A 54533-nucleotide genomic window follows, 5' to 3' on the forward strand; every position below is an offset into this window, starting at 1 on the left:
ATCCGCAGCCATGTCCTGCTGCAAATGGCTGGGGTGGAGCTTTAAGGTAGCAAACGAAGGTATTTCATAAGACCTCCCGTAGCCTTTTTGCCGTTTCCTCGGGCAGGGCGTCCACCACAAACGTACCCGCTCCCAGCTCCGTGCCCGCCAGGAACTTGAGCTTGTCCTTGGCCCGTTTGGGCGGATAAAACTCCACGTGGAAATGGAAGGTGCGCTCCTCCCCTAGGGGGGCTGCGTGGAAGACCATGACGTAGGGAAAGGCCTCCCCGAAAAGGGCGTCGTAGCGGGCCACCACCCGGCCCAGAAGGCGGGCGAAGGCGGCCATCTCCCCCTGGGAAAAGGTCCAAAGCCCGGGGTGGCGCTCCAGGGGGGCCACCCAGACCTCATAGGGGTAACGGGCAAAGGGGGGTACGAAGGCCAAGAACCCCTCTTCCCCATCCACCCGGTAGGGCTCGAGGTGGGGGAAAAGCTCCAGGAGCACGGGCCTTTCCCGGAAGGCCTGGCTTTCTCGCTCCAGGATGGGAGGCACAAAGGGATAGGCGTAGATCTGCCCGTGGGGGTGGTGGAGGGTCACCCCCACCGCCTCCCCCCGGTTCTCAAAGGGCATGACAAACCGGACCCCCTCGAGGGCATACAAAGCCCGGTACCGGTCCCGCCATACCCAAGCTAGAAGAAGCCTTTCTTCCTCCGTGAGGGTAGCCAGGCTTCCCACATGGGCCTCGGTGTAGACCACCACCTCGCAGCGGCCCAAAGCCCTTCCCACGGGAACGGGAAGCCCTTCCGGGGGAGGGGCGGGGTTTGGCACCAGGGAGGGAAAACGGTTCTCGAAGACCGCCACCTGGAAGTGGGGGAAGGGGATCTCCGTGGGAAAGCCCCCTTCCCGGCTGGGGCAAAGGGGGCAGTGCTCCTTGGGGGGCAAAAAGGTGCGCTCCTGGCGGTGGGCGGCGTAGACCACCCATTCCTGCCGCAGGGGATGGTAGCGGAGGTGGGGGTTTGGGGAAAGGGGCTCCCTTAGCTCGGGGAGGGGGGGGGCCTCGAGGGGATGAAGCCCGTAAAGGACGAGCTCCCGCCCATCCACTTTGCGGTGGACACGCCTATAGTAGGGAAGCATAGTCCAAGACCTCCTCCCCCACCCGGAAACGGTAGGGGCCAAGCTGGTTTACCACCCGGTCCTGGCCCAAGAAGGCCAAAAGCCTTTGCCTCTCTTCCGGGGTAAGCCAGGAGGGGGGGTCGGAGGTGGCCTTGAAGCCGGTGATCTCCCCCATGGCCTCCTGGAGGCGCATCTCCTCTGGGGACAGCAAGGAGAAACGGCTCCGGAAGAAGGCCACATCCGGGTCCACCTGCACGTTTCCCCGAAGCCAAAGCCGGTGCAAGGTGGCGCGAAGGGCATTCCTCAGCCCGGGGCCCGTGGGGTCTTGGAGCCAGAAGGAGCGGTCCTCGTTGTCCCAGTAAGGAGCGGCATCCGGTCCCACCCGCAGGCCATCGGCAAGCCCCAAGGAGGCCAGGACGGGGGCCCCGCAGAAGAGAAGATAGGCGCCACCCGCTTCCTCCCGTACCCGCTCCATGGCCCTCCGGTAGCGCCCCTCCCCCTCGGCCCCCGGCAAGGCGGCAGCATAGAGAAAGTCTAGCTTAAGGTAGTCGTACCCCCACTCCCTGGCCTTCCGCACCAAGGAGGCCACATAGTCCAGGACCTCCTCGTTCCCCGAGTCCAGGGCGTAGAGGGGTTTCCCCCAGTTGAAGCCGGCGGGAATGGGCCTTCCTTCCCCATCCCTAAGCACCCACTCGGGGCGGGAATGCCCCAGGGGGCTGTCCTGGGTCAGCAAAAAGGGTGCGAGCCATAACCCAGCCCTAAGGCCCTTTTCCCGGATCCTATCCGCCAAAAAGGCCATCCCCCGGGGAAAACGGTCGTTTGGCTCCCAGTCCCCAAGGGCCCGTTGCCAGCCATCGTCGATCTGGAAGACCTCGAAGGGAAGCCCAGCCACCTCCTCCAGGGTGGAAAGGAGGGAGGCCTCGCTGATGCGGTTATAGAAGCTATACCAGGAGCACCAAACCTTGGGGGGCTTGCCGGAAAGGCGGCGGGGAAGGTACCGGGCATAAGCGGCAAACGCCTCTTCTTCCGGCCCAAAGGCCAAAAACCAGCGCCCTTCCCCCAAGGCATACCGCCCCAAAAGCACCTCCTGCCGCCCCAAAACCCTACCCCCCAGGTCCAAGGCCCCTAGGAGGAGAACCTGGCCACCCGGAAGGCGCAAGGCCCCAAGGCCGCTACCCCACCAGGCCCTCCCCCACTCCGCCACCTCCAGAAGAAAGGGATCGTCCGCCTGGGGGCGGCGCTCCTTGGGGAGAAGGGGCTTAGGGGCCTCCCCTAGGTCCACCCAGGCGGCCAGGCTCCAGCTTTGCCACCCGTGGCGGAAAAACTGCGCCCCCCTATAGGGGGCAAAGGCCCGAACCTCCCTTCCCCTAAGGAGATACCCCCCGGAAACCGGTTCCGAGGAAGCTGCCACCACCCCCACCTCGAGGCGGCTTCCCTGAAAGGCATCCCCGAATCCCAACCGCATATCCCACCCTCCCTAAGGGCTTCCTGCCCCCGGCATTCTACCCCTGGTCCCGTACGGGAAGCGAAAGGCAAGGGCCAAGGCCAACAGCGTGGCCACCCAAGGAGGCACCGCCATGAGGAAGCGGAAGGCGGCCTCGGGGCGGGGGCCTGGCACCTCCCCGCTCACGTACCCGAAAAGGGGGGTGAGGAGGGCAAAGGAAAGGGCCTGCAGGGGCCCGGAAAGCCGGTTGATGAACCCGTAGACGCTATAGTAGACCCCTTCCCGCCTCCTTCCTGTCCTTTCGGCGTCCCGGTCAATGACCTCGGCCAGGAGGACGTCCCCCAGCACCAGCACCCCGCCAAACCCCACCCCGATGAGCACCCCTACGGGCAGAGCCTGTAGGAGGCCTCGAGGCCAGAGGAGGAGAAAGGCCCCCAGGGCTAAAAGGAGGATGGCGAGAAGCCAGGCCCCCTTGGGGCCCAGGGCCCCTGCCAGCCGGGCCCAGAGGAAAACGGAGGGTAGGGCCGCCAGGAGCACCGAGGCGAAGAGCAGGGACGTAGCCTCGGGCCCCAGGCCCAGAGCGTACTTGGCGTAAAAGGGCATGGCCGCTCCCAAAAGCCCCACGGCAAAGAGGAGAAAAAGGGCAGCCAGGGAGTAGAGCCAAAAGGCCCGGTTCCCCAGGGTGTAGCGGAAGGCGGGGATCAGGGGAAGGGGCTCGGCCAGCTGGGCCTTCGGGTCTTCCCGGACCGCCAGGAGGAAGAGGAGGACCAAGCCCCCCCCGATGGCTCCGTAGAGGAGGGCCATGCCGGAAAAGCCTAGGGCGGTGTAGACCAGGGGGGTCAGGGCGATGCTCACCGCCAGGCCCAGGAAGTAGAATCCCTGGCGCCAGGCGTTGGCCCGGGCCCGCTCCTCCTGGCCCCTAAACAGCTCGGGGAAGAGGGCGGCGTGGTTCACCCAGGTGAGGGCGGCGAAGGTTTCAAAGAAGAGAATCGCTCCCAAGCAGTACCAGAAGAGGGCAGGGCCCTGAAGGAAGGGGCCGGGGACGTTGAAGGTGAGGTAGAAGGCCAAAAGCAATGGGGGAAGCCCCAGGAAAAGCCAGGGCCGCCTGCGGCCCCAAGGGGTCCTGGTGCGGTCGGAGAGGTAGCCGAAGAGGGGATCGTTCACCGCATCCCACACGGAAAAGACCAGGCGGGCCAGGGCAAAGGCGCTGGCGGCTAGGCCCACGTGGTCCAGGTAGTAGAAGGCCAAATAGGTGCCAAAGGTCTGGCCCGGCAGGGTAAACCCCAAGGCACCCAGGGCGTAGGCGATCCGGGTTGGGATCACCAGGCCACCCCCAGGGGCAGGAGGGGTTCCAGGTACTCCACCTCGAGGACCTGCCGCGACCAGAGCCTCTCCCCCTCATAGGCCTCCCCCACCAGCCGGTAAGCCCCGGGAGGGAGTTTGGCCAAAGACTCCTGTAGGGGAAGGAAGCGGGCCTGGACCTCGAGGGGGCTTTCCCAAAGCTCCCCTAGGCTGAAAAACCGCCGGGCCTCCCCGGGAGCCAGGGCCACCTCCTCCTCGTAAAGGGGAAGGTCTTGCGGGCCTTCCAGGAAAAGGCGGACCCGAAGGCTTAAGGGCCTTTCCAGGTCGCTTACGAGCCAGGCCTCCTGCAAGGGAGGCCCCCCCACCTCCACCCTCTTCCGGTAGGGGACAAAGGAGAGGAGGACCGGGCTGCTGGCCTCCTTTAAGGCGAAAAAGCCCTTCTTTGGCACCCGCTCCACGTCCAAAACCGCCCAGGTGATCCCCTCCCAGGGCTCCACGAACATGAACTGGAAGTAGCCCACCACCCTACCTTTGCCCCGGCGGTAGGCGTGGATGGCGAAGGCCAAAAGCTCTGCCTGGTAGGCCTGGGAGTTTTCCACAAACGCCTCCAAGGACTCCCCCACCTCCACCCCTGCCACGCGGAAGGTCTCGTGGGGCTGGAAGTTATGGTAGGCCCAGACCTCCCAGTTGGGGGGCCAGGCGGCCTCCCCCAGAACCCGGCGCAAAAGCTCCGCCCGGGGCAGGGCCTGGGCCCCAAACTCGGAAGGGAGGGGGGCCCCGGGAAGGGCCAGGAAGTCCCGCATATGCCCCCAGTACCAGCCGGGGTAGGGGTGCTCGCGGAAGTCGGAGGCCTCCTTTACCGGGCGGGTGGGGTCAGCAGCCCTAAGGGCAGCAGCAAGCAGGGGGCCCAGGGCGTGGCGGTTGTGGGTGGGCTCGTTCTGGGCGCACCAGAGGTAAAGGGAGGGATGGGCCCCCAGGACCTCCACCATGGCCTGGGCCTGGCGCAAGGCCTCCTGGGCGAAGGCCTCGTCCGCCGCATAGCCCCACTGCAAGGGGAAGTCCTGCCAGACCAACACCCCTTCCCGGTCGCAGGCCCGGTAGAAGGCGGGGTGGGTCACGTGGGCGTGGACCCGCACCGCATTCAGGTTGGCCTCCTTGAGGAGGGCCACGTCCTTTTGGGCCGTGGCCTCGGTGTAACCGGCAAGCCACTGGGTGGGGATGATGTTGGTGCCCCTCAGGAAAAGCCGCTTCCCATTGAGGAGAAGCCAGCCCTCCCCATCCAGCTCCACGGTGCGGAAGCCCAAGGGCACGCTGAGGCTGGCCCCTAAAAGTTCCGCCTCGAGGCGGAAAAGATGGGGAAACCCCCGCTCCCACACCTCCCAGAGGGGCATCTCGGGCAGGTCCCAGACCACCTCTTGCCAACCCCGCCCCGCACTTCCTTCCAAACCCACCCTCTTCTCCCAGGCTTCCCCGGAAAAGTTCTCGGGATGGATCCCCAGACGCACCTCCTCGCGGAAGGGCCTTAGGGCATCCAAAAGGAGGCGCACCCATAGCCGCCACCCCCCCGTCCGGGGAAGGAGGCGGTGGCTGAGGCCCAAAAGGGCCACCTCCTCCCGCATCCAGACCTCTACCCCGCCCCAAAGGCCCCCCGTCCCCCGCTCCTGGCCCCTTTCCGTGGTTCCCCCAGGACGGCAGTCGTGCTGGTCCAAGACCCCCTTGATCTGCCGCTTGAACCGGGGCCAGACCCCTAGGGGTTCCCTGGGGGCGGAAACCCGAAGGAGAAGCTCCCTACCCGGAGGAAGCTCCACCAACCAGGGAAAGAAGTACCCCTCGTGCCGGCCCAGGTGAACGCCCTCCACCCAGGCCTCCTGGTAGTAATCCCCGAAGGAACGGAGGAAGCGCCTAGGGCCTCCTTCCGGCAACGCCAGGCGGTACCAGCCCACCTCCGCCTCCAGGCCCTCGAGGGTCCACTGGTGGGGAAGCGCCACCTCCCGCCAACCGCTTTGGGGGAGCAAAGCGGGCGTTTCCGCCCCATGGGCCAAAAACCACGCCTTTTCCAGCCTCATCCTGCCACCTCCAAAAAGGCCTCTTGGAAGGGGGGAAGACGCGCCCCCTCTTCCCCAGCCGGGTATGCCTTCCCTCCCACCCAGGCCCTAAGAAGCCTCCCGCCGAAAAGCCTCAGGCCCACCCCCTCCCAGGGCCAGGGGTACTCCCCCTGGCTTTCCCACAGGAGGCGGTAGCCGCCCACCGCCGGCAACAGGCGGAACCCGTCCAGCCTATAAGGCCCCTCCCCATCCCCCTCGTCCCAGTAAAGGCTGCCTTCCCCTCCGCCCTCCCCCGGGTAAAGGTGCAGGACAAGCCCCCCTTCCTCCAAGAGGGGCAGGATGGACCCGGCCCGCACCAAGAGGGGGATCCGCTCCAGGGGAGCGGGAAGCCGCACCCTGGCGGGGCCCTCCAAGGCCCCATCCTCCTGCCAGGGGTACCAGCGGCCCGGGGGCAAAGGCACCTCCTTGACCCGGGCGCCCTCCTCCAGGACCGGGGCCACCAACAGGCCCTTCCCCAAGAGGAAGACTTCGTCAAGACCAGCCCCCTCGGCCTGAGCGGTGGGGGTTCCTCCTTGCAGGAAGAGGGGCCTCAGGAGGGGAAGCCCCTTTTGGCTTGCCTCATAGGCCAGGGTGTACAGGTAGGGCAGAAGCCTTTCCCTAAGCCACATGGCCCAGCGCACCCCCGCCAAGACCTCCTCCCCCAAGCGCCAAGGCTCCCGGCGCTTCGTCCAGCGAGCCGAGTGGAGGCGGAAAAAGGGGGTGAAGGCGGCCATCTGGAACCAGCGCAGGTAAAGCTCTGGGGAAGGGTCCCCGCTAAACCCCCCGATGTCCGAGCCCACGAAGTACACCCCGGAAAGGGAAAGGCCAAGAAGGGCCCACAAGGTGGTCCTGAGGCCCTCCCAGGTGCTCTCCACATCCGCGGTCCAGGCCCAGGCGTAACGCTGGATGCCGGCAAACCCGGCCCGGGTGAGGAGGAAAGGCCGGCGATGAGGGGCGTGTTTCCAGAATCCCTCAAAGCTGGCCCGGGCCATGAGGAGGCCGTAGAGGTTGTGGGCCAGGAGGTGGTCGCCCCCTTGGCCCTCGAGGCCATGGCGCACGCTCCTGGGAAAGGTGGGCTCCCCCCAGGCGGCGAAGAGGGCGGGCTCGTTCATGTCCAGCCAGAAGCCGGAGATCCCCATGTCCAAAAACCCCTTAAGCTTTTCCCCCCACCAGGCCCGGCCCCTGGGGTCGGTGAAGTCGGGGAAGGCGGCAAGCCCAGGCCAGACGGGCCCCAGGAAAACCTCCCCCGAGGGCAGGCGGCAAAACACCCCTTCCCTTAGGCCTTCCCCATAAAGGGCAAAGCCCTTCTCCGCCTTCACCCCGGGGTCCAGGATCACGACGGTGCGCACCCCCCGCTCCCCGAAGGCCCGCACCATGCCGGAAAGGTCGGGAAAGCGCCCCTCGTCCACGGTGAAGACCCGGTAGCCCCGCATGTAATCGATGTCCAGGTGCACCGCCCTTAGGGGAAGGCCCCGCTTTAGGAAACCTTCCACCACCTCCTCCACCTCCTCCCTCCTCCTGAGCCCCCAGCGGGCATAGTGGAAGCCCAAGGCCCAGCGGGGCGGCAGGGGCGGAAGGCCGGTAAGGCCCAGGTACCGGGCCAAGGCCTCCTCCAGGGGCCCTGGAATCAGGTAGTAGAGGAAGGGACCACCCCAAAAACCCACCAGGGCCTCCTCCCCCCGCAGGTCCGCAAACCCGTCCGCAGGGTTCTCGTAAAAGGCCAGGTACCCCCCCTCGGGTAGGAGGGAAAGCCAAAGGGGCACGGAAAGGTAAAGGGGGTCCTCCCCGGGGCCGTAGCTTCCCCCCGGGTCCCGGTTCCAGAAGCGGAAGACCTCGCCCCGGCGGTCCAAGGGAAACGCCCTTTCCCCTAGGCCCATAACCCTTTCCCCTGGGGCCAGGCGCACCCGGTGCCGCCAGGCCCTCCCCGAACGCTCGGGGTAGGCCTCCCGCCTGAGGAGTCTTCCCGCCCCATCCCAAAGGGTTAACCCCTCCTCCCCCACCCCCAGGGCCAGGCGAGGGGTCTTAAGGAGATGGCCCCCCTCCCGGCGCTCGGGCTCAAAGGGGAAGGCCTCCCCTTCCCCCGCCGCCAGGGCGTAAGGGGGCAGGGCCTCGCCGGGGGACCAGGTAAGGCGAAGGAGGTCCTCCCCTAGGAAAACCGCCTCCAGCTCCACTTCTGGGAAGCGCACCCTCACCCCGCCGGGGATGGCCTTTAGGCCCAAAGGCTTCCCCACCCCCTGCCAGGGAGGCAAGGGGGCTTTGGGCTCCAGCCGGTCCCGCTTTCTGGCGTACTGGATGGCCAGAAAGAGAACGCCCGGGCCCAAAAGGGCCGCCATCTGGGCTGCGCTCCAAAGCTTTTTCAGCAAGCCCTTTCCACCTGCCTCCATACCTTCCCCTTCCTACTCCCAAAGCACCCGCCTGGCCTCACACCCCTCCAGAAAGGCGCGGATCCTTTCCGGGGGTACCTTGGGCCTTCGCCAGAAGTCCAAAAGGCCGTTTTCCTCCTGGAAGGTGTCGTAGAGCTGGGTGTAGCAAAACCCGCTCAGGAAGCTTTCGCAAGCGGCTCCCAGGTAACGGAACACCTCCTCTAAGAAGGCCTCCTCCCCCTCCACCTCCCGGTAGCCCCAGCCCGGGGTAGGCCCCTTGAGCCTTAAGCCCCCAAACTCGGAGAGGAAGGGGCGCACCCCCTCAGGCACCCCCTCCCAGGAAAGGGGCCGGCCCATGGGGGCCGGGGGAAAGGTTCCTTGTCGGTAGCGGCGGGAGAGGACCTCGGGAGGGGCATAGTCGTGCACGGTGTAGAGGTCCCAAAAGGGCCCGTGCTCAAAGCCGTCGTTGTCCACCAAGGGGCGCGTGGGGTCCAAGGAGCGGGCTAGGAAAAACACCCCCTGGAGGAAGGCGTGGGCCTCAGGCCCCCAGGGCCAAAGACCCCAGCTCTCGTTGAAAAGGACCCAGGCCACCACGCTGGGGTGGTTGTGATCCCGCTCCAAGGCCGCCTGGAGCTCCGCCAGGTAGCGCCGGGCTGCTTTGGGGGAGAAGCGAAAGAAGCTGGGCATCTCGGCGAAGACCAAAAGCCCTAACCGGTCCGCCAGGTGGAGGTAGCGGGGGTCTTCCAGCTTCTGGTGCTTGCGCACCCCGTGGAAGCCCAAGGCTTTGGCCAGCTCCACGTCCCGCCTAAGGGCGGATAGGCCTGGGGCCGCCAGGTGGCCTTCGGGCCAAAGCCCCTGGTCCAAGGCCAGCTTGGGGAAGTAGGGCTCCCCGTTGAGGAGGAAAACCCCTTGCCGGGCGGAAACCTCCCTAAGGCCCCCATAGGAGTAGACCTCGTCCAAAACCCGTCTCCCCCCAAGGAGGCGAAGGCGCAAGGGGAACAGGACGGGGCTTTCGGGACGCCAGAGGAGGGCCTCGGCGTCGCCCTTACGAGGAAGCCCCAAAAACCCCCGGGCAAACCCGCCTGACAGGGGAAAGTGGGCCACAAGCCAAGGCTTTTCCCCAGGGGAAGCCTCCCCCCGCACCCCCGGGAAAAGGGCCACCTCCACCCCGTCCCCTTCCCCCTGGGCCTGGACCTCCAGGTGGAAGCCGAAGGCCCTTAGGTCGGGGGTCAGGCGAAGAAGGGTGATGTGGCTTTCCGGCACCCATTCCAGCCACACCGGCTGCCAGATCCCCGTGGTTCGAGGGTAAAAGATGCCCTTGGGCTCCCCCCAGGCCTGCTTGCCCCGGGGTTTTTCCGGATCCAAGGGATCGTCCTCGGCCCGCACCAGGACCTCCACGGGCCTACCCAGGAAGGGGGTGAGCTCTAGGCCAAAGGGGGTATGCCCCCCCTCGTGTTCCAGAACCCTGACCCCGTTCACAAACACCTCCGCCCGGTAGTCCACGGCCCCAAAGCGCAGGAAAAGCCGAAAGCCGGGCCTGGGCTTGACCCTTAGGACCTTTCGGTACCAGGCCACCTGTACCCATGGCTCCTGCACCCCGCTACCCGGGGCCTCGGGGGGAAAGGGCACCAGGATCCTGCGGTCAAAGCGCACCCTTTCCGGGCGCTCCTCCTCGCTCAGGGCGAAATCCCAAGGGCCCTCGAGGCCCCTCCAGCCTGGCCGTTGCAGGGTGGGCCTTGGATGGCGGGGGTCCAGCTTCATAGGGCCTTACTCCCTGATCTCGTGGGGGAAGAGGGCGGTGAGGAGGTAGGCCAGCAGAATGGCCACCCCTGGGATCACCGCCACCAGGAAGCGGAAGGCAAGGCCTGGATTGGGTCCGGGGTTTTCCCCGCTCACGTAGCCGAAAAGGGGCCCAAGGAGGGCAAAGGAAAGCCCCACCAAGGCCCCCGAGGCCCGGCCCAAAAGCCCCACCAGGCTGTAGTAGGCCCCTTCCCGCCGGGTTCCCGTCCTCTCGGCATCCAGGTCAATGACCTTGGCCATCACCACCTCCCCCGTGACCCGCACCCCGGCAAACCCCACCCCCACCAAGGCCCCCACCAGGATGGCGGGGAAAAGGCTCTGCGGCAGGAAGAGGAGCAAGGCCGCTAGGCCCATGAGAAGGTGGGCAAGCCGCCAGGCCCGCTTTCCCCCCAAAATCCCCGCCAGCCGGCCCCAGAGGAACACCGAGGGCAAGGCCACCAGGAAGACGGCGGCGAAGAGAAAGGTGGTGGCGGCCTCGGGCAGGCCCAGGCTGTGCTTGGCGTAAAAGGCCATGCCCGTCTGGATCACCATGCGCCCAAACTCAAAGAGAAGCCCCACCAAGGCCGCCACCCAGAAGGCCCGGTTGGCCAGGACCAGGCGGAAGGAGTCCCTTAGCCCCAGGCCGCTTTGCGCCTTGGGGTCCTCCTGGATACCCGGGAAGAAGAGGAGAAAGGCCACAAGGGCAAGCGCGGCAAAGAGGAGGGCCATGCCCAAAAACCCCACCTGGGCGTAGACCAGGGGGGCCACGGCAATCCCCAGGATCAGCCCGAAAAGCTCCGTGCCCCGCTTCAACGCGGCCGCCCCCGCCCTTTCGGAAAGTCCTCGGAACATCTCCGGGAAAAGGGCCCCGTAGTTGGTCCAAACCACGGTGGCCATGGTCTCGTAAAGGACGATGCCTAGGGCGAAGTAGTAGGGAAGAACCTGGGGGGAACGGGCCCACTCGGGCACCCAGAAGACCAGGATGTAGAAAAGGAGGAAAAGGGGTATCCCCAAAAGGAGCCAAGGGCGCCTGCGGCCCAAGCGGGTCTTGGTGCGGTCGGAAAGGTGGCCGAATAGGGGGTCATTGACGGCATCCCAGAAGGCATACACCGTGCGGGCCAGGGCATAGAAGGCAGCGGAAAGGCCCAGCTTTTCCAGATAAAAGAAGGCCAGATAGGTGCCAAAGCTTTCGGAAACCAAGGTAAGCCCCAGCTGCCCCGAGGCGTAGCGCCACTTTTTCATAATCGGCTCCTTCTAAAGCGCATCCCGAACCATCCGCCACGTAAGGGGGTGGAACTCGGCCAGGACCCGGCGCACCTCGGGGTGGGCAAGGGCGAAGTAGTCGGCCTCCCGCGTCCGCCAGTCGGGAAGGGCCCGGCCCTCGGGGGTGGGGAGGGCGCTGTGGTGCACCAGGTAGTAAAGGCCCGGAGGGAGCTTGGCCAGGTCCAAATAGAAGCCCAACCGCTCCTCCGGGGGAAGGCCATAGGCATCCAGGAAGCGCACCCTGGGGAAGGGCACCCGGGCCAGGAGCCGTTCCAGGTCGGGCAGGAAGGCAGGGGGAACCCCCAGGCCCTCGAGGCTCTCCGGCACCAAGGGCACCAGGCGGTACTCCTGGGCCAAGCGCAGGTACACCTCCGCCAGGTCGGGCCTCAGCACGGCCCCTTGGTGGGTGTCCAGGTGGGTGGGCGAGAAAAGCCTTTTGGCCGCCTCAATCTGCGCCCTTAGCTCCCGTTCCACCTCCTCCTGGCGGGCTCTTTCCCAGACGATCTCCAATGAATCCGGGAAATACCCCGCCTCGTCCCTGAGGCTTTCCCCTTCCGTCAAGGGCCGCATCCGGGGGGCGGGCCACTCGCTGGTGAGCACCAGGTGCACCCCCAAATCCTCCCCCTTCACCCCGCTGGCCCAGGCCCCGGGCACCATCACGCTTCCCGTGGGAAGACCCAGGGCCTGGTAGGCGCTGTTTTGCGCATGGGTCAGGCCCAGGTCATCGTGGTGCAGGATGAGGACCCGACGTCCAAGAAGGCCAAGCCTTGCCAAAAGGTCCATAAGACCCCCTTTCCCTTCAGGATTCCATCCTAGCGCAGAGGCTAGGGGAATACCAGGGAAAAAGGGCCCTTACGGCCAACCCACCCGGGGGGTTGGCTACTCCAAGGCCAGCTCCACCAGCCGCCGTAGAAGCTCTGGGTAAGGAAGCCCCCCGGCGGCGAAAAGCCTGGGGTACATGCTGGTGGGGGTGAAGCCGGGGATGGTGTTGATCTCGTTGAGGTAGACCTCCCCCTCCGCCAGGAAGAAGTCCACCCGGGCCATGCCGCGGATGCCCAGAAGCTTATAGGCCTTCAGGGCCAGCTCCTGAAGGGTCTCCTGGGTACCGGGGTCCAGGGGAGCAGGGATCAGAAGCTCCGCCCGCCCAGGGGTGTACTTGGTTTCATAGTCGTAAAAGGCCGCCTGATAGCGCACCTCCCCCACCGGGCTGGCCTCCCCAAAGACGTTGCCCAAGACCCCCACCTCCAGCTCCCGCACCCCCCCAAGGGCCTTCTCCACCACGGCCTTCTGGTCGTGGCAAAAGGCTTCCCCTAAGGCTTCTTCCAGCTCAGCGTACCGTTCTACCCGGCGGATGCCGATGCTGGAACCCGTGTTGGCGGGCTTGACGAAAAAAGGGGGGTCAAAGGGGATAAAGGGGCGCTCCCCTGGGTAAAGGGCCACCCAGGGCACCACGGGAATCCCCGCCTGGGCCAAGACCCGCTTGCTTAGGTCCTTGTCCATGCAAAGGGCACTGGCCGCCACCCCTGCCCCCACGTAGGGCTTGCCTAGCATTTCCAGGAAACCCTGAAGGGTGCCATCCTCTCCCCATCTTCCGTGCAGCAAGGGGAAAACCACGTCAAACCGGCTCCATTCCAAGGAGGGTGGGAAGGCCTCCCGACCCTCCAGGGCCACGCCAGCCTTAAGGGCTTCCTGGGCCTCCTCGCCCAGAAGCCACCGGCCATCCTTGGCGATCACCGCGAGCTCGGTGGAAAAGGGCATGTGCTCCAAAACCCCATGGGCAGAGAGCAAGGAAACCTCGTGCTCGGGGCTCCTTCCCCCGGCGATGAGGAGGACTCTGGGCGCGGCCATGTCTAGAGCTTAGCCTCCCTCTTGGGAAAGGTCCAGACGGTTGTAGCGGGAAGCGCAGGGGGCAAGCCCCTCCCTAACCCAGCAGAGCACCGCCTCCTTGGCCGCCTCGAGGACCCTCTCCACCACCGGCCACTCCTCGGGAAGGAAGGGGGAAAGCACATACTCCGCCCCAAGCTCCCGGGAAGGGGGCTTGCCGATGCCCAGGCGCAGGCGGTGAAACGCCCCGGTTCCCAAGGCCTCGGCAATGGAGGCCACCCCCCGGTTTCCCGCAGAACTACCCCCCGCCTTGAAGCGCAGGCGGCCTAAGGGCAGGTCCATCTCGTCGTGAACCACCAAAAGGCGCTCCGGAGGGATCTTGTAAAAGCGCACCAGGGGAGCCACCGCCTGGCCGCTTAGGTTGTAGTAGGTGAGGGGCTTGAGGAAAATCCCCTTCTCTCCCGCCACCTCCACTTCGGCCAAAAGGGCCTCCCCCTTGGGGCGGAACTCCAGCCCCAGCTGGTCCAGGACCATAAACCCCAGGTTGTGCCGGGTTCTGGCGTAGCCCTCCCCCGGGTTTCCCTGGCCCACCACCAAAAACATCCTCCCCCTCCAAAAAGGAGGCGGGACCGCCCGCCGATCCCGCCCCTTATGCCCTTTCTCGCCCTATCGTGCTCCCCAGGGCGTGGCCCGATGCACCGGGGTCCCCACCTTGGCTTTCGTGGGGTGGTACTACTCCTCCTCTTCTTTCTTGCCCTTCTTGATCACCTCGGGCTCGGCGGGGGCCTCGAGGGCCTCGGCAGCCAGCTTCTCCACGTCCTCAGGGGGCACCACCGCGGCGATGGTCTCCTCCGGGGAGACCGCCAGCTTCACTCCTTCGGGAAGCTTCAAGTCAGCCGCATGCAGGCTATCCCCAATCCCCAGCCCCGATACATCCACCTCGATGAACTCGGGGATGTTCCGCGGGGAAACCCTGACCAGGATGTCCCGGTGGATCTCCTGCAACACCCCGCCTTCCCGCACCCCCTGGGGCGTGCCCACGAAGCGCAAGGGGATGTACATCTCCACCGGCTCATCGGAGAGCACGTAGAAGTCCACGTGCTCGGGGCGGCGCCGGCGCTTATCCAGGTTCACCTGGCGCACCAGGGTGGGAAGCTCCTGGCCATCGGGGAGTTCCAGAACGATCACGTGGTGGATGGAAGCGTGGCGGAAGACCTTGTCAAACTCCCCCAGCTCCACGTACACCTTCCGGTTCAGGTGCTTGTTGTAGATGACGCCGGGGAGCTTCCCCGCACGGCGCAAAGCGGCGGGCTTCTCCCCCTCCCGGTACTGGGCTTTCAAACGGTATTCCATGTCTCCTCCTAGCAAAAGGCAAAGGCCCCCAAGGGGCACACTAAGGGAAAGCTTAGCACATCCCCTGGCCTTCCTTCCACCCCGCCTAGGAGAGCACCTTGTACAGGGTTACCGCCAGGATCAACACCCCAAAGAGCTGCTTCAGGCGCTGGGAAGGCAGGTAAAGGCTGGTGAGGCGGGAGCCCAGGTAGCTCCCCAAGGCCCCGGCCACCACCAGGGAGAGGGTGAGGCCAGGGTCCAGCCGGGCGGTGGAAAGGTGAGGCAAAAGGGAGGAGAAGGAGGGCGGCGTCACGGCGAAGGCATTGATGGCGGCTGCTCGCTTGGGATCATGGCCGGTGAGGATCAAGGTAGGCATGAGGAGGAACCCCGGGCCCACCCCCAAAAAGCCGGAAAGCACCGATATGGGGGCCGCCAACACCAAGGCCAAGGGGAAGTTCTCCCGGGACGCCTTACCGGAAACCGGCCGGAAAAGGTTATAGGCCAGGTAAACCACCGCCCCCAGGTAGATCCACCACACATAGCGCACCTCCACCCGCTGCACCAGCCACGCCCCCACCGGGGCGAAGGAGGTGGTCACCAGGGCCAACAGGATGGCCTTGCGCCAGTCCACCAAGCCGCTTTGGGCGAATCCAAACACGGCGAAGAGGGCGGTAACGCCGTTAAGGAGAAGGGAAAGGGGCTGCACCTGATGGACCAGATCGGGCAGAAAGAGGCTCAAAAAGGGTACCGCGGCAAAGGCCACCCCCAGGCCCAGCATGCCGGAAACCACCGCCAGCAAAAAAAGCCCCCCGATCAGCACTGGGTTCATGTTCGCTCCCATCTTGCTGTTATAGGAATGGCCTCCTTAAGGCTTTGGTAGAGGGTGGAGTTCTTAAGGGTGAGCTCAAAAAGCTTTTCCAAGCGCTCACCCGGGGCGGGGCTTTCCAGGTACAGGACAAAGCCTATGTGAACGATCTTGGGAGGCTTGTCCTCCCGGCTGGCCTCGAGGACCACCCTTGCCCCAGCCAGCGGCACCCTGGACGATTCCGCCACAAACTGGATGCCTGAAAGAAGGCAGCTTCCCAAAGCGGCCAGAAGAGTTTCCACCGGGTTAAACCCCGCCTCCTTGTCAGCGCGGCGGGCCCCTAGGACCAGGCTAAACCCCCGGGCTTCCGCCAGGGCCCTTTGGGCATCCTGGCGGCGCACTTCCACGCGGTAGTCTTGAGGCATCTTAAAAGCTAAAGACCGTGGCCCCTTCCAAGGCGTAGTCCACAAAACGGTCCCGGGCGTAGGCCAATCGGAGACCCCGGGCCTTGAAGGACTCCTCAGCCCCTAAGCCCTTAGCGGAGTTAAGGCAGGTGTAAACCGGCACCCCTTGGGCTACGAGGCTATCCACCCCCTGGTTGTACTCGGTCAGGGCAGGGTCCAGAAGCGCCCGCTCCGCGGGACCGAAGATGTACACCTCCAGCTCCACCCCCCGCTCCTCCTTCACCTGGCGGATGCGCTCGGCCAAGTGCACGCCCGTGTTCAAGGCGCTGGGCTCCCCGTGAAAAATATGGATGACCACTTTAGCCATAAAACCCCCAGAGGGTAGCTTACCCCATCGCCAGAGGACATGTGTACCTTTTCACCAAAGCTCAAATCAGGGCGCTCACCGACTGGTTGGTGTGCACGTGCTGGATGGCCTGGGCCAGGAGCTCGGCGGTGGAAAGCACCGTATACCCTCCGTCCTTGAGGGGAATGGTATCGGTGAAGACCACCTCCCGGATGGCGGGATGGGAAAGGTTCTCCCGGGCCTCCCCCACCAACACCGGGTGGGTGGCCATGACCACCACCTCAGGTAGGGCCCCCGCCTGGAGAAGGGCCTCCACCCCCCGCCTTATGGTCCCCCCAGTGGAAACGATGTCGTCTATGATCAAGGGCCTTTTCCCCGCTACCTCTCCGATCACGTAGGTGACGGAGGTCTCCTTAGGGCCATGGCGGCGCTTGGCCAGCATGGCAAAAGGCAGGCCCAGCCTTTCGGAAAGCCGCCTGGCCTCCTCCGCCCGGCCGGCATCCGGGGAGACCACCACGGCGTTTTCCGTATATCCTCTCTCCTGCAGGTAGCGGGCAAAAAGGCGCACCGCGGACAGGTGGTCCACGGGGATGTCAAAAAACCCCTGGATCTGGGGGGCGTGCAGGTCAATGGCGATCACCCGGTGCACCCCAACCACCTCCAGGAGATTGGCCACCAGCTTGGCGCTCACCGGCTCCCGGCCCTGGGTTTGCTTGTCCTGGCGGGCGTAGCCAAAGTAAGGGATTACGGCGTTGATGCGGGCGGCTGAACTCCTGCGGGCGGCATCGGCCAGGAGGAGGAGTTCCATCAGGTGGTCGTTCACGGGAGGGCTGGTGGGCTGGATCAGGTAGACGTCATTCCCCCGGACGCTTTCCAGAAGCCGCACCTGCACCTCGCCGTCGGGGAAGCGGTCCACCAGGGCTTTTCCCAGGGGTATCCCCAAGGCCTCCGCCACCCGCCGGGCCAGGTCGGGGTGGGCGCTCCCCGTGAAGAGCTTGATTTCCATGGACCCCTCCCCTTTCAGTATGCCAAAAGGGCCTGGGCCAGAAGGCCAAGCCGCCTCGAGGCCTCCCGCAAAAAGGCCTGGAAGTCCCTTTCGGCCTCTTCCCCCGCCCCATCGGTTACGGCGCGCACCAAGGCCATGGGATGGCCGAAGCGCCAGGCCACCATGAGGGCCGCGGCCCCTTCCATCTCCACCGCTTGGGCCCCGTGAAGCTGGGCCAACCTCCTGGCCTCCTCCCTATCCGCCAAAAACCGGTCCCCCGTGGCCACCACCCCGCGCCTAAAGGGAAAACCCAAGCCCTCCGCCGCCCTCTGCGCCCTTTCTAGAAGAAAGGGGTCCGAGGGGAAGAAGCGTACCCCAAAGGCCGTCTCCCCTGGCTCCCGGCCAAAGGGGGTGAGATCCACATCCCACTGCACCGCCCTTTCCGCCAGGAGGAGGTCCAAGGCCTTCAAAGAGGGGTCCAAGGCTCCCGCCACCCCCAGGAAAAAGCTTTCCTTCGGGGCAAAGCGGGCCAGAACGTAGGCCACGGCGGAAGCCGCTGCCACCTTGCCCACCCCGGTTTCCGCCACCAAGACCCCAGGGGCCCGGTGGAGGGGAAAGGGGGCCTCGAGGACCTCCCCCGCCCCCAAGGCCTCCCTAAGGGCTTCCGCCTCCTCGGGCTCGGCGGCGAAAAAGGCGGTCACCTTTCCTCCAAGGGAATGGTCCTTTGCACCTTCAGACCCTGGCGCACCACCTTCTCCGCCCAGGCCTTGGCGCCTTTTAGGTCATGGTCCCGGTAGTTGCCGCACTCCCTGAAGCTGGCCCCGGGGATAGGCCCCTCATGGAGGAGCACATCCCTTAAGGCGCGCTCCCAGGCCACCAAAACCCTTTCCTCCTCCAAAGGGCCCTCCACCACCAGGTAAAACCCCGTGCGGCACCCCATGGGGGAAAGGTCAATGACCCCATCCAGGTGGTCGCGGAGATAACCCGCCAGAAGATGCTCTAAGGTGTGCAAAGCCCCTGTGGGAATGGCCTCCCGGTTGGGCTGGGCCAGGCGCAGGTCGTACTTCTCCACCAGGCCACTTCCCACCCTTTTCCTCCCTGCTAGGCGCACATAGGGAGCCTGGACCTTGGTGTGATCTAGGGAAAAGCTCTCAATCTCAGCCATAGGACAACTCTCCCCCACCGGTGTGGGAATTTCATCATACTCGGGATACTCGGGCCATCCCCACGCGTGTGGGGACTACGGAGTGCTGGCCGCGTAGGCCTCCAGCACCCCCGGGCCATCCCCACGCGTGTGGGGACTACGCGCCACGCTTGGGTGGAACCAACACGGAGCAACGGGCCATCCCCACGCGTGTGGGGACTACGCCCCGGCGCAGATTAGCGCCCAGGCTAGGTTCGGGCCATCCCCACGCGTGTGGGGACTACGTCCGGGTCCACACGGATAGGTTACTGGAGCGATGGGCCATCCCCACGCGTGTGGGGACTACGTAGCGCTCTCCTGGCCGTACCCACACCGCTAGGGCCATCCCCACGCGTGTGGGGACTACAGGTTCCCGCCTTCACCCGCTCCATGGGCCTGCGGGCCATCCCCACGCGTGTGGGGACTACGACGTGTATGGCCCCGTATACTACCCGGTCCCTAGGGCCATCCCCACGCGTGTGGGGACTACACGGGGGCAGTAACTCTGGCCCTCATTAAAGGGACGGGCCATCCCCACGCGTGTGGGGACTACGGAAGGATGATGATGAGGCTGGAAAACCTGACCGGGCCATCCCCACGCGTGTGGGGACTACTGTCCCTCTCCTCTTTGCCGGGGAAACCGGGGCGGGCCATCCCCACGCGTGTGGGGACTACGCACCAACCCGGTCATCGGCTCGCACCGAAGCCGGGCCATCCCCACGCGTGTGGGGACTACGAGGTGATGGGGGCCAAGGCGGTGTCGGCGGCCGGGCCATCCCCACGCGTGTGGGGACTACGCATTCGCTCTTCCGCCCGCACTCGGCGAACGCGGGCCATCCCCACGCGTGTGGGGACTACATGCAACAACATGGGAGATGGCTCGCACGGGCGCGGGCCATCCCCACGCGTGTGGGGACTACCGTAGCGGGTGCGAGCCACTGGTGCGGTTGTTGCGGGCCATCCCCACGCGTGTGGGGACTACGGCTCAGAGTGACCGGATCAAAACCGAAGTAAAGGGCCATCCCCACGCGTGTGGGGACTACCTATGCTGTCCCTGCTGAGAAGCGGACAGGATAGGGCCATCCCCACGCGTGTGGGGACTACGAGAGACGAAGCCGCAGCACATCGGTCCCGGCCGGGCCATCCCCACGCGTGTGGGGACTACGGCCCTAAAGGCGGGCTCCAGGTCAAGCCTAGCCGGGCCATCCCCACGCGTGTGGGGACTACGGTGTTATTGCACCGTCCACAACACCTGAGGCAGGGCCATCCCCACGCGTGTGGGGACTACTCCGTGAGCTCGGTCAAAAGTTTCCCTAGAGCTGGGCCATCCCCACGCGTGTGGGGACTACTAAAGGGGGTCTTTGCCGCTCTAATCGGGGTCCGGGCCATCCCCACGCGTGTGGGGACTACGGAGGGTTTGTTGGCAGGGGCGTACTCAAAGGCCGGGCCATCCCCACGCGTGTGGGGACTACGTATCCAGCGTCCCCGCGACGGCTGTGGATCCGGGCCATCCCCACGCGTGTGGGGACTACGCCCGACCCCCAGCTGAGGCATGACTGTCGCACGGGCCATCCCCACGCGTGTGGGGACTACCCACCTCAGCCTTCGGGAAGTGTCTAGCATAACGGGCCATCCCCACGCGTGTGGGGACTACTGGAGAACCCCCTCCTCGGGAGAAACTCAGAGTGGGCCATCCCCACGCGTGTGGGGACTACACGCTGCCAAGTCTCTCAGCCAGACACTCTTTCGGGCCATCCCCACGCGTGTGGGGACTACTGAAGCATGACTCTAAAGAAGCTCGGCAAAATCGGGCCATCCCCACGCGTGTGGGGACTACAAAGCTTTGGTCTTTCAGCAGGGCCGCGTAAACCGGGCCATCCCCACGCGTGTGGGGACTACGCCCAGCGCTACAGGACCGACCCCTGGACCATCGGGCCATCCCCACGCGTGTGGGGACTACGCGGGCTCATCTCTCCCGATGCGGCACAGCAAGCGGGCCATCCCCACGCGTGTGGGGACTACTAGAGGACGGCGTGGAGGTGGACATAGACGCGCGGGCCATCCCCACGCGTGTGGGGACTACGCCAAGACTCGGGAAGACTATCAAGACTCTTCGGGCCATCCCCACGCGTGTGGGGACTACGAACTACACCGGTGTTCGCGGCTACGTGGTTATGGGCCATCCCCACGCGTGTGGGGACTACGCTCGCGCAGGCCACGGAGAGCGTCCGCTACGCGGGCCATCCCCACGCGTGTGGGGACTACGGAAGGCCGAGCTCTTGATAAAGTACGCGAGCTAGGGCCATCCCCACGCGTGTGGGGACTACACCTTCACTTCCAACGGGAACGGGATGGGGTACGGGCCATCCCCACGCGTGTGGGGACTACACATGACCCAGACGGCAAAAACCCTGCTTGACCCCCCTCTAAGGGTCTGTAAAAAGAGTCAATCCAGGGATTGGTTGTCAAGCTCCCTCTGTGCTCGCCTTGCTAAGCGCTTAAGCTTCTCTGCCTTGCGCACAGCCTCGGCGTTGCGCACAGCTACCAGCATTATACCGTCAAAATTGCGTAGGATGCGGTCTTGATAACCGTGAAGTCGCAGGGAAAAACCCTGCTCATTATTGGTGCGCCAGGCCATGGCACACCGGCCTTCTCCCGCCTTCTCCACCACCTTTTCCCAAAGGAGATCGCGCACTGTGGCGCTGACTCGACCGACAAAGACCCCTGTGTCCAACTCCAAGAACCAGCGGGTTAGTTCGCCCCGCAAACTCCTAGGGACCTTCTCCAGGATCAGGACCACCATAGGCCACCCCGCCTTCCACCTCCCCCTCGAGGTCCCAAAGCCCCCCAGGCCGGGTGGGGTCGTCCTCCTCCGCCTCCTCCTCCGGTAGACCTAAGCCAGAAAAGAGCCAGAGGAGGTCTTCCACCACCCGCTCCAAAAGACGTGACCCGAGAATCTGGTCCCGAAGCTTTTGCCGAACCCGCCTTTCTACCTCCAAATCGCTTTCGGCCACGGTCAAAAAGGCGGCGGGTACCAGCACCTCGGTCTTGTAAAGGTCAGCAACATCGTAGACAAAGGAAAGGAGCTTTCCCGTGTGGATAAAGCCTAGGGCCGGACTAAAGCCGCTGGAGACGATGGCAGCATGAGCAAGGCCGTAGAGATAAGCAGCCCCCGCAGACAAGGCCCGGTTCACGGGATCGGAAGCGGCCCAGTTTCCTCGGTCATAGGACCGCCCCTGCCAGGGCACACCCGTTTCCCGGCTCCAGTGGGCGTAAGCCGCTCTAACCCGAACCCCCTCGAGGCCCCTTACCTGCTCCAAGGTAAGGTCAGGGGGAAGAGGTTCTTGGAAACGCCTTTGGTACAACCGGAAGACCACCTTAAGGTGAAGGGCAGGGTCAGCCCAGGCCTTGGCCTGAATCTGGAGCCGGCGGGAGCTTCTGGTGTCTCCTAGGCCTTGGGCGTAGAATCTAGCAAAACCCTCTCCCACCCACGCCACGGTGCACCCATTGCCGGCTAGGGCCCGAATGGCCGCATGGGTGATGCGGGTTCCTGGCCCCAGGAAGAGCACCCCCAAGGCTGCCACCGGTACCAAAGTGAGCCCCTCCTGGTCATAAATGCCGATCCCTTGAGCCTCTTGCTCAATGAAGGCGTGCTCCACATAGAGGTAGGAAAGGCCATCGCGGAACTTCGGGAGCTCTTTCAGATTGCGCGCACTGGGTACCGGTGGCATACCTTTGCCTAAGGATGCAGGGAAAGGAGGCCAAGCCCCAGGGCCTTTCCGGGACCAATACCCCGCTTCAAGGTTTCTATGGCCTTGGCAGGGTCCACCACCTCGAGGGTTCCTTCAAACAGGACAGCCTGGACTTGAATGATGTGGCCTGCCTTTCGTACTTCCAAAAAGGTGTCCTGGCGAATGGTAGCCCGATACTGGCCCGCTTCCTTCCCTAGGTGAAACCCTCCATCCTCGAGTTTCCGAGCCAACCAGGCCAGCTTTTCCTCCTGGGTTTTGAGGGCCACCCGCTCTCCCCTATCCCGGGCCCGCTTGCTGGGATTAGCCCGCAGGCGAAAGCGAAGGATCTGACCCTCCCAAAGCGCCGGTTGGAAGAGCTTGGGTGGATACACCTCGGCGTAGCCCTTCTCCAGGGCATCCCAGTCCGGCAGGGTTAGGGTCTGGACCAGGACCACCGGAGACTCCGTGCCCCGGGTGGGCTCTAGACGCCAAAGTAGCCTTTCGCTTCCCTCCTTTAAGGCCTGGGATACTGCCCGGGACAGGGTGCGGTGCATCTCATAGGGACTTGCCAGGTCCCTCCGGACAGCCTTGGAGCGCAAGTCAAGCTTTAACTTGCTAATCCACATGGTTGTCTCCAAAGGAATCCTCCCCGATCACCTGGATATGGTCCTGAGAAAGAACCTCCTCTCGGACGTAGCGGGCTCCAAAGCGCCGTTTGGCAAAGGGCGCTATGGGCTGGTCGTAGACCAGGCGCCCATCCGGCGCCTCGAGGACCAGAAGGAGATCTTCCCTGGGTTTCTCGCGCAGGAGATAGGGGTAGCTCCGCAAGGCCACTTCCAGGGGTTCTTCCCGCAGGCCATCTTTCAGGTAGATGGGAGGACTGGGCACATAACCCTTCCGGCCCAGGTACAGCACATAGCGGGGATTTGAAAGGGCCTGGTGGGCCGCCTGGAGAAGGGAAGCGGGGCCCTCGAGGCCTACCAGAAAGGCGGCATCGGAAAGGTAATGGCGCCAACTTTGCACGTTGACCTTCGCTTTAAGGCTAGCGGCGATGATCTCCCGAGCCGTCTGGTAGTCCACCCGCAGCACTCCCTTCCGGTCCACCCGCACCCCCATGCGCAAGGCCGCCAGGTCGGAGATATCCTCCTCCCGGTCACGGCCGAGGGCTGCCGCCAAAAGGCCCAGGACCCCGCTTTTGGTGGGGTAAGGCCAGGTGTCCCGGTGGTCAAAGCGGCTCCGGGTACCCCAGGACTGCATGGGGCCTTGAAGCCGCAAAAGGAGCGTGGGCATGTTAACCTCCCAGGGCCAGCAACTCCCTAAGGGCCTTCTCCACTTCCTGCTTCAAGGACTCCAGCCCATCCACCAGGGGAATGCCCTTCACCTCCGTTTCGGTGAGGTTAACAGCGCCCTTCCGTTCCTTTTCCAACGAGCCGTAGGCACGGTCGAACTTATCCCACTCCCGCACCAGGGCCTCCACGGAAAGGGCAGAAAGAGACTTGCCATCCTGAGGCCAGAGGGGCCGCTCAAAGGCGGTGGCCAAGTTGCGGGGGAGGCCCTCCCCGGCCCTGCAAGCCAGGAAGAGGGGCGGGTTATAGGCAGCAAAGCTATTTTGTTTGCCCGAAGGTAGGGTTAAAGCGAAGGCCTCGAGGAACGCCAGGGCTCCCTTTATGGACAAATCCACATCCCCCTGAAGGTTGGTCACCAACTGGTCCAGGTTCACCACCGCATACCGGTACATGGTGGCGGAGTAAAACTCCACATCCCCCATCATCCCCGCCCCAGTGTCCTCCTTGGGATTCAGGTCGTCCACGGCGGTGTAAAAGTCAAACTCCCGGTCCACCTTGTGGGTGGAAAGGGCGTGGGCCACCTGAGCCGCTGCATCCACTCCTAGCTCAGGGCGATCCGCCAGCATGCGGCCAAAAAGGGCCAGGTCCACAGCCTTGCCACCGTCCAGGATCCTTTCCAAAGATCTTTTGAGCTCCGGATCCACCTCTGCGCTCTTTTTACCCTTAGCCGGCCCGGCGTTCAGCTTCTCCAGGTTATCCCGGATCAACCCCGCCAGCCGGGTAAGCTCGCGGTTTCCCAGGAAGAGCAAGTATTCCGTTCTTCCCTCCTTGAACCCAAAACCCAGGGTGTTGAGCGCATTTTCCACCGCCAGGCGGGCCTGCTCCTGGGGAATATCCGAAAGCTTCTCCAAAAGGGCATCCAGCAGACGCCGGGTGCGTACGGCCCTTTCCTCCGCTGAAAGCAAGGGCCAGTCCCTAAAGGCCACCCGCACCGCGCGCTTCTGAGCCTGGCTGGAGATTCGGGCCCGCCGGTATCCGCCAAACAAGGCATCCTTTGGGCTTCCCGTATCGTCCCGGTTCAGGTTGCTGGGGGCCACCGTCTGAATAACGTGCACTTCCAAAAGCTTCATGCCACCACCTCCTTATCCCTTTACGAGCCTTGGCCTTCCGCCAAAGCTTCCTTTCTCACCTCTTCGGCACCGTAAAACTCCCTGGCCCAGCGGGCCTGTACTCTTCTTCTGGGGTCAAACCAACGAAGTAGGTCCTCGAGGAGTTGGGCAAAGTCCAAAGCTCCCTCCACCAGCCCCACCGCCTGCCTAAGACGGTGGGCGATCTGGTCCCGATCCGCATCCAGTAGGGCCAGGAAACGCTTCTCCTGGCTGTCGGACTGCCGGGCCTGCTTGGCCTCCCAAAGAGCCCGGGCCAAGGTGCGTCCCTCCCGGTGCTCCCCGTCCTTCAAGGCAAAGAGCCCCGCCACCAGGTAATAAGCCTCCCGCCGCCACCCATCATCCCCTGTCTTTTGGAGGAAGGGTTCCACATAGGGCATGGCCGGAGGATACCCCCCAGGATCAAAGGCCAGGCTCCGCCTTAAGACAGCCCTCGCCCGCGTCCATTCCCGGTGCGACCTTAGAGCTTCTAACCACTCCAAAAATCCCTTCCCGCTCACCCCTTCACCTCCTTTTCCCTGAGTTCAGCTACCACACCACGGAAAGCCCGCTCTGACTCCGCCAGTGCCCTGAGGTGCCTGGCCTCCGTGCCCACAAACCGGCGGGTCTCTTCCCAGGCGCGTTGCGCAGCCTTCAGGATGCGGTTCCGCCAAAGGTCCAGAATCCCTTCTTGGTGCAGACGGCTGAGGAAGTCCGTAAAATCCAGATCCAGCTGCGCCCAGTAGAGGGAAAGGAGGGGTAAGGAGTTGGCGAAGTTTTGCAACTCGGAAGCGTCCCGGGACCCCAACACTCCCTGAGCCACCCGCCACGCCACGCCCCTAAGGCCCTTGGCGGCGTCCTCAGCCAGCTGGAGGGCTCTTTGGAGCAAAAGCTCTCCCTTGGGGGTGACCAGGCCCTTGGGGATGGGGTAAACCTCCCGTCGAATGTCCAGTATCTTGGCCTGGTCCGAAACCTGACCCAAAACCCGGAGGGTGAAGGCCGCACCCTCCTCCTCCAGTTCGCCCGCATGCCGCAAGACCGCTGGCCAGGCGCCACCTGCAGCAGGAAGCATCGCCCCGAAATCCCGCCAGAAACTCCTTTCCATGCTCAAGCGCAAAGGAAAGATGGCTCCCCTATTGTCTTTCCGGTAAGCCACCATGGGATCCCGCCAAGCCACCTCCTGGGGTTCCACTCCTGGGCCATAGCCCATCCACCTTACCCCCTGGCCCTCGTCCACCAGAAGCACACCCCGGCTGGGCCAGACGTACACTACGCCCACCCCACTCAAAGGCCATCGGATGGCGTACCCCTTTACGTCTTGGGTCCTTAGGGGTTTCCGCTCCCAAATGGGAACGCCGGGATCCTCCTGGGGTACCAGGTTCAACACCAGGGTTTGGAACAGGTCCGTCCCCATGGCCAAAAAAGCTGCCGGGCGGGCTAGAGGAGCATCCTTGGCCGAGGTGACCCCAAGCCTTCGTAAGAGGCCCCCGGGAGCAAAGGCCTGGTGCACCAACAAGGCCCGGGCTACCTCGGGATAGGAAGCCAGGGGAGGGTCTTTGTCAACGGTGTGATCAAAGAGGGTGGGATTATTGCCATTGGCCAACTGGGGAAGGAGCTTGCTCCAGGGAAGGAGATCCTCCTGAGGAAGGTCGGGAATCTGCAAAAAGGGGGTGGCCTCGTGGAAAAGGTAGAAGCGATCCCGATACCGTTCCAGGTACCCCTCGATGCTCTCCCGGTCAAACTCCCCTCTTTCCCAAAGCGCTAGGGCTTCATATTTATCCCTTACAGGAGGCAAGGCCCGGTAGAGCACCGCCAGGAGCAGGCGGTGCAAGGCAGCCTCCTCCAGGGGGAACGGGGTCTCAATGCGGGTGATGGTGTGGGCGTTGACCAGGGCCTCCCTTATACCCACCTCCTCAACCCTTCCGTTCCGCAGCACTGGAATCCAAGGTTCCTCTATAAGGTTGAACTTGGCCACCGCTGCACCTCCTTTCTCAAGATAGGACCGGATTCCGACATCCCCTGTCGGATTTAAACAGGGAGGTACACCACCCCGAGCTCAGGGTCCAGGTCCACCCTCACCCTCATCTGCTCCGTAGCGAAGACTCGCCCTATCTCCAGGGCCCTAAGCCCGCGAAGCAGTCCGGTCTTCGTCCAAGCCGAAGGGGGGTTTTCCCGCAACAGTTCCTGGGGAATAGGAAACCTGGACAGCCGTACCACTCGGCTCCAAAGGGCCACCACGTCCTCCTTCCCAAGGCTTCCCTTTAACTTGGCTGGGAACCGGCCTTCGGTATCCAAAAACCACCCCTCTCCCCTCCGGTAAAGGGGTACCACGGACACGGAGGGTTCCCCCAGGCGGGTGAGGAAGCGCTGGGTATGGGGGTCTTCCTCTTCGTCATCCAGCCGGAAATCGGAGGCCAGGGCTGCGGCATCCATTTGGTTAAGGAGTCTATCCAGTTCGGCCAGGGAAAGGTTCTCCGCCACTCTAGTGTCCTTTTCCAGACGCCTTTTCAGATTTTGGTGGCTCTTCCTTGCCCTATCCCGCAAACCCTCTGGAAAGCTCTCTGGATCACGTTCGTAGACCTCCTCCAAGAGTTCCTCGAGGTCCAGGGGAAGCCTCAACGCTTCCCTACCCTGGAGGGCAAGCCAGGTGGATAGGAGCACATAGTCCTCGTAAACCCTGTTCCAGTGAAGCCCCTGGCCAAACTCGGGCTCATCCTTAAGGCCGCCCACAAGAAGCACCGGGGTCCGATGGCCTTCCGGCCGCTTGCGAGGATGCCGATGCAGCCGGCCCGCCCTTTGGAAGAGAAGATCCATGGGCGCCAGGTCCGAGTAAAGAAGGTCAAAGTCCAAGTCCAGGCTCTGCTCCGCCACCTGGGTGGCCACCAAAATGGCCCTTTCCGGACGGGGTCCATGCTTTCCGAAAAGGGCCAGGGTTACCGCCTCCCTCAAAGCCCGCTCCTCAGCGGGAAAACGGGCGTGGAGGAGGAAAACCAAGGTCCCATCGGGCAGGCGCTTGCCCACCACCCAAGGCCCCTTCTCCTCCCGGCTTTCCCAAAGGCCAGGCCAAGCGCCTTGGGTGGGCCCGGGCCCAAAGGAGTCAAGAAGCCCATCCAGGGTTATCCGTTCCCCATCGCCCAAGGCTTGGTAAAGGGCTTGCGCCCGGTCCACCGTATTCACAATCGCCCCCAGGGCGCCAGGAAGCCGGGCCTTTAGGGCTTCAGCCAACTGGGCCACATCCGGGGAAGCCCCTTGTAGGTGCAGGGTTTTCTCCTCGAGGGGCACATGGCGGGCACCCAGCAACCCATCCCCGGAAAAGGCGGCCACCCGGGGATAGGGGGGCAGTTCCACTCCTGCCACCCCCCAGGCGGAGAGCAGTTCCTCTCGCTTCCTCTTGGGCAAGGTGGCCGTCATCAGGATCACGCTGGAGCCCAGGGCCCTGAGCCAGAGCAGCAAAGCCCTAAGTAGACCCGAGGTATAGGTATCGTAGGCGTGCACCTCGTCTAGCACCACCACCCGGTTCATCAAGCCCCAAAGCCGGATGAAGTGGTGCTTGACCTTAAGAACGCCGAGAAGCGCCTGGTCCAAGGTTCCCACCCCGTGCCCCGCCAGCATGGCCCGCTTCTTGGCGGAAAACCACGCGGAAGCAGCCACCCCTCCCGTGGCTTCGCTCGGGTTCCGTTCCGCCTCGAGGTCGTAGACCTCCACAGGCCTGGCCCGCTCCAGGAGCTCGGCGTACTGAGGATTCAAGAGGGCTGTGCCATGCTGGAGTTGGAGCTCCCACCGCTCCCCTTCCGAAAGTCGCTCCAGAAACTCCTTGATCCTGGTGAACAGTCCGTTGGCCGTGGCCTGGGTGGGTAGGGCCACGTAAAGGCCCCGGTGGTCCAAGCGTTCCCGAAGGAGGTGGGAAGCGTAAAGGGCGGCCTCAGTCTTTCCCAAACCCATAGGGGCCTCCACCAAGAGCAGAACCGGTTCCCTGGGGGCGCCTTGCAAAAGCTCGGGAACGCTAGCCTGAAGGGGGTTGGGCTTGAAGGGAAAGAGTTCCTCAAAGGTCTTAACCCCCCTTGGGCTGACCCTGGGCCAGGGGAGGTCCTCGAGGGCCTTGCGGCCCAGCGCCAGGGCCTCCTGCCAGTACCCTTCCCTTTCCGGATCCCGGCCATAGGGGAAAAACCGGGGATCGGAAGCAATCCAGTCGGCGAAGGAGGCTAGGGCCATGACCCGCAGAATCGCAGGGGCCGCCGCATCCTCCACCGGGAGCGCCAAGGGAAAATCCAGCCCCAAAGACTGGGCCAGCCTCTGGGCCAAATGGTTTCTAACCTCTTTCCACTCCGAAGTCTCGGACTTCACGTGAAGGCGGGCAGTCTTGAGTTCTTCTCCCTGCGCCAGGAAGCCATGGTGGGCCCCTAAGCCCTTGGCCAGCGGATCCGCCAAGCGTAAGGGGAACCCTTGCCCTTTCAAGAAGTCCTTTACATACAGCTCGGTAAAGACCCCATGGGCAACCCACACCTCCCGAGCTAGCTTTTGGTCCCAGGTGAGGCCGGAATCCCAGACCTGCCTGGCTCCTTCCTCCCATGCTGCCTGGAAAACGGGGCTTGCCTTGCCAAGATCGTGAAGCCCCGCTAGGAAGGCTAGCCAGCGCAGGGCCTCCTCTTCCTCCAACCCCCAGTCCTCAGCGTAAAGCTTCCGGGTTCGGTCAGGCTCTCTCTCCAAGATGGCCCAGGCCACCGCTGCCGTGTCCAGCATGTGGGCGAGCAGGGGGTGAAACGGGTCCCCGCTTTTTGCCCAAAGCCTTAGAGCAACCGCCTGCACATTCACCTTTCCACCCTATCCCTTCGTCCCGACAGCCTCTGTCGCCTTGGCCAAAACCTGGCGGGCCTCTGCCAACCAAAGGCTACGGAGCTCAGGAGGAGCCAGCACCTCCACCCTGGGTCCAAAGCTTTGAATCCAGGAAAGCACCTCCCAGGGTACCCCACCCTTGAAAGGAACCGCCCTGAGACGGCACAAAAGGCTCCCATCGGGAAGCTCTTCCTCCAGCGTGAGACCAGGGTAATCCCCCTCGAGGACCCGCCAAGCTGCCTCCGGAGCGAAGCGGAGGCGGATTTCCACGGTTTCGTCCCGAGCCCCTACCACCCCCCAAGCCTGGCGAAAGTAGGCGTTCGGATCAAAATCCTGAGGGAGCTCATAGGTCTCCTCCAAAAGACGGACCTTGCGCATGCGGGAAAGCTTGAAGGTGAGTATTTGACCGTGGTAGGTGCGCTCATACCCGATGGCATAGAGACCCAGGTTGGTACGGTTGGCCTCGAGGAAATAGACCAGAACTTCCTTTGGGCGCCAGTTCTTGCTTCCACCTGACCGGTACTCAAAGGCCAGGACCCGGCGCTCCAGAAGGGCCCTGGCCACCATCTCCAAGGTGCGGGAGTCCCCCTGCCTCTCCTTCAGATTGCCAGTACTCTTAAGCAGCAATCCCCGCAAGGGTTCAGGCAACATCTTGGCCAGCTTCTCCAGCGCCCTTTCATATTGCCGGGTGGGGGCCTGATGATAGAGGAGCCGACCAGCGGCGAAAAGGGCTAGGGCCTCTATGGGCTGGAGGGCCACGGGTACATCTGCAATGCGATAAAGCCCTCGGCCCACACGCTCCACGGGGAAACCGTATTGGGAAAGGGCCTCGAGGTCTCGTTCAATAGTCCTCTCGCTCACCCGGTAATACTCAGCGAGTTCCCTTACCCGGTAGCTTCTCAACTTCAAACGGTCCACCATGGAAAGGAGCCTTTCCGCCTTTGGTATTTCCATCTTGGAGGTATTATACTTGGCAGGCTTTGGTATACTGAAGCCGTTGGGTGGGTCCTAGAACCCGCACCAAGCCCTAGCCTATGCCAGGGAGAGGATCTTGACAATCTAAGCCTCCCAAGGGCCAACCGATTGGGTTTTGTTCCACCTTTTTGACTGAGTTTTTCATATGACTTAGCGGGGGGTCATGGGGGGTTTTTGCTGTCTGGGTCATGTGTAGTCCCCACGCACGTGGGGATGGCCCGATCTCCCCCTTTACGTAGATGCTCCTGCCCTGTAGTCCCCACGCACGTGGGGATGGCCCTCCGGGCCACCCCCCTATCCCCGTAACCATCCCGTAGTCCCCACGCACGTGGGGATGGCCCGAGGCCGTCGTCCGAGAAGTGGCTCGTGTTTTAAGTAGTCCCCACGCACGTGGGGATGGCCCAGTGCTGGCGTTCCACATCGGGGAGCTCATCGTGTAGTCCCCACGCACGTGGGGATGGCCCGGCGTCCTTGGCCCTCCGGGTTACTTCCGTGTGCGTAGTCCCCACGCACGTGGGGATGGCTCCACTTGTAAACTTACCCTATGGTCCTGGTCCTGGACTTCGGCTCCCAGTACACCCGCCTCATCGCCAGAAGGCTTCGCGAGCTTAGGGCCTTCTCCTTGATCCTGCCAGGGACGGCAGGCCTCGAGGAAATCCTTCAGCACAAGCCCCAGGCCCTCATTCTCTCCGGGGGACCTAAAAGCGTCTTTGACCCCGATGCCCCCCGGCCTGACCCCAGGGTCCTGAACCTGGGCCTCCCCACCTTGGGCATCTGCTACGGGATGCAGCTTCTGGCCCAGGAGCTTGGGGGAAAGGTGGAGCGGGCTGGCCGAGCGGAGTACGGCAAGGCCCTCCTTACCCGCTACCAAGGCCCCCTCTTCAAGGGCCTGGAAGGCGAAGTCCAGGTCTGGATGAGCCACCAAGATGCCGTCACCGAACTCCCCCCTGGGTGGCGGGTGGTGGCGGAAACCGAGGAAAACCCCGTGGCGGCCATAGAGGGTCCGGATGGCAAAACCTTCGCCGTGCAGTTTCACCCGGAGGTGGCCCACACCCCTAAGGGGATGCAGATCCTGGAGAATTTCCTGGAGATTGCCGGGGTGTCCCGGGACTGGACCCCAGAGCACGTCCTGGAAAGCCTGGTCCAGGAGGTGCGCTCCCAGGTGGGCAAGGACCGGGTGCTCCTTGCCGTTTCCGGCGGGGTAGACTCCAGCACCCTGGCCCTCCTTCTGGCCAAGGCGGGGGTGGACCATCTGGCGGTCTTCGTGGACCACGGCCTCTTGCGCCTCGGCGAAAGGGAGGAGGTGGAGGGGGCCTTAAGGGCCCTTGGGGTGAACCTCCGGATAGTGGACGCCAGGGAACGCTTCCTTAAGGCCTTAAGGGGGGTAGAAGACCCCGAGGAAAAGCGCCGGATCATTGGGCGGGAGTTCGTGGAGGTCTTCTCCCAGGTGGCCCGGGAAGAGGGCCCCTTTCGCTTTTTGGCCCAAGGAACCCTCTACCCCGATGTCATCGAGTCCGCAGGAGGCCATGGGGCCGCCAAGATCAAAAGCCACCACAACGTGGGGGGCCTCCCCGAGGACCTAAAGTTTGAGCTCCTGGAGCCCTTCCGCCTCCTCTTCAAGGATGAGGTGCGGGAGCTGGCCCTGCTCCTTGGCCTGCCCGACCCCATCCGCCTGCGCCACCCCTTCCCGGGGCCGGGCCTGGCGGTGCGCATCCTGGGAGAGGTCACGGAGGAGAAACTGGATATTCTCCGGCGGGCCGACGATATCTTCATAAGCCTTCTCAGGGAATGGGGGCTCTATTCCCAGGTGGCCCAGGCCCTGGCGGTCCTCACCCCCGTGCGGAGCGTGGGGGTGGCGGGGGATGAGCGGCGGTACGGCTACGTCCTGGCCTTAAGGGCCGTGACCACCGAGGACTTCATGACCGCCGACTGGGCCAGGCTCCCCCTGGACTTCCTGGACGAGGTGGCCAGGCGCATCCCCCGCCGGGTGCCGGAGATCGGCCGGGTGGTCTACGACCTCACCTCCAAACCCCCAGCCACCATAGAATGGGAGTGATGGGAGAAGCGGCCAAGGCCTTGAGGCCCCTTTCCCTGGAAGAGTACCTGGAAAGGGAGGCCCGGTCCCCAACCAAACACGAGCTGGTGGAAGGCCTGCCCTATGCCATGGCGGGGGCTAGCCGGGCCCATGCCCTTCTGGTCACCAACCTGGCCCTGGTCCTGGGTCCCTTGGCCCGCCAGCGCGGCTGCCGCCTTTACGTGACGGACACGAAGCTCAAGGTGGGGGAAAGCACCGTCTACTACCCAGATCTCATGGTGGTCTGCGCTCCTCCGCCCGCGAACCCCTACTACGAAGAGGACCCTTGTTTGGTGGTGGAGGTGCCCTCGCCCAGCACCGAGGCCATAGACCGCCGGGAAAAACTTTGGCGCTACCTTTCCCTACCCTCCTTACAGGGGTATATCCTGGTCCACACCCAAGAAAGGCGGGTTGAACTCTACCGGCGTGAGGGGGAACAGATCCTTTACCAGGCCACCACGGAGGGGGAGCTACCCCTGCCCTGCCTCGAGGGGAACCTCCCGCTGGCAGAAGCCTACGCTGGGGTGGACCTGGAAGCCCCCTGATGCCACCCCTCTTTGTGCAAACCCAGGCGGGAACCACGACGGGGCCCCTGCAGGATAGGAACCCCAGGTGGGGTTGCCCTATGGAAACCCTGGGGCTATCCTAAGGGGGAAAGGAGGCCAAGATGCCCACCTTTATAGTGCTCAGCACGCTTACCGATGACGGCGCCGAGACCCTGGTGAAAAACCCTGAGCGAATCAAGGAGGTGAACCAGGAGCTGGAGCGGGACTTCGGGGTCAAGGTGGTGGCCCAGTATGCCGTCCTTGGGCCCTATGACTTCGTGAACATCGTGGAGGCGGAGGATGCCCTGGCCGTGGCCCGGGCCATGCTTCACCTTTCGGCTCGAGGAAGCGTAAAGACCACCACCCTCGAGGCCATCCCCGTGGCTGACCTCATCGCCAAACTCAAGTAAGTGGAGGTCACCTTCCCGAGGCCAAGGATGTCCTCCTCCTTCATAGAGGTGGCCGACACCGGCCTGGACCACAACCGGAGGAAGCCAGCCCTCCATGCGCAAGCAGGCATTCCGGAGGTCTGGGGCGTAAACCTTGTGGAGGGGTTCCTGGGGGTCTACCGCTACCCCCAAGAGGACCACTACCGCCTGCGGGAAATGGTCTTCCCCAGCGAGACCAAAGCCCCCTTGGCCTTCCCTGACCGGCCCATTCCCTGGTCGTGAAGCGGGTGGAGCTTTTTACCGACGGGGCTTGCCTGGGAAACCCGGGCCCGGGCGGCTGGGCAGCCCTTCTGCGCTGGGGCGGCCACGAGCGGATGCTTTCCGGGGGCGAGCCTTGCACCACCAACAACCGCATGGAGCTCACCGCCCTCCTGCAGGGCCTAAAGGCTCTTAAGGAGCCCTGCGAGGTCCATCTCTTCTCGGATAGCCAGTACCTGGTGAAGGCCCTTTCGGAGTGGCTACCTAGATGGCAAGGGAAAGGCTTCCGCGGGGTGAAAAACCAGGACCTTTGGGAGGCCATCGCCAGGGAGCTCGTGCGGCACCGGGTGGTGCCCCATTGGGTGCGGGGGCACAACGGCCACCCGGAAAACGAGCGCGTGGACCAGGAGGCGCGCAAGCAGGCCCTCCAGCAAAAGGCCACGCTTTTTTCCGCCCAAGCAGGAAAGCGTTATACTTAGGCCATGGGTCCGGAAGCCCGCCTGGAGAGCAAGCTCCGTCCGGAGGAGCGGGAAGGCCCGGTCTACAAGGCTAACAAGGACGCCTGGGTAGCCCTGGTGCGGGATTTCAAGGAAAGCCTGGAAAGGGTGCGCCAAGGGGGTGGGCCCAAGGCGGTGGAGCGCCAGCACAAGAAGGGCCGCCTCACCGCCCGGGAGCGCATCGCCAGGCTTCTGGACCCGGGAACGGAGTTCTACGAGCTCATGGCCTTTGCCGGGTGGGGGATGTACCAGGAGTGGGGCGGAGCCCCGGCGGGGGGCGTGGTCACCGGCCTCGGGCAGATCCAGGGCCAAACCTGGATGATCGTTGCCAACGACGCCACGGTGAAGGCAGGAGCCTTCTTCCCCATCACCGCCAAGAAGGTGATCCGGGCCCAGACCATGGCCCTGGAAAACCGCATCCCCACCCTGTACCTGGTGGACTCCGCTGGGGTTTTCCTCCCCCTTCAGGACGAGGTCTTCCCGGACCAGGACGACTTTGGCCGCATCTTCTACCTCAACGCCCGCATGTCCGCCCTGGGCATCCCCCAGATCTCTGCCATCATGGGCAACTGCGTGGCCGGGGGGGCCTACCTTCCCGTCATGACCGATGTCCTCATCATGACCGAGGGAAGCGGGCTCTACCTGGCGGGGCCTGCCCTGGTCAAGGCGGCCATCGGCCAGGAGGTGAGTAGCGAGGAGCTGGGCGGGGCCCGCATGCACTTTGAGGTCTCAGGGACCGTGGACTTTTACGAACCCCACGACGAAGCTGCCCTGGAAAGGATCCGCCAGCTCATCGCCCTCTACCCGCCCCCCAGGCTCGCCCCTTGGGCGGAAGGGCGCAAGGAGCCACGGGAACCCCTTTACCCCGCGGAGGACCTCTACGGCCTCACCGCCCCCGATGGTTCCCGCCCCTATGACCTCCGGGAGGTGATCGCCCGCCTGGTGGACGGCTCCGAGTTTCTGGAGTACAAGGGGGGGTACGGGGAAACCCTGGTCACCGGCTTTGCCCGCATCGGGGGGTTTCCCGTGGGCATCGTGGGCAACCAGCGCCTCATCCTGAAGAAGAAGGGGCGGATTGAGGTGGGGGGGGTGATCTATGCGGAGGCCGCGGACAAGGCGGCCCGGTTCATCCTCGAGGTCAACCAGATGAACATCCCCCTCCTCTTCCTCCAGGACGTGACCGGCTTCATGGTGGGCAAGGAGTCGGAGCAGGCGGGAATCATCCGCCGGGGGGCCAAGCTGGTCAATGCCGTGAGCAACTCCGTGGTACCCAAGATCACCCTAATCCTGGGGGGCTCCTTCGGGGCCGGCAACTACGCCCTGGCGGGCAAGGCCTACGCCCCCAGGTTCATCTTCGCCTGGCCCAGCGCCAAGTATGCGGTGATGGGCGGGGCCCAGGCGGCCAAGACCCTTTTGGAGCTGGAGGTGGAGAAGCTCAAGCGTCAAGGCCAGGAACCCTCCGACGAGGAGCTTAAGGAGCTTTACGAGCGCATCAAGGGCCGCTACGAGGAGACCCTAGACCCCCGCTACGCCGCCGCCCGGCTTTGGGTGGACGGGATCCTCCTCCCCCACGAAACCCGGAAGTGGCTCATCCGGGCCCTCGAGGCCTGTGCCCTCAACCCCGAGCGGGAACCTTTGCGCATCGGGGTCTTCCAGGTGTAGCGCTATGGCCAAGGTTCCCATCCGTTACGTGGAATGCCCCCGGGATGCCTGGCAAGGCTTCCAGCGCTTCATCCCCACCGGGGAGAAGGTGGCCTTCTTAGAAAAGCTCCTGGAAGCGGGCTTCCGCCACCTGGACCTCACCAGCTTCGTCTCCCCCAAGTGGGTGCCCCAGATGGCGGATGCCGAGGAGGTCTTGGCCGCCTTGCCCCCACCCCAGGGCCGCACCTACCTGGCCATCGTGGCCAACGAGAAGGGGCTGGAACGGGCCCTTAAGGCCCCCAACCTCACGGCCATCGGCTATCCCTTCTCCCTTTCGGAAACCTTCCAGCGGAAGAACACGGGCCGCACCCGGCAGGAATCCTGGCCCCTGGTGAAGGCCATGGTGGAGGCCACCCGAGGAAGGCTTGGCCTGGTGGTCTACCTTTCCATGGCCTTCGGGAACCCTTACGGGGACCCCTGGAGCTTGGAGGCGGTCCTGGAGGACATGGCGCAGCTTTGGGAGCTTGGGGTCAAGGAGATCGCCCTGGCGGACACCTACGGGGTGGCGGAGGCGGGCCGCATCCAGGAGGTGCTGGAGGCAGCCGTGGCCCGCTTCGGCCCGGAAGGCCTGGGGGCCCACCTACACGCCCGTCCCGAAGGGGTTTTGGCCAAGGTGGAGGCGGTGCTAGGGGCCGGGGTCCGCTGGCTGGAGGGCGCCTTGGCCGGGGTGGGGGGCTGCCCCTTCGCCGGGGATGAACTGGTGGGCAATCTGCCCACAGAGAAGGTGCTTCCCTACCTGGAGGAAAGGGGCTACACCACGGGAATAGACCTTCAGGCCCTACCCAAGCTGGCAGGGGAAGCAGCCCGGCTTAAGCTTCTCTACGGCTAAGCCGCCCTTTTCAGGTAGATCCCCGGGTCCGTGGGGTTGGCGATGGCGTTGACCCGCCGGATGAGCTCTTCGGGCGGAAGCCCCAAAAGGGCGGTGAGCTCCGCCGGGGAGACCACGGCCTCGTAGAACTTCCTGGCCCCTAGGCGCAGCAAAAGGTCCACCAACTCCGAAAGGGCCTCCTCCCCGCCAGGGAAGGCCGGGCCGAAGGCATCGGGGGTGAGGAGGTCCTTCTTGCCCCCGTGGATGAGGAGGGCGTAGCGGGCCTGGTGCCGGCGGTCCTGCCAGTCGGTGATGAGGTAGACCTTGGCCTCAGAGATCCGCACGCCTTTCAGGGCCTCCTTGAGGGCCTCGAGGGTAATCCTGGGGGAAGCGCGCAGGCCGATGCGTTCCATGGGAACATCTTACGGCCAACCCAGGAGGACACGGGTCCCTACATGAGCTTGCGGGCGTAGATGACCTGGCCGGCATGGTGCTGGGCATGCTCCACCAGGTGATGGAGGATATGGGCCCTGGGGGCCATCAGGCCCTGGGCGCCCACGGGAACCTCCTGGGAAAGCTCCTCTTCCCGCAGGCTCCGGAAGGCGGAATCCAGCCTTGCCCAAGCCTCCCGAAAGCGGGCCTCCACCACCCCCTTGGGCTCAGGCTCCCCCCTTAGCTCCCATTCCCTCCCCTTTTGGGCCCAGTGGGGAAGCTCCTGAGGAAAGGCGTAGGCCAGAAGCCGCAAGGAGCTTCCCGCAATGTGCCGCACCAAGCCCCCAATGGGGTTCAGCCCCTCCTTGGGCCGCCACCAAAAGCCTTCCTCGGGAAGGTCAAAGGCCCAGCGCTCCAGGTGGCACTCCACCTCCTTAAGCCCCTTGATCCAGGCGGAAACCGCCGGGGAAACCCCGGGCACCAAAGGCTCCAGGAAAGGCGCAAGGTTGGCCATGGGAATAGCGTACACTAACCCCCGTGGAGGCGTTCGGTCTGCTTCTCCTTTTGGGCCTGGCCCTTCTGCTGGCCCAGCGGATGCGGCAAGCCTCTTCCCGGGCCCGTTGCCCCCGCTGCCACCTGCCCAAGGCCCTGGCGGAGGAGGTGGCCCAGCACCGGCGGTTTTGCCCCCAGGTGGCCGTGCGGGCCTGCCCTTTTGACCCCAGGAGGGGCGTCTGGCGGCAACGGCGATGAACCCGGTGGAAGCCCATTGGCGGGCCCTCGAGGCGGACCTGGCCGACTATCTGGCCAAAAAGGGGATCGCACCCTCTTGCCGGGCCGGGTGCTTCGCCTGCTGCTTCGGCCTTGTAACCCTTTCCCGCCTGGAAGGGGAGGCCCTTCTCCCCCACCTCAGCCAGGCCCAAAGGTCCCGGCTCCTGGAGGAAGGCCCCAAGCGGCTTGCCCTCCTGAGGGAAGGCAAGGACGACCCCCGCTTCCCAAGCCGCCATTTCCTCTCCCGCACCCCCTGCCCCTTGCTGGAAGAGGGCCTCTGCGGGGTCTATCCCTGGCGTCCGCTGGCCTGCCGGGGGCTTCTCACCCAGGGTGACCCCAGGCTCTGCGAGCCCGAGGCGGGCCTAAAGCAGGGCCAGTTCCTCCCCGCTCCCTGGCGCATGGCCCGCCTACGCATGGAGGCGGTTTGGGAGGAGGAAAGGAGGCGGTACGGTTTCCTGGTCCTGGGGGAGCTGGCCACCCTCTTGTACCTGCTCCTTTCCGGGTTCCCCGGGGAAAGGGAGGAAGCGGAAGTCCTCTTGCAGGAACTGGGGATCCTGGGGGGACGGTGGGGGTTCCAGATGGTGTAATACCCTTTCCTCTTGTTCCCCTCTCTAAGCTCCAACGAGATGACGCCTACCGGAGGCCCTTTCCGGGGCCCCCACCCTGGCGCAAGCCAGGGTGGGGTATAAGAGCGGCCCGCAGGCCGCCTTTGGCGGAGGGGGCGGGATTCGAACCCGCGAGGCCCCTTGCGGGGCCTACCGGTTTTCGAGACCGGCCCGTTCAACCGCTCCGGCACCCCTCCCTGAGCCGGGCAAAGAAACCCTTTAGGAGCTTAGCACACTCCCCTTCCAAAACGCCACCCCTTAAGCCCTCCCCCTGGCCATAGCGGGTTAGGGCCCCTTCCTTTAGGTTTTCCACCCCATAGACCACCTCCACCCCCGCTTCCCGTAGGGCATGGTGGCACATGCGGCAGGGCTCCAGGGTCACATAGAGCCTTCCCCCACGCGCCTCCTGGCCCACCTCCCGGAGAAGGAGCATCTCCGCATGGGCCGTGGGATCCCCCGTGGCCTCCACCCGGTTATGGGCCTTACGGACCCTTTCCCCCACCACCAGAACCGCACCCACGGGCACCTCGCCTTCCCTAAAGGCCTGCCTGGCCTCCTCGAGGGCCAGGGCCATGTACCCTTCCTCCTGGGAAGGGGGGAAAAGGCCCAGGACCTCCACCACCTCCTTCCCTTCCGCCCGCACGGGCCAAAGGGCCTTAAGCTCCTTGGGCACCCCCTTTTCCGCCAGGAAGTCCATTAGGCGCTTCCGCCCATAGGGCATGGCCAGGTAGTCCCCGGGCTCGGGCCGGCGGAACCCTGGGGGTAGGGGGAGGCGGGGCCTCGGAGGGATGAGGAAAAGGGTGCCCCCCTTGCGCCTGGCGGTATAGCCGCCAGGCAGGGTGGCCACCCCACCCTCCAAAGCCCCCTGCAAAAGGGCGATGAGCCGGGCCTCGGGGCGGAGGTCCAAGGCCTCCAAAATGAAGCGCAAAGCCCTTTGCCTTAGGACCGCGGGAGCCTCTAAAAGGGGTGCCACCCGGTAGGCGGGAACGAAAAAACGGGTATCGGGCAGAAGGCGAGCCTGGGCCTCCCTTTCCAGGTGCTTGTCCTCCTCCTCCCGCACGGAGGCGAAGCGGGAAAGGGCCTCCCGGACCTTGGGAAACCGCCCCAGAAGGAGGGGAAAAACCCGGAGCCTAAGATAGTTCCGGTCCAAGGAAAGGTCCTGGTTGCTGGGGTCCTCCCGCCAGGCCTCCCCCAGTTCCCGCAAGAAACCCCTGAGCTCCTCCCGGCGGAAGGCCAGGAGGGGCCGCACCACCAGCCCTTCCTTTTCCCGGATGCCAAGGCCCCGGGCCGTGCCCTGGAGGAGTTTTAGGAGCACGGTTTCCGCCTGGTCGTCCAGGGTGTGGGCGGTGAGGATGGCCTTGGCCCTCACCTCCTTGGCCACCCGATGAAGGAAGGCGTAGCGGATCTCCCGGGCCACCGCCTCCAGGTTCTCCCCCCTTTCTTGGGCCACCTTAGCCACCTCCACCCGCTCGGCGCGGAAGGAAAAGCCAAGCCTTACCGCAAGGGCCTTCACGAAAAGGAGGTCCTCCCCGCTTTCCGGGCGGAGGGCGTGGTCCAGGTGGGCCACCACCGCCTCCCGCCCCGCCCGCCGCACCAGGTGGGCCAAGGCCACGGAATCCCCGCCCCCGGAAACCGCCAGCACCAAAGGGTCCTTTGGCGCAAGCCGGGCCAGGTGGTTCCGGAAGACCTCCTCTAACCCTTGGGCCACCCCCTCAGGCAAGCCTGGCCACCTCCGCCTTCAAGGTGGAAAGGCAGCAACGCCCCCTGGGGTTGCGCTGGTCGCAGGCGCAGCGCTTGGCCTTAACCCCTTCCACCACCCTCGCCACCGGATCCAACCCCTGGCGCAAGGCCTCGGCCACCCCTTCCTGGGTCCAGCCAAAGCAGTAGCAGATGAGGGAAGCCCCCTTGTCGTAGATGGGGAAACGCACCTCCGCCAAGGTGTAAACCCCCTCTTCCCCGTAGTAGACCACCGGGCAGGCGGGGTCTTGGCAGAGATAGTGGGGGCTATTGGGGTCCAGGCGGGAAAGAGCCTCACCGGTGAGGAAGTTTTTCACCGTTTTAAGGGGCACCTCGAGGCCCACCCTTCCGTTTTGCGGGCATACCATACCTCCACTTTACCCCCGGTATCCTGAGGGCATGAAGCTCCGCTTCCGGGAAAACGGGCCTTACGTGTTGGACCTACCCGAGGGAACCCCCTTCCGGCTCAACGGGGAAGAAAGGCGCCTGGAGAGGGCCAAACTGGCCCTTTGCCGTTGCGGCCAGTCCGGAAACAAGCCCTTCTGCGACGGAACCCACAAGGACGTGGGGTTCCAAGGGGAGGCAGGGGAGATCCTGGTGGAGCCTTAAAGGCTGGCCCTAAGCGCGGCAGGGTCTAGCCAGGCGCCCGAGAGGGTTTTGGAAGCCCTTCCGCACCCGCGGCGCCAGGGGGTAAACTCGGGGCATGTGGTGGAAGGAAACCGTTATCTACCAGATCTACCCCAGAAGCTTCCAGGACTCCAACCATGACGGCATCGGGGACCTCGAGGGCATCCGAAGAAGGCTCCCTTACCTAAAAAACCTGGGGGTGGGGGCCATCTGGCTCTCCCCCTTCTACAAGAGCCCCATGAAGGACTTCGGCTACGACGTGGCCGACTACTGCGACGTGGACCCCATCTTCGGCACCCTCCAGGACTTTGACCGCCTCCTAGAGGAAGCCCACGCCCTGGGGCTTAGGGTCCTCATCGACCTGGTTCCCAACCACACCTCGGACCAGCACCCTTGGTTTTTGGAATCCCGTAGCTCCAAGGACAACCCCAAGCGGGACTGGTACGTCTGGAAAGATCCGGGGCCGGATGGAGGCCCGCCCAACAACTGGCAGAGTTTCTTCGGTGGACCCGCCTGGACCCTGGACGAAAGGACAGGCCAGTATTACCTGCACCAGTTTCTTCCCGAACAACCCGACCTCAACTGGCGTAACCCTGCGGTGCGGGAAGCCATCTACGAGGCCATGCGCTTCTGGTTAAGGAGGGGGGTGGATGGCTTTCGGGTGGACGTGCTTTGGCTTTTGGCGGAAGACCCCCTTTTCCGGGACGAACCCGGCAACCCGGATTGGCGTCCAGGCATGTGGGACCGGGGCCGGCACCTCCACCTTTTCACCGAGGACCAGCCGGAAACCTACGCCTACGTGCGGGAGATGCGCTATGTGCTGGACGAGTTCAGCCAGCCCGGAAGGGAGCGGGTCATGGTGGGGGAAATCTACCTTCCTTATCCCCAGCTGGTGCGCTACTACCAAGCGGGGTGCCACCTTCCCTTCAACTTTCACCTCATCTTCCGGGGCCTCCCCGACTGGCGGCCTGAGAACATTGCCCGCCTCGTGGAGGAGTACGAAAGCCTCCTCACCCCCTGGGACTGGCCCAACTGGGTCCTGGGCAACCACGACCAGCCCCGCCTGGCCTCGAGGCTCGGGGAGGCCCAGGCCCGGGTAGCCGCCATGCTCCTATTCACCCTGCGGGGCACCCCCACCTGGTACTACGGGGACGAGCTTTCCCTGCCTAACGGGGAAATCCCCCCAGAAAGGGTCCAAGACCCGGCCGCCTTAAGGCAGAAAGGGCGCTTGGGCGAACACGGCCTACCCCCAGGCCGCGACCCTGAGCGCACCCCCATGCCCTGGGACACCTCTCCCTATGCCGGCTTCTCCACGGTGGAGCCTTGGCTTCCCCTGAACCCCGACTGGCCGGTTAGGAACGTGGCGGTCCAGGAAAAAGACCCCCGGTCCATGCTCCAGCTGGTGAAGCGCCTCATCGCCTTGCGCCAGGACCCAGGCTTTGTTCTTGGCTCCTACCGCACCCTCCGGGCAGGGGGCGGGATCTACGCCTACCTGCGGGGCGAAGGCTTCCTGGTGGCCCTGAACTTCACGGACCGGGAAAGGGCCATGGAGTTACCGCAAAAGGGCCGGGTGGTCCTCTCCACCCACCTGGACCGGGAGGAGGCCGTGGAGGGCATCTTGCGCCTACGCCCCGACGAGGGGGTGGTGGTGCGACTGGGCTGACGCCCCACCTTGCCCCCTATGGGGTGCCTGGACTAGACTAAAGGGGTCCTTCAAGGGCGAGGAGGTAGGGTATGGCGCGTAAGATTCTTTTCCTGGTAGGGGATTTCGTGGAGGACTACGAGGTCATGGTGCCCTTCCAAGCGCTGAAGATGCTGGGTTTTGAGGTGCACGCCGTCTGCCCGGGCAAGCGCTCGGGCCAGCGGATTCGCACTGCGGTGCACGACTTCGAGGGGGACCAGACCTACTCGGAAAAGCCCGGGCACAACTTCACCCTGAACCACACCTTTGACGAGGTGGACCCCGCCCAGTACGACGCCCTGGTGGTCCCCGGGGGGCGGGCCCCGGAGTACATCCGTCGGGAACCCCGGGTACTGGAAATCGTCCGCCATTTTTTTGAAGCCAACAAACCCGTAGCCGCCATCTGCCACGGGCTCCAGGTGCTCACCGCCGCCGGGGTCATGCAGGGGCGAAGGGCCACCGCCTATCCTGCGGTGGGGCCAGAGCTCACCTTGGCTGGAGCCGAGTACGTGGAGGTACCGGTGGACCAGGCCGTGGTGGACGGGAACCTGGTGACCGCCCCCGCCTGGCCGGCCCATCCCGTGTGGCTGGCCCGGTTTTTGGAGGTCCTGGGGGTGCGGGTAGAAGGGGTGTAATGCCACCCCACCTGGCTTGCGCCAGGGTGGGGGCCCCGGTAGGGGCCTTCCCCTGATAGAGGAAAGCCCCCATAGCCCAGCCCCAGGTAGAAAACCCAGGCCAGGCCCTAAGGCCTGGCCCCTTTTGGTGCCGGGGGCGGGACTCGAACCCGCACGTCCTTGCGGACAGCAGATTTTGAGTCTGCCGCGTCTACCGGTTCCGCCACCCCGGCGCGCGCACCCTAAGGATAAGGCCCAGGAGGAAAAGCGTCAACGCCACCCCCACCGCCCAGTCCCCGTAGCGCACGTAGAAGGTCCTTCCCCCATTAAGGCCATAGGGGGCCAAAAGGTAGCCTTCCCGATGGGAGGGAATCCGGGCCACCACCCGGCCATAAGGGTCGATGCTGGCGGTGATGCCGTCGTTTCCCGCCCTAAGAAGCCAGCGCCCTGTCTCCACCGCCCTAAGCCGCCCTAAGGCGAAGTGCTGCCGCCCTCCAAAGGAAGGCCCATACCAGGCGTCATTGGTAAGGAGAACCAATACCCTGGCCCCTTCGGAAACCAGGGTGCGGGCCACGGAGGGAAACACCGACTCATAGCAGATCATGGCCCCGTAGGGGCCGATGGGGGCGAGCCGATCGCCGGGCGTCCGGTCCCCAAGCTCCCCCAGGCCAAAGGTGCGGAAGAAGAGGCTATACACCTCCCCCAAAACCCCTCGGAAGGGAAAGCGCTCCCCAAAGGGCACCAGGCGCACCTTGTCGTAGTGGCCCAGCACCTCTCCTTCCCAGTAAAGAACCGCCCGGTTGGGGCCGTAGAGGTTGAGCCCCGTGAGGAGGTAGCGGCCCTGCAGAAGGGCATCCGTGCCCTCAGGGATTTGCCAAACGGCGGTCTCCGGCCAGACCACTAGCCGGGCCTCCGGGTGTTCCCCCAAGCCCTTTTGCGTGAGGCGGAGGTAAACCTCCTCATATAGCTCCCCCTGGACCTTGGCCAGGGGGTTGATGTTCCCCTGAACCAAAAGGGCCCTTTCCCCACCGGTAACCGGGGGTAAGGGAAGAAGCCAGAGGGCCCCCCAGGGCAGAAGGAGCCAGTAGCGCCTCTCCCTCATACCCCAGGCCAAAAGCAGAACCAGGAGGGAAAGGAGGTACACCCCACCCCAGGCGGCCAGGACCCGCCCCGGGGCTTCCACCAGGCTGTAGCCCAAAAACCCCCAGGGGAAGGCCAGCTCGCCTTGCTCCGTGAGCCACTCCAGCGCTACCCACCCCCCCACCCGGGCCAGGGGCGTGGGGGTGAGGGCGAAGAGGAGGCCAAAGGAAAGGGCCTTAAGGAGCACCAGGGGGAAAAAGGGGACCACCCCGAAGGGGCCGAAGAGCTGGGCAAAGCTTTGGGGAAGCCAGATGAGGTGGAGGCCCCAAAACCCGAGGCCCATGAGGAAGCCCGTACGGAAGCCACCCCGGAGGAGAAAGGCCAGGATGAGGGGGGCGAAAGGGCCAAAAGGGAAGGGAGGCAGGGTGAGGGCCAAGAGAAGGCCTAAGAAGAAGGGCCGCACCCCCTTAACATAAGGGGTAGGCACCCGGTTTTTCACAGGCCTTTCCCAAAGTTCATGAAAGAATAGGGCCATGCGCCTTGGGGTCCTTTCCGACATCCACGCCAATCTGCCGGCCCTGGAGGCGGCCCTCGAGGCCCTGAGAGGGGAAGGCGTGGACGAGGTCCTGGTCCTGGGGGACCTGGTGGGCTACGGTCCCCACCCCAAACAGGTCATCGGCCGCCTCACCAAGGAAGGGCTTCCCGCCATCGCCGGGGCCTGGGACCTGAGGGTAGCCTACCCCTTGCCGGGCACCCTACCTGAAGGGGTGGGCCAGGCCACCCTGGTGTGGACCCGGTCCCAGCTTTCGGAAAAAGAACTGGACTACCTCCGCTCCCTGCGTCTTTCCCACCGCAAAACCTACGGGGAAAAGCGGCTTGTGGCCTTCCACGGCACCCCTGGCAACCCCGAGAAACACCTGGACCTCCTGGGCCCCGCCAAGGAGCTCCTGCCCTATCTGGAGCGTTACGGTGCCGCCACCCTCCTCCTAGGAGGCCGGCACCTTCCCCTATCCCGCCGGGTGGGCATGGGCCTGGTGGCGGATCCCGGAAGCGTGGGCCTCTCCCTAAGTGGGGAACCCGGGGCCGACGCCATGGTCCTGGACACGGAGACCCTCGAGGTCCGCTTCCTCAAGGTGCCCTACGACCTAGGCCCCCTCATCTTTGACCTCAGGGCCTGGGGACTCCCCCCGGTTTTGGAAAAGGTCTACCGCACGGGGCGCTTCCCCAAGGAGGAATAGGGCTTCCGCCTGAACCTCCCCATTGGGGTCCTGCAGGAAGCCTTCAATGGGCTTCCCCACCCGGTGGAGGGCGTGAAGGGCCGTGCGCCGCACCAGGGGATGGGGGTCTTTGGCCGCCACCTCCATGAGTCCTTCCCCAAGGCCTAGATTGCTCAACACGATAAGGGCATTCCGGGCCATGCGGGCCCTTCCCGGGCGGGCGAAGGCGGTATCCCCGAACTTCCGCTGAAAGCCTCTTCCCGAAAGGCAGAAGAACTCCTCCAGGTTGGGATGGGCCAGCTCGGGCTCGGGCCGAAACCCTCGCCACACCTTGCCGAACCGGTCCCAGGGGCAGACCTCCTGGCATAGATCGCACCCCAAAAGCCACTCCCCTATCCCCGGCCAAACCGCCGGCGGAATAAACCCCTTGTACTCCACGGTGAGGTAGCTCACGCACACCCGGGCGTCCAAGGTGCCGTCCCCCAGAAGGGCCCCCGTGGGACAGGAAACCAGGCAACGGGTACAGCGCCCACAACGGTTGGGGTGCAAAGGCGCGACCTCCACCACCAACGAGGTGAGGAGGACGCCCATAAGGGTATGCACGCCCAAGGCCGGCGAGAGGAACATGCCGCTTTTCCCAATCCAGCCCACCCCGGTAAGGGCCGCCAGGGTGCGCTCGGGGATAGGCCCATGGTCCACGTAACCCCTGGCCTGCACCCCAAGGCTTTGGGCCAGGGCCTCCAGGGCCCTTAGCTCCTCCCCCAGAAGCCGGTGGTAGTCCCGCACCCAGGCGTACCGGGCCACCCGGCCCACCCTGAGCCCGCCTGGGGGTACCCCGGGGTCAGGGTAGGCGTAGGGGGCGAAGAGGAGGAGGGCGCTTTGCGCCCAGGGAAAGCGGCGCTTGGGGTGAAAGCGAGCCTCCACCCCCTTTGCCAAATAGGCCATCCCCCCGTGCCGCCCCTCGGCTAAAAAGCGGCGGAAGCGGCCCTCGGCCTCTTCCGGCAGGGCCAAGGGGGCCCAGGCATAGAAAAGCCCCCGCTCCCGAAGGGCTTCCTCTAGAAGCGCACGGGGCTCCACACCTCCACTTTAGACCGGTATAATCCCCCGCATGGAAGAGGTGAAGATCGCCCTCCTGGGCGGGGGGACCGTGGGAAGCGCCTTCTACGCCTTGGTCCAGGAACGCCTGGAGGACTTCCAGGCCCTGGGCTTTTCCCCCAAGTTCCTGGGGGTCTTGGTGCGGGATAGGGCCAAGCCCCGGCCCATTCCCGAGGAGCTCCTCCGCACCGAGCCCCCGGACCTCCTAGAGGCGGACGTGGTGGTGGAGGCCCTGGGCGGGGTAAAGACGCCTTTTGCGCTGGTCCTGCCCGCCCTCGAGGCCGGCATTCCCCTCATCACCGCCAACAAGGCCCTTTTGGCGGAGGCGTGGGACGCCTTACGCCCCTATGCCGAGGAAGGGCTCATCTACCACGAGGCCAGCGTGATGGCCGGCACCCCGGCCCTTTCCTTCCTGGAAACCCTCAGGGGAAGCCGGCTTGTGGAGCTCCACGGGATCCTGAACGGCACCACCCTCTACATCCTCCAGGAGATGGAAAAGGGGCGGACTTACCAGGAGGCCCTCCTCGAGGCCCAGCGCCTGGGCTACGCCGAGGCGGACCCCACCCTGGACGTGGAGGGCATCGACGCCGCCCACAAGCTCACCCTCCTGGCTAGGCTCCTGGTGGACCCTGGCTTCCCCCTTTCGGAGGTGCAAACCCAAGGCATCACCCACCTCACCCCGGAAGCCCTCCAGAGGGCCCAAGGCCAAGGGGAAAGGGTACGCCTGGTGGCCAGCCTCTATGGGGAAGGGGGGCGCTGGCGGGCGGCGGTGGCCCCTAGGCGCCTGCCCCAGGACCACCCCTTGGCCCGGGCCCAAGGCAACATCCTTTGGGTGCGGGCTAGGCCCCTGGGCGAGGTTTTTGTTACGGGGCCGGGGGCCGGGGGCGGGGCCACGGCCAGCGGCTTGCTGGCGGACCTCTTCCGCCTCCTATCGGGAAACCTGGGCCACCTCCCCGCACCGGTCCCGAAGCCCCCCACGGAGGAGGGAACCCCCTTCCCCGGGGTAGAATAAGGGCGTGCCCTTCCTGGACCTCCTCCGCCCCGTGAGCGATGAGGAACTGCGCCAGCTTTCGGCGCAAAACCCCGGCTGGCAGTTGGAGCGATGGGAAGACGGGAGGCTTATTGTGTCGCCTGTAGGGGGGGAAAGTGGCCACCTGGAAGCCCTCCTTCTGGGCCAGCTTTACCGCTGGAACCAGGAAAAGGGCCTGGGGTACCTCTTCAGCTCGAGCACCGGATTTCGGTTTCCCAGCGGAGCCGTGCTCTCCCCCGACGCCGCCTTCGTGCTCCGCCACCGCTGGCTGTCCCTCTCCCCGGAAGAGCGGGAAGGCTTTCCCTCCTTGGTCCCCGACGCCGCCTTTGAGATCCGCTCCCGAAGCCAAAGCCTCGAGGAGCTCCGGCAAAAGGCCCAGGCTTACCTGGCCCAGGGGGTAGGCCTGGTGGTGCTTCTGGACCCCTACGCCCACCAGGTGGAGGTCCTCCGTCCCGGTAGGGCCGAGAGGTACCAGGACCCGGAATCGGTCTCCTTGGACCCGGAGCTGCCTGGCTTTGCCCTAAAGGCCCAGGAACTTTTCCTATAGGGCCATCCCGCCCACGTTTTGCCGCGGGAAAGGCCCTGCCCTTGCTTCGGTAGGGCATACCCGGGACCCTTGACGGCTTAGCTCCCTAGGGGGAAACATATCTCCATGCGGCTTCCCCTTATAGAGCGGTACCGGGCCCATCTCCCCGTGTCCCTGAACACGCCCGTGATCTCCCTCCTGGAGGGTTCCACGCCCCTGATTCCCTTGAAAGGGCCGGAAGAAGCCCGAAGACAGGGCGTCCACCTCTACGCCAAGTTTGAGGGCCTGAACCCCACGGGAAGCTTCAAGGACCGGGGCATGACCCTGGCGGTGTCCAAGGCGGTGGAGGAAGGGGCCAAGGCGGTGGCGGCCGCCAGCACGGGAAACACCGCGGCCAGCGCCGCCGCCTACGCCGCCCGCGCGGGGATCAAGGCCATCGTGGTCCTGCCCGCGGGGTACGTGGCCTTAGGGAAGGTGGCCCAAAGCCTGGTGCACGGAGCCCGGATCATCCAGATCGAGGGCAACTTTGACCAGGCCCTGGCCCTCACCAAGGCCCTCACCGAGGCCTACCCCGTGGCCCTGGTGAACTCCTTGAACCCCTACCGCCTGGAAGGCCAGAAGACCCTGGCCTTTGAGGTGGTGGACGAGCTGGGGGATGCCCCCCACTACCACGCCCTCCCCGTGGGCAACGCCGGCAACATCACCGCCCACTGGATGGGGTATAGGGAGTACCACGCCCTGGGCAGGGCGAGCCGCCTCCCCCGGATGCTGGGCTTCCAGGCGGCGGGGGCTGCTCCCTTGGTCCTGGGCCACCCCATAGAGAAGCCGGAGACCCTGGCCACCGCCATCCGCATCGGCAACCCCGCCAGCTGGCAAGGGGCCATCCGGGCCAAGGAGGAGTCCGGGGGGACGATAGAGGCGGTCACCGACGAGGAGATCCTCCTCGCCTACCGCTATCTGGCGGAGGCGGAAGGGATCTTCTGCGAACCCGCCTCGGCGGCGGCCATGGCCGGGGTGTGGAAACTCCTTAAGGAAGGGCGGCTGGAACCGGGAAGCACCGTGGTCCTCACCCTCACGGGCCACGGCCTCAAGGACCCGGCCACGGCGGAGAAGGTGGCGGGGCTTCTTCCGCCGGTGCCCGCCACCCTCGAGGCCGTGGCCAAAGCCGCCGGACTCCTGTGATAAGCTTGGGCCATGCCCGAGGCCAAAGACGCCCGTAGGAAACCCAAAGAACCTTTCCCCGGAGCCTACTACTTGGCAGGGGCCATCACCATCGCCCTCATGCTCTTTTTCATGGTCCTGGGGGCCACCCTTCCCCCGGGGATCGCGGGGTTCCTGGTGGCCTTCGTCCTGGGCCTTACCGTGAACCCCAAGTACGTTCCCTTCTTCCTGGCGGCGGGGATCTTCTCCGCGGTCATGGGCTTTTTGGGGCAGGAGCCCCAGGTGGCCTGGGGTGGGGTGGCCCTGGGGCTTTCCCAACTCCTGGTGAAACGCTTCGTCCGGGCGTGATGGACCCTGGCCGCCTTTCCCAAAGCCTGGCCCTTCTAGGGGTAGCTGCCTATGCCTACTTCCTTTTCCTCCGCCCCCACCAGGAAGGCATGGCCCTGGCCGTGGGCCTCTTTGTGGGTACCATGGGCGTCGCCTATGGGGAGAGGCCTTTTCCCGTGCCCTTCTTCGTGGGTCTTTACGCCCTGCTCTTCCTCCTGCAGCTCCTCTTCGGCCACCCTATCCCCTTCCTCGCAGGGGGCGCTTTGGGGGTGGGCCTCCCCTATCTGGTCTACCGCCTGCGGAAACCCGCCAGGTAAAGGAGGGCCCCCAAGACCATCCCCTCCCCCAGGGCGGGAAGGTAAAAGGCTAGCTCCCGCACGTCCAGGCGAAGGTAGAGGAGAAGGGGCCAAGGGGTGAGGGCCCAGGCCAAGCCCGGCTGTCCATAACCCGCCGCCAGAAAAACCCCTGCCCCAAGCCCTCTCAGGTAGGCCAGCCACCCCGAGCCCAGCTCGTTTTGGTACACAAACCAGATCAGATTGAGCCAGATCCCCAACGCCCAAAGGGGCAAACGGCGCTGCCAGCGGAAGGCCAGAGGAAGGAGGAGCACGAACCCCAGGACCTCAAGCACGGGCCACCTCCCGGGAGCCATGGGCCTCCAAATAGGCCACCAGGACCTCCAAGGCCTTCTCCACCGCCTCATCCAGGTCCTCTCCCGGGATCACGGGAACCCCCTCCTCCTGGGCCCAGCGGAGGAGGTGATCCTGGATAAGCCGGATCTCGGAGAAATGGGTGAGGTACTTCTCCTGCGGCCGGGCATGGGCCGTTTCCCGGTCCCTAAGGAGAAACCGATCCTGGTGGAGCTTCTCGTCCTGAAGCACCACCAGCATGGGAACCGTGAGCACTTTCTCCCGGTGGGGGTGGTCCAGGTAGCGGGGGACCACATGGACCCCTTCCAGCACGATGGAGGTCCCCTCGAGGGCGCTTCGTTCCTGGATGGCCCTAAGGCCCACCGCCACCCGGGCCACCTGGTCCAGAAAGCCCCGCATCACCCGCTCCTCGTGGCTTTCCTCCCCGCTCAGGTCGGGCAAAAGGGCCTTCCAGGCCTCAAAGGTGGAAAGGTGCAGGGTGGGAAGGAGGTCCTGGGAAAGGGAGGCCCGAAACACCTCCCGCACGGCATCGGAGGGGACGATGTGGGTGATGCCCAGGCGGTAGGCCAAGGCCGAGGCCAAGACGCTCTTCCCCACCCCGGTCACCCCACCGATGAGGATGTGCACCGGGCGGGCGCTCCGCCTCAGGCTCCGAAGGAGCAGGTACCGCCTGGCCACCTCCTCCCCCGCCTCCTTGAGAAGGGCCCCGTACACCCTTTCCCGAAGCTCATTCCGCCGGATCACCCTGCGCCCCTCCTGGCGCAGGGCCTTTTCCATCTCCCGGGCCAACCGGTACGCCCGTTCGGGGGAAAACCCGATGCCCATTAGGGATTGCGCCAGGATGCCCTTGGAGAAGGGCATGCGGGGCTCACCGCTTTCCTCCTCCACGAAAAGCTCTCCGGCAAAGGCCTGGCGCTGGAGGTAGCGCCTGCGAGCCCCCTTCCCCAGGGCCCGGCCCACCACCTGGGCCACCACCTCCTCCAGGCGGCGGGCGGAAATCTGCTTGACCCCCTCCCGCCTAAGATGCCCCTCCACCTCCTTGGCCAGCTCGTGGGCCTCCTTCAGGGAAAAACCCGCCTCCTCGAGGCTCCTGGCCAAGAGCCCCTTGGAGAAGGGACGGCGCCTCTTCCCCTCTAGAACCAGGATTTCCTCAAAGGGAAGGGTCTGCCCCGAAAGCCTCCCCGCCACTTCCTCCCCCAGGGCGCGGGCCACCTCCTCCAGGAAGACCTTGCGCAGAACCCTGGGGGCCACGGCCGAATGCCCTTCCGCCTTCAAGCGCTCCTCCACGGTATGGGCCACGGCTTGGGCGGCCTCGAGGGGCACCCCCAAGGGCAGAAGGGCCTCCACCAAGAGGCCTTTGGAAAGGGGCCATCTTCCTCTACGTAGGCGAACGAAAACCTCAGCCAACTCTCTGGTATCATAGCACTTTACCCGTGAGAAAGGGCCTTCTTGACAGGCATTTTCCCAGCGTGCTACCATACCTTACGGCTTGGCGCCGTAGCCAAGTGGTAAGGCAGAGGTCTGCAAAACCTCCATTCGCCGGTTCGAATCCGGCCGGCGCCTCCAAAGTATGGGCGCGTAGCTCAGGTGGCCAGAGCACTACCTTGACACGGTAGGGGTCGGTGGTTCAAGTCCACTCGCGCCCACCAAGAACCCCCGGGAGTTTCCTCCCGGGGGATTTCCTTACCCCCCGGGCACCACCGGCGCCCGGGGTTGGAACTCGGCCTCCTCGGGAAGAAGGCGCCGTTTCTTGGCCCGGCGGTACACCGCATCCCACATGCGGCAGAAGGAACACACCGCCCCCGTGGTAGGGTAGCCGCAACGCTCGCACGCACTTAGGGCCACTTCTTCACCAGCCTGGAGTCTGGGCTGGATCCTATCCAGAAAGCCCTCCAAGAAACGCAGCTTGGCCCCGGGCATCTCCCGCTCCACCAGGTTCAGGGCCTCCTTGTAAAGGAGGCTCTTGGCCCCCTGGGCGTTGGGGCACTCCTCGTGCAGGTAACGGATCCCCCTCAGGAGGGTATAGGAGAGCACCTCCCGCTCGCTAAAGCGGTAAAAGGGCTTGACCCGGGCCGCCAGGCCCGGCTTCTCGGGTAACACCGGCCCCTGGCGGACCAAGGCGTCCTCCTGGGGGTTCAGGAGGTTACCGAAGAGGACCGCCGCCTCGTCGTCCAGGTTATGGCCGGTAGCCACCACCCTAAAGCCCCCCTCCACCGCCACCTGGTTGATGATGTACCGCTTGGAAAGCCCGCAGGCGGAACAGGCCACGCGCCCCGAAAGCTGGGCCAGCTCCGGAACCCCAAAGCCGTAGGCCTGGCGAAGGTCCACCACCCATAGCTCCAGGCCCCGGTCCTGGGCAAAGCCTTGCGTGACCTCAAGGCTCCTTTCCGAGTAGCCCCCAATCCCCAGCTGCAGATGAAGCCCCACCGCCTGGTACCCCAGCCGCCAAAGCACATCCCAAAGGGCCAGGGAATCCTTGCCCCCGGAAACCGCCACCAAAACCTGCTCGCCCGGTTGGAGCATGCGGTGGCGGCGGATGGCCCGCTCGGTTTCCTTGACGAACCACTCCAGGTAGTGCTCCTTGCACAGGGCAAAGCCCCGGCTCCTCAGCTCCACCTGGGCTTTTTGGCCGCAGGCCTTACACACCATGGCCCCCGGAGATGGCGGAGAGGACCTCGAGGGTCTCCCCTTCCCCCACCCTCTCGTCCAGGGTGAGGAGCTCCTCCCCCCGGATCACCACCACCGTTTCCGGATTCAAGCCCAGGTCCAGGAGGACCTCCTTCAGGGGCCTGTCCCCCTTCACCTCCACCTCCTTTCGCTCGGGCAGGCGCAACACCACCTTCATCCCGCTAGTGTACCAGGTGGGGACGCACAAGCTCCATGAGCCTCTCCAGGGTGAGGCGGTTTCGGCGGGCGATCTCCTCCTTGCGGGGGATTTCCGGGTATGGGGCGTGGGGGGCCTGGGGGTCGTGAAGGGTAGGGGTCAGGGGCCTCCCCAACCGGGCCTCCCACACCCTAAGCCACCCTTCGGGCAGACGTTCGGGAAGGGGAAGGCCGTGAAACACCAGGTAAAGGAGCGCCCAAACCCGCACCGTGGCATCCAGGCTGTACCCACCCCCCAGGGTGAAAAGCACCCTTCCCCCCGTGTAGGCCTGGGCGTATTCCAGGATTAGGCGAACGATCCTCTCATAGGCCCGGGTGGTGAGGAGGAGGTCCGCCAAAGGGTCCTGGTAGTGGGCGTCCGCCCCCGACTGCACCACCAACACATCGGGGCGGAAAGCCCCTAGGGCCCAGGGCACCAGGGCCTCAAAAACCTCCAGGTAGCTCTCATCCTCGGTAAAGGGCTCCAGGGGAAGGTTTAGCTTCCTCCCTACCCCCTCCCCCCGGCCGATCTCGTGCACGTGCCCGGTCCCGGGAAAGAGGTAGCGGCCGGTTTCGTGGAGGCTTAGGGTTAGAACCTCCCTTTCCTCGTAGTGAATCCACTGCACCCCATCCCCGTGGTGCACATCTATGTCCAGATAGGCCACCCGCAAGCCCGCTTGGGTCAGGTGGCGGATGGCCACGGAGAGATCGTTGTACACGCAAAACCCGCTGGCTCGGTCGTACTGGGCGTGGTGGAGGCCTCCGCCCAGCTGCAGGACCCGTTTCTCCCCGGCCAAGATCCGCCGGGCCCCCTCCAAGGTGCCCCCTACCAGAATCCTGGCCGCCCGGTCCATGCCGGGAAAGACCGGGGTGTCCCCGGTGCCCAGGCCGTAGTACTCCAAATCCGGCACCCTCTCCCCCCGGCTTGCCGCCTCCACCCGCTTCACCAAGCGCTCGGAGTGCACGGTAAGCACCTCCTCCCAGCTGGCCTCAGGAGGTTCCAAGGGTTGCCGCCACACCCCTAAGGCCCCAAGAAGCGAGGTGAGCATCTCCAGGCGCACCGGGCTAAAGGGGTGGCTAGGGCCGAAGTCGTACAGGCGGTACTCGTCCCGGTAGATCACCATGGCTTCTTGGGAGGCCAGATCACCTCAAACCCCTCTTGGCGGAGGCCTTCCGCTAGGAGATGGGTCTCCAGGGTGTTCACCCGCACCACCGCCCGCACCACCTCCTTGTCCTCGGGGTAGGAAAGCAGGGAGTGGATGTTCACCCCCCGCCCTGCCAGAAACCCCGTGAGCCGGGCCAGCTCCCCCACCCGGTCGGGGAGGCGGACCTCGAGGCGGCCCGAGGGCTCCGTAACCCCGGTGAGCTTAAGGAGAGCGTCCAAAAGGTCAATCCCCGTGACGATCCCCACCAAAGCCCCATCCTCCAAGACGGGCAGGGAGCCGATCTTCCTCTGCCGCATCACCCGGGCCGCCTCCTCCACGGGGTCCAAGGGATGGGCGGTGACCACTTTTGCGGTCATCACCTCCGCCACCTGGGTACACCCTGGGCAAGGCCCCCTGGGGTTCAGGTGGCTGGTGGCCAGGCGGATGTCCCGGTCGGTGATGATCCCCACAAGCCGGCCTTCCTCCACCACCGGGAGGTGGCGGATACCCTTTTCCAAAAGAAGGCGGTAGGC

56 protein-coding genes, 4 tRNA genes and 2 CRISPR repeat arrays (1 of these 62 running past the window's edge) are annotated in these 54533 nt (G+C 64.9%); of the genes, 20 read left to right on the forward strand and 40 right to left on the reverse strand.

Annotation, left to right across the window (positions count from 1 at the left end):
• Nucleotides 1-64: 64 nt before the first annotated feature.
• The 26 genes from galT to DK874_RS03850 all read right to left on the reverse strand — a co-directional run bounded on the left by galT (nt 65) and on the right by DK874_RS03850 (nt 30153).
• Nucleotides 65-1111 (reverse strand): galactose-1-phosphate uridylyltransferase, encoded by a 1047-nt coding sequence (galT, locus tag DK874_RS03720; RefSeq protein ID WP_114312709.1) that lies wholly within the window; start codon nt 1109-1111, stop codon nt 65-67.
• Nucleotides 1095-2555, reverse strand: a complete 1461-nt coding sequence (locus DK874_RS03725; RefSeq protein WP_114312710.1) for a glycoside hydrolase family 36 protein — start codon at nt 2553-2555, stop codon at nt 1095-1097. Before DK874_RS03725 ends, galT begins: the two co-directional genes overlap by 17 nt.
• A 12-nt stretch (nt 2556-2567) precedes the next feature.
• A complete protein-coding gene (locus DK874_RS03730; protein WP_114312992.1) occupies nt 2568-3854 on the reverse strand; it encodes an MFS transporter in 1287 nt (428 codons plus the stop codon).
• Nucleotides 3854-5902, reverse strand: coding sequence for a glycoside hydrolase family 2 TIM barrel-domain containing protein (locus DK874_RS03740; RefSeq protein ID WP_162798712.1), 2049 nt, complete (start codon nt 5900-5902; stop codon nt 3854-3856). Before DK874_RS03740 ends, DK874_RS03730 begins: the two co-directional genes overlap by 1 nt.
• Nucleotides 5899-8304: a glycoside hydrolase family 31 protein gene (locus DK874_RS03745; protein WP_162798713.1), complete on the reverse strand. Its 2406-nt coding sequence runs from the start codon at nt 8302-8304 to the stop codon at nt 5899-5901. The genes DK874_RS03740 and DK874_RS03745 overlap by 4 nt, the downstream gene beginning before the upstream one ends.
• 12 nt (nt 8305-8316) lie before the next feature.
• A complete protein-coding gene (locus tag DK874_RS03750) occupies nt 8317-10044 on the reverse strand; it encodes a glycoside hydrolase family 2 protein (RefSeq protein ID WP_114312711.1) in 1728 nt (575 codons plus the stop codon).
• A gap of 6 nt (nt 10045-10050) precedes the next feature.
• Entirely contained in the window at nt 10051-11304 is a 1254-nt protein-coding gene (locus DK874_RS03755) for an MFS transporter (protein ID WP_114312712.1), read from the reverse strand.
• A 12-nt stretch (nt 11305-11316) separates the two neighbouring features.
• A complete protein-coding gene (locus tag DK874_RS03760) occupies nt 11317-12108 on the reverse strand; it encodes a carbohydrate deacetylase (RefSeq protein ID WP_114312713.1) in 792 nt (263 codons plus the stop codon).
• Between the two features lie 96 nt (nt 12109-12204).
• On the reverse strand, nt 12205-13173 hold the full coding sequence (gene ddl, locus DK874_RS03765; protein WP_114312714.1) for a D-alanine--D-alanine ligase: 969 nt from the start codon (nt 13171-13173) through the stop codon (nt 12205-12207).
• 9 nt (nt 13174-13182) lie between these two features.
• Nucleotides 13183-13752 (reverse strand): aminoacyl-tRNA hydrolase, encoded by a 570-nt coding sequence (gene pth, locus DK874_RS03770; RefSeq protein ID WP_114312715.1) that lies wholly within the window; start codon nt 13750-13752, stop codon nt 13183-13185.
• A 129-nt stretch (nt 13753-13881) separates the two neighbouring features.
• Nucleotides 13882-14502, reverse strand: a complete 621-nt coding sequence (locus DK874_RS03775; protein WP_114312995.1) for a 50S ribosomal protein L25 — start codon at nt 14500-14502, stop codon at nt 13882-13884.
• An 85-nt stretch (nt 14503-14587) separates the two neighbouring features.
• Nucleotides 14588-15310 (reverse strand): sulfite exporter TauE/SafE family protein, encoded by a 723-nt coding sequence (locus DK874_RS03780; protein WP_114312716.1) that lies wholly within the window; start codon nt 15308-15310, stop codon nt 14588-14590.
• Complete coding sequence (locus tag DK874_RS03785) at nt 15307-15711, reverse strand: OsmC family protein (RefSeq protein ID WP_114312717.1); 405 nt, start codon at nt 15709-15711, stop codon at nt 15307-15309. Before DK874_RS03785 ends, DK874_RS03780 begins: the two co-directional genes overlap by 4 nt.
• Before the next feature lies 1 nt (nt 15712).
• The gene (locus DK874_RS03790) at nt 15713-16057 is read right to left on the reverse strand and encodes a hypothetical protein (RefSeq protein ID WP_114312718.1); all 345 of its coding nucleotides are present in this window, start codon (nt 16055-16057) and stop codon (nt 15713-15715) included.
• 61 nt (nt 16058-16118) lie between these two features.
• A complete protein-coding gene (locus tag DK874_RS03795; protein ID WP_114312719.1) occupies nt 16119-17042 on the reverse strand; it encodes a ribose-phosphate diphosphokinase in 924 nt (307 codons plus the stop codon).
• A 14-nt stretch (nt 17043-17056) separates the two neighbouring features.
• Entirely contained in the window at nt 17057-17722 is a 666-nt protein-coding gene (gene mtnN, locus DK874_RS03800; protein WP_114312720.1) for a 5'-methylthioadenosine/S-adenosylhomocysteine nucleosidase, read from the reverse strand.
• Nucleotides 17719-18186, reverse strand: coding sequence for an S-ribosylhomocysteine lyase (locus DK874_RS03805; RefSeq protein WP_114312721.1), 468 nt, complete (start codon nt 18184-18186; stop codon nt 17719-17721). Before DK874_RS03805 ends, mtnN begins: the two co-directional genes overlap by 4 nt.
• Before the next feature lie 51 nt (nt 18187-18237).
• Nucleotides 18238-20592: direct repeats of the CRISPR family, unit length 28 nt; unit sequence GGGCCATCCCCACGCGTGTGGGGACTAC.
• A 58-nt stretch (nt 20593-20650) separates the two neighbouring features.
• Entirely contained in the window at nt 20651-21007 is a 357-nt protein-coding gene (cas2e, locus tag DK874_RS03810) for a type I-E CRISPR-associated endoribonuclease Cas2e (RefSeq protein WP_162798714.1), read from the reverse strand.
• The gene (gene cas1e, locus DK874_RS03815) at nt 20976-21935 is read right to left on the reverse strand and encodes a type I-E CRISPR-associated endonuclease Cas1e (RefSeq protein ID WP_114312722.1); all 960 of its coding nucleotides are present in this window, start codon (nt 21933-21935) and stop codon (nt 20976-20978) included. The genes cas2e and cas1e overlap by 32 nt, the downstream gene beginning before the upstream one ends.
• Before the next feature lie 8 nt (nt 21936-21943).
• On the reverse strand, nt 21944-22561 hold the full coding sequence (gene cas6e / locus DK874_RS03820) for a type I-E CRISPR-associated protein Cas6/Cse3/CasE (RefSeq protein WP_114312723.1): 618 nt from the start codon (nt 22559-22561) through the stop codon (nt 21944-21946).
• Complete coding sequence (cas5e, locus tag DK874_RS03825; protein WP_114312724.1) at nt 22551-23225, reverse strand: type I-E CRISPR-associated protein Cas5/CasD; 675 nt, start codon at nt 23223-23225, stop codon at nt 22551-22553. The genes cas6e and cas5e overlap by 11 nt, the downstream gene beginning before the upstream one ends.
• A 1-nt stretch (nt 23226) precedes the next feature.
• Nucleotides 23227-24351, reverse strand: a complete 1125-nt coding sequence (gene cas7e / locus DK874_RS03830) for a type I-E CRISPR-associated protein Cas7/Cse4/CasC (protein ID WP_114312725.1) — start codon at nt 24349-24351, stop codon at nt 23227-23229.
• A gap of 20 nt (nt 24352-24371) precedes the next feature.
• A complete protein-coding gene (casB, locus tag DK874_RS03835) occupies nt 24372-24887 on the reverse strand; it encodes a type I-E CRISPR-associated protein Cse2/CasB (protein WP_114312726.1) in 516 nt (171 codons plus the stop codon).
• Entirely contained in the window at nt 24884-26341 is a 1458-nt protein-coding gene (gene casA / locus DK874_RS03840) for a type I-E CRISPR-associated protein Cse1/CasA (RefSeq protein ID WP_114312727.1), read from the reverse strand. Before casA ends, casB begins: the two co-directional genes overlap by 4 nt.
• Before the next feature lie 53 nt (nt 26342-26394).
• The gene (gene cas3, locus DK874_RS03845) at nt 26395-29178 is read right to left on the reverse strand and encodes a CRISPR-associated helicase Cas3' (RefSeq protein ID WP_114312728.1); all 2784 of its coding nucleotides are present in this window, start codon (nt 29176-29178) and stop codon (nt 26395-26397) included.
• A gap of 9 nt (nt 29179-29187) precedes the next feature.
• Nucleotides 29188-30153 (reverse strand): helix-turn-helix transcriptional regulator, encoded by a 966-nt coding sequence (locus tag DK874_RS03850; RefSeq protein WP_114312729.1) that lies wholly within the window; start codon nt 30151-30153, stop codon nt 29188-29190.
• 213 nt (nt 30154-30366) lie between these two features.
• Nucleotides 30367-30700: direct repeats of the CRISPR family, unit length 28 nt; unit sequence GTAGTCCCCACGCACGTGGGGATGGCCC.
• A gap of 18 nt (nt 30701-30718) precedes the next feature.
• On the opposite strand from DK874_RS03850, the gene guaA reads away from it, so the two are divergent.
• The 7 genes from guaA (at nt 30719) to DK874_RS03885 (ending at nt 36467) form a co-directional block, all read left to right on the forward strand.
• Nucleotides 30719-32230: a glutamine-hydrolyzing GMP synthase gene (guaA, locus tag DK874_RS03855; RefSeq protein ID WP_114312730.1), complete on the forward strand. Its 1512-nt coding sequence runs from the start codon at nt 30719-30721 to the stop codon at nt 32228-32230.
• The gene (locus DK874_RS03860; protein ID WP_114312731.1) at nt 32230-32793 is read left to right on the forward strand and encodes a Uma2 family endonuclease; all 564 of its coding nucleotides are present in this window, start codon (nt 32230-32232) and stop codon (nt 32791-32793) included. The genes guaA and DK874_RS03860 overlap by 1 nt, the downstream gene beginning before the upstream one ends.
• A gap of 122 nt (nt 32794-32915) precedes the next feature.
• On the forward strand, nt 32916-33203 hold the full coding sequence (locus DK874_RS03865; RefSeq protein WP_038041720.1) for a glutamine synthetase/cystathionine beta-lyase binding protein: 288 nt from the start codon (nt 32916-32918) through the stop codon (nt 33201-33203).
• Nucleotides 33204-33464: a Uma2 family endonuclease gene (locus DK874_RS03870; RefSeq protein ID WP_240307602.1), complete on the forward strand. Its 261-nt coding sequence runs from the start codon at nt 33204-33206 to the stop codon at nt 33462-33464. It abuts the gene before it with no gap.
• A complete protein-coding gene (rnhA, locus tag DK874_RS03875) occupies nt 33461-33919 on the forward strand; it encodes a ribonuclease HI (RefSeq protein WP_114312732.1) in 459 nt (152 codons plus the stop codon). Before DK874_RS03870 ends, rnhA begins: the two co-directional genes overlap by 4 nt.
• 3 nt (nt 33920-33922) lie before the next feature.
• The gene (locus tag DK874_RS03880; RefSeq protein ID WP_114312733.1) at nt 33923-35599 is read left to right on the forward strand and encodes an acyl-CoA carboxylase subunit beta; all 1677 of its coding nucleotides are present in this window, start codon (nt 33923-33925) and stop codon (nt 35597-35599) included.
• Nucleotides 35600-35603: 4 nt separating this feature from the next.
• Nucleotides 35604-36467 carry a hydroxymethylglutaryl-CoA lyase gene (locus tag DK874_RS03885; RefSeq protein ID WP_114312734.1) on the forward strand — a complete coding sequence of 288 codons (864 nt, stop codon included), beginning with the start codon at nt 35604-35606 and terminating at the stop codon, nt 36465-36467.
• On the opposite strand, the gene DK874_RS03890 is transcribed toward DK874_RS03885, so the two are convergent.
• Together DK874_RS03890 and DK874_RS03895 are read right to left on the reverse strand one after the other, a co-directional pair.
• A complete protein-coding gene (locus tag DK874_RS03890; protein ID WP_114312735.1) occupies nt 36464-36859 on the reverse strand; it encodes a DUF3197 domain-containing protein in 396 nt (131 codons plus the stop codon). The two genes, DK874_RS03885 and DK874_RS03890, sit on opposite strands and share 4 nt — an antisense overlap.
• Before the next feature lie 38 nt (nt 36860-36897).
• Nucleotides 36898-37392, reverse strand: a complete 495-nt coding sequence (locus DK874_RS03895; protein WP_114312998.1) for a DinB family protein — start codon at nt 37390-37392, stop codon at nt 36898-36900.
• Between the two features lie 23 nt (nt 37393-37415).
• Between DK874_RS03895 and DK874_RS03900 the strand changes: the two genes are divergently transcribed.
• Together DK874_RS03900 and DK874_RS03905 are read left to right on the forward strand one after the other, a co-directional pair.
• On the forward strand, nt 37416-37628 hold the full coding sequence (locus DK874_RS03900) for a hypothetical protein (protein ID WP_114312736.1): 213 nt from the start codon (nt 37416-37418) through the stop codon (nt 37626-37628).
• Nucleotides 37625-38233 (forward strand): YkgJ family cysteine cluster protein, encoded by a 609-nt coding sequence (locus DK874_RS03905; protein WP_114312737.1) that lies wholly within the window; start codon nt 37625-37627, stop codon nt 38231-38233. The genes DK874_RS03900 and DK874_RS03905 overlap by 4 nt, the downstream gene beginning before the upstream one ends.
• A 123-nt stretch (nt 38234-38356) precedes the next feature.
• On the opposite strand, the gene DK874_RS03910 is transcribed toward DK874_RS03905, so the two are convergent.
• The 3 genes from DK874_RS03910 to DK874_RS03920 form a co-directional block, all read right to left on the reverse strand.
• Nucleotides 38357-38448, reverse strand: a tRNA-Ser gene (locus DK874_RS03910).
• Nucleotides 38427-39971, reverse strand: coding sequence for a tRNA lysidine(34) synthetase TilS (tilS, locus tag DK874_RS03915; protein WP_114312738.1), 1545 nt, complete (start codon nt 39969-39971; stop codon nt 38427-38429). The genes DK874_RS03910 and tilS overlap by 22 nt, the downstream gene beginning before the upstream one ends.
• A complete protein-coding gene (locus DK874_RS03920) occupies nt 39964-40356 on the reverse strand; it encodes a hypothetical protein (RefSeq protein WP_114312739.1) in 393 nt (130 codons plus the stop codon). The genes tilS and DK874_RS03920 overlap by 8 nt, the downstream gene beginning before the upstream one ends.
• Nucleotides 40357-40387: 31 nt before the next feature.
• Here DK874_RS03920 and DK874_RS03925 point away from each other — a divergent pair, with 31 nt between their 5' ends.
• The 3 genes from DK874_RS03925 to DK874_RS03935 all read left to right on the forward strand — a co-directional run bounded on the left by DK874_RS03925 (nt 40388) and on the right by DK874_RS03935 (nt 42931).
• Nucleotides 40388-40597, forward strand: coding sequence for a CDGSH iron-sulfur domain-containing protein (locus DK874_RS03925; RefSeq protein WP_114312740.1), 210 nt, complete (start codon nt 40388-40390; stop codon nt 40595-40597).
• Between the two features lie 94 nt (nt 40598-40691).
• Nucleotides 40692-42278 (forward strand): alpha-amylase family glycosyl hydrolase, encoded by a 1587-nt coding sequence (locus DK874_RS03930; RefSeq protein WP_114312741.1) that lies wholly within the window; start codon nt 40692-40694, stop codon nt 42276-42278.
• Nucleotides 42279-42349: 71 nt separating this feature from the next.
• Entirely contained in the window at nt 42350-42931 is a 582-nt protein-coding gene (locus DK874_RS03935) for a DJ-1/PfpI family protein (protein WP_114312742.1), read from the forward strand.
• Nucleotides 42932-43056: 125 nt separating this feature from the next.
• Here DK874_RS03935 and DK874_RS03940 read toward each other — a convergent pair.
• Both DK874_RS03940 and lnt read right to left on the reverse strand, forming a co-directional pair.
• A tRNA-Leu gene (locus DK874_RS03940) sits at nt 43057-43143 on the reverse strand.
• Nucleotides 43122-44453 carry an apolipoprotein N-acyltransferase gene (gene lnt / locus DK874_RS03945; protein ID WP_114312999.1) on the reverse strand — a complete coding sequence of 444 codons (1332 nt, stop codon included), beginning with the start codon at nt 44451-44453 and terminating at the stop codon, nt 43122-43124. The genes DK874_RS03940 and lnt overlap by 22 nt, the downstream gene beginning before the upstream one ends.
• A 70-nt stretch (nt 44454-44523) precedes the next feature.
• Here lnt and DK874_RS03950 point away from each other — a divergent pair, with 70 nt between their 5' ends.
• Nucleotides 44524-45228, forward strand: a complete 705-nt coding sequence (locus tag DK874_RS03950) for a metallophosphoesterase family protein (protein ID WP_114312743.1) — start codon at nt 44524-44526, stop codon at nt 45226-45228.
• Here the strand turns inward: DK874_RS03950 and queG are convergent.
• Nucleotides 45136-46284 carry a tRNA epoxyqueuosine(34) reductase QueG gene (gene queG / locus DK874_RS03955; protein ID WP_114312744.1) on the reverse strand — a complete coding sequence of 383 codons (1149 nt, stop codon included), beginning with the start codon at nt 46282-46284 and terminating at the stop codon, nt 45136-45138. The two genes, DK874_RS03950 and queG, sit on opposite strands and share 93 nt — an antisense overlap.
• Nucleotides 46285-46315: 31 nt before the next feature.
• On the opposite strand from queG, the gene DK874_RS03960 reads away from it, so the two are divergent.
• The 5 genes from DK874_RS03960 to DK874_RS03980 all read left to right on the forward strand — a co-directional run bounded on the left by DK874_RS03960 (nt 46316) and on the right by DK874_RS03980 (nt 49663).
• The gene (locus DK874_RS03960) at nt 46316-47314 is read left to right on the forward strand and encodes a homoserine dehydrogenase (protein ID WP_114312745.1); all 999 of its coding nucleotides are present in this window, start codon (nt 46316-46318) and stop codon (nt 47312-47314) included.
• A gap of 4 nt (nt 47315-47318) precedes the next feature.
• Nucleotides 47319-47879 (forward strand): Uma2 family endonuclease, encoded by a 561-nt coding sequence (locus tag DK874_RS03965; protein WP_114312746.1) that lies wholly within the window; start codon nt 47319-47321, stop codon nt 47877-47879.
• Nucleotides 47880-47984: 105 nt separating this feature from the next.
• A complete protein-coding gene (thrC, locus tag DK874_RS03970; protein WP_114312747.1) occupies nt 47985-49040 on the forward strand; it encodes a threonine synthase in 1056 nt (351 codons plus the stop codon).
• A gap of 12 nt (nt 49041-49052) precedes the next feature.
• A complete protein-coding gene (locus DK874_RS03975) occupies nt 49053-49367 on the forward strand; it encodes a hypothetical protein (RefSeq protein WP_114312748.1) in 315 nt (104 codons plus the stop codon).
• On the forward strand, nt 49367-49663 hold the full coding sequence (locus DK874_RS03980; protein WP_114312749.1) for a hypothetical protein: 297 nt from the start codon (nt 49367-49369) through the stop codon (nt 49661-49663). The genes DK874_RS03975 and DK874_RS03980 overlap by 1 nt, the downstream gene beginning before the upstream one ends.
• Here DK874_RS03980 and DK874_RS03985 read toward each other — a convergent pair.
• Nucleotides 49636-49974 (reverse strand): hypothetical protein, encoded by a 339-nt coding sequence (locus DK874_RS03985; RefSeq protein WP_114313000.1) that lies wholly within the window; start codon nt 49972-49974, stop codon nt 49636-49638. The two genes, DK874_RS03980 and DK874_RS03985, sit on opposite strands and share 28 nt — an antisense overlap.
• Nucleotides 49967-51400, reverse strand: a complete 1434-nt coding sequence (locus DK874_RS03990; RefSeq protein ID WP_114312750.1) for an ATP cone domain-containing protein — start codon at nt 51398-51400, stop codon at nt 49967-49969. The genes DK874_RS03985 and DK874_RS03990 overlap by 8 nt, the downstream gene beginning before the upstream one ends.
• Before the next feature lie 84 nt (nt 51401-51484).
• On the opposite strand from DK874_RS03990, the gene DK874_RS03995 reads away from it, so the two are divergent.
• A tRNA-Cys gene (locus DK874_RS03995) sits at nt 51485-51559 on the forward strand.
• A gap of 6 nt (nt 51560-51565) precedes the next feature.
• A tRNA-Val gene (locus DK874_RS04000) sits at nt 51566-51642 on the forward strand.
• A 34-nt stretch (nt 51643-51676) separates the two neighbouring features.
• Here the strand turns inward: DK874_RS04000 and ttuA are convergent.
• The 4 genes in view from ttuA to DK874_RS04020 are tightly spaced (at most 4 nt apart) and all read right to left on the reverse strand, a layout consistent with a single transcriptional unit that may run on beyond the window.
• A complete protein-coding gene (ttuA, locus tag DK874_RS04005) occupies nt 51677-52642 on the reverse strand; it encodes a tRNA-5-methyluridine(54) 2-sulfurtransferase (RefSeq protein ID WP_114312751.1) in 966 nt (321 codons plus the stop codon).
• Nucleotides 52632-52838, reverse strand: coding sequence for a sulfur carrier protein TtuB (gene ttuB / locus DK874_RS04010; RefSeq protein ID WP_114312752.1), 207 nt, complete (start codon nt 52836-52838; stop codon nt 52632-52634). Before ttuB ends, ttuA begins: the two co-directional genes overlap by 11 nt.
• Nucleotides 52839-52842: 4 nt before the next feature.
• The gene (locus tag DK874_RS04015; protein WP_114312753.1) at nt 52843-53979 is read right to left on the reverse strand and encodes an acetoin utilization protein AcuC; all 1137 of its coding nucleotides are present in this window, start codon (nt 53977-53979) and stop codon (nt 52843-52845) included.
• Nucleotides 53973-54533, reverse strand: the 3' portion of a protein-coding gene (locus DK874_RS04020) for a CBS and ACT domain-containing protein (RefSeq protein ID WP_114312754.1). Its footprint extends 66 nt past the window's final position; only the last 561 of its 627 coding nucleotides appear in the window; its start codon lies beyond the right edge, outside the window; the stop codon is at nt 53973-53975. The genes DK874_RS04015 and DK874_RS04020 overlap by 7 nt, the downstream gene beginning before the upstream one ends.

This window comes from Thermus caldifontis, from assembly GCF_003336745.1.
In the GTDB taxonomy this organism is placed as follows: domain Bacteria; phylum Deinococcota; class Deinococci; order Deinococcales; family Thermaceae; genus Thermus; species Thermus caldifontis.

Bases quoted from the DNA above. Each gene is read 5' to 3' on its own strand.
- DK874_RS03790 (WP_114312718.1), bottom strand. From the start codon at position 16,057: ATGGCTAAAGTGGTCATCCATATTTTTCACGGGGAGCCCAGCGCCTTG.
- DK874_RS03880 (WP_114312733.1), top strand. From the start codon at position 33,923: ATGGGTCCGGAAGCCCGCCTGGAGAGCAAGCTCCGTCCGGAGGAGCGG.
- ddl (WP_114312714.1), bottom strand. From the start codon at position 13,173: ATGGCCGCGCCCAGAGTCCTCCTCATCGCCGGGGGAAGGAGCCCCGAG.
- pth (WP_114312715.1), bottom strand. From the start codon at position 13,752: ATGTTTTTGGTGGTGGGCCAGGGAAACCCGGGGGAGGGCTACGCCAGA.
- DK874_RS03905 (WP_114312737.1), top strand. From the start codon at position 37,625: ATGAACCCGGTGGAAGCCCATTGGCGGGCCCTCGAGGCGGACCTGGCC.
- DK874_RS03935 (WP_114312742.1), top strand. From the start codon at position 42,350: ATGGCGCGTAAGATTCTTTTCCTGGTAGGGGATTTCGTGGAGGACTAC.
- cas6e (WP_114312723.1), bottom strand. From the start codon at position 22,561: ATGTGGATTAGCAAGTTAAAGCTTGACTTGCGCTCCAAGGCTGTCCGG.
- DK874_RS03850 (WP_114312729.1), bottom strand. From the start codon at position 30,153: ATGGAAATACCAAAGGCGGAAAGGCTCCTTTCCATGGTGGACCGTTTG.
- DK874_RS03920 (WP_114312739.1), bottom strand. From the start codon at position 40,356: ATGGTATGCCCGCAAAACGGAAGGGTGGGCCTCGAGGTGCCCCTTAAA.
- DK874_RS03950 (WP_114312743.1), top strand. From the start codon at position 44,524: ATGCGCCTTGGGGTCCTTTCCGACATCCACGCCAATCTGCCGGCCCTG.
- DK874_RS03805 (WP_114312721.1), bottom strand. From the start codon at position 18,186: ATGGCTGAGATTGAGAGCTTTTCCCTAGATCACACCAAGGTCCAGGCT.
- cas7e (WP_114312725.1), bottom strand. From the start codon at position 24,351: ATGAAGCTTTTGGAAGTGCACGTTATTCAGACGGTGGCCCCCAGCAAC.
- cas2e (WP_162798714.1), bottom strand. From the start codon at position 21,007: ATGGTGGTCCTGATCCTGGAGAAGGTCCCTAGGAGTTTGCGGGGCGAA.
- DK874_RS03860 (WP_114312731.1), top strand. From the start codon at position 32,230: ATGGGAGAAGCGGCCAAGGCCTTGAGGCCCCTTTCCCTGGAAGAGTAC.
- ttuA (WP_114312751.1), bottom strand. From the start codon at position 52,642: ATGGTGTGTAAGGCCTGCGGCCAAAAAGCCCAGGTGGAGCTGAGGAGC.
- cas1e (WP_114312722.1), bottom strand. From the start codon at position 21,935: ATGCCACCGGTACCCAGTGCGCGCAATCTGAAAGAGCTCCCGAAGTTC.
- DK874_RS03890 (WP_114312735.1), bottom strand. From the start codon at position 36,859: ATGGAACGCATCGGCCTGCGCGCTTCCCCCAGGATTACCCTCGAGGCC.
- DK874_RS03745 (WP_162798713.1), bottom strand. From the start codon at position 8,304: ATGGAGGCAGGTGGAAAGGGCTTGCTGAAAAAGCTTTGGAGCGCAGCC.
- DK874_RS03795 (WP_114312719.1), bottom strand. From the start codon at position 17,042: ATGGAAATCAAGCTCTTCACGGGGAGCGCCCACCCCGACCTGGCCCGG.
- DK874_RS03785 (WP_114312717.1), bottom strand. From the start codon at position 15,711: ATGCCTCAAGACTACCGCGTGGAAGTGCGCCGCCAGGATGCCCAAAGG.
- DK874_RS03895 (WP_114312998.1), bottom strand. From the start codon at position 37,392: ATGGCCAACCTTGCGCCTTTCCTGGAGCCTTTGGTGCCCGGGGTTTCC.
- DK874_RS03980 (WP_114312749.1), top strand. From the start codon at position 49,367: ATGGACCCTGGCCGCCTTTCCCAAAGCCTGGCCCTTCTAGGGGTAGCT.
- DK874_RS03755 (WP_114312712.1), bottom strand. From the start codon at position 11,304: ATGAAAAAGTGGCGCTACGCCTCGGGGCAGCTGGGGCTTACCTTGGTT.
- DK874_RS03750 (WP_114312711.1), bottom strand. From the start codon at position 10,044: ATGAAGCTGGACCCCCGCCATCCAAGGCCCACCCTGCAACGGCCAGGC.
- thrC (WP_114312747.1), top strand. From the start codon at position 47,985: ATGCGGCTTCCCCTTATAGAGCGGTACCGGGCCCATCTCCCCGTGTCC.
- guaA (WP_114312730.1), top strand. From the start codon at position 30,719: ATGGTCCTGGTCCTGGACTTCGGCTCCCAGTACACCCGCCTCATCGCC.
- DK874_RS03760 (WP_114312713.1), bottom strand. From the start codon at position 12,108: ATGGACCTTTTGGCAAGGCTTGGCCTTCTTGGACGTCGGGTCCTCATC.
- DK874_RS03885 (WP_114312734.1), top strand. From the start codon at position 35,604: ATGGCCAAGGTTCCCATCCGTTACGTGGAATGCCCCCGGGATGCCTGG.
- DK874_RS03960 (WP_114312745.1), top strand. From the start codon at position 46,316: ATGGAAGAGGTGAAGATCGCCCTCCTGGGCGGGGGGACCGTGGGAAGC.
- DK874_RS03725 (WP_114312710.1), bottom strand. From the start codon at position 2,555: ATGCGGTTGGGATTCGGGGATGCCTTTCAGGGAAGCCGCCTCGAGGTG.
- galT (WP_114312709.1), bottom strand. From the start codon at position 1,111: ATGCTTCCCTACTATAGGCGTGTCCACCGCAAAGTGGATGGGCGGGAG.
- DK874_RS03925 (WP_114312740.1), top strand. From the start codon at position 40,388: ATGAAGCTCCGCTTCCGGGAAAACGGGCCTTACGTGTTGGACCTACCC.
- DK874_RS03975 (WP_114312748.1), top strand. From the start codon at position 49,053: ATGCCCGAGGCCAAAGACGCCCGTAGGAAACCCAAAGAACCTTTCCCC.
- DK874_RS03930 (WP_114312741.1), top strand. From the start codon at position 40,692: ATGTGGTGGAAGGAAACCGTTATCTACCAGATCTACCCCAGAAGCTTC.
- DK874_RS03865 (WP_038041720.1), top strand. From the start codon at position 32,916: ATGCCCACCTTTATAGTGCTCAGCACGCTTACCGATGACGGCGCCGAG.
- ttuB (WP_114312752.1), bottom strand. From the start codon at position 52,838: ATGAAGGTGGTGTTGCGCCTGCCCGAGCGAAAGGAGGTGGAGGTGAAG.
- DK874_RS03740 (WP_162798712.1), bottom strand. From the start codon at position 5,902: ATGAGGCTGGAAAAGGCGTGGTTTTTGGCCCATGGGGCGGAAACGCCC.
- DK874_RS03775 (WP_114312995.1), bottom strand. From the start codon at position 14,502: ATGGAATACCGTTTGAAAGCCCAGTACCGGGAGGGGGAGAAGCCCGCC.
- DK874_RS04015 (WP_114312753.1), bottom strand. From the start codon at position 53,979: ATGGTGATCTACCGGGACGAGTACCGCCTGTACGACTTCGGCCCTAGC.
- DK874_RS03780 (WP_114312716.1), bottom strand. From the start codon at position 15,310: ATGAACCCAGTGCTGATCGGGGGGCTTTTTTTGCTGGCGGTGGTTTCC.
- cas5e (WP_114312724.1), bottom strand. From the start codon at position 23,225: ATGCCCACGCTCCTTTTGCGGCTTCAAGGCCCCATGCAGTCCTGGGGT.